Below are 57,671 nucleotides of genomic sequence, written 5' to 3' on the forward strand. Positions count from 1 at the left end.
ACGTTCCAGCTGGGCTTCTTTAAGCTCCTTTTGAAGTTTCCGGATCAATTGCTGGTCCTCGCTAAGGCTTGTAGTATCAGCTTTTGCAATTCCTTCGCGCTCTTTCCATTTACTTAAAAGGTTCGAACTTATACCCAATTCTATTGCAACATCCTTTATCGAACCGCGGGCATGGGCCAGATCCAAAGCCATTCTTTTAAAAGGCTCATCAAATATTCGTTTGCTCATATATTCAAATTTAAAGTTTAATGTTTAAATCTGACAAGTAAATCCCTCTAGTCAAATGTAGCAACTCCAAGAGATCTATTTAGACAGATTTCTCGACTGCGTTGCACTCCGCTCGAAATGACGATAACTCGAGGGCATTTTTACGCGTAGATCAATTGCTGTCATTTATATTGATTTTTATACAATAATTATCCCTCAAAATGACAGCAGCTTTTTATATGTCCTTATAATTTACCCTTACCTTTACTTCATGCAATTACAAGTACAAAACAGCCTGGCAGCTGACATCGATACCATTTTCGAATTTTATGATATGGCTATTGCCCATCAAAAAAAGGTGTTCAACAAACATTGGCAAGGCTTTGACAGAAAAATGGTGCAAACCGAAATTGATGAAAACCGCCAATATAAAATTCTTGTAGATGGGGTGGTAGCTTGTGTATTTGCTGTTACGTTTAACGATCAGTTAATTTGGGGAGAACGGGATCATGATTCGATTTACATCCACAGGATTGTAACCCATCCCGAATTTAGGGGCTATTCTTTTGTTAAGGAAATTATCAAATGGGCCAAAGATTACGCAGTAAAGAACAGCATTAAATTTATCAGAATGGATACTTGGGCTGACAATAAAAAACTGCTCGAATATTATACGGCTTGTGGTTTTGATTATGTAGGCGTAGTAACTATGGAAAAAACTGACGGATTACCAAAACACTATGAAGGAATTAGTTTAAGCCTGTTTGAAATTGCACTGTAGCAACCGGAAATTTTTATAAAAGGACTGTCATGCTGAGAGGTCAGTTTTAAGAAAAAACAAGGGAGTTTTGATGGCAGATTTGGGCGTTTCGTCATTCCCGCGCAGGCGGGAATCTTAAAGCGCCTGCTGTTATGCCTTAGATAGTGTAGTGTTTGGCCCAAGCTCGGGCTTGCCTCGGCTCGCCGCCGCCGAAAAGGCTCTTACTTTTTCCTTGATGAAAAAGTAACAACCTGAGCGCAGCGAAAGCATGCCAGCCGTTAAAAACAACAAACACTAAGGCATAACTGAAAGGCTTGCAGCTTTTCTTGTAAAAACCTACGAAAACCTTAATTGTGGCAGTATCTAGGCTCTTAACCTTACCTATTCCCTACGCTCTCGCTTGATTCTGCCTTGTGCTGTGGATTATGAAAGTGGGAGCAAAGCTTTTCGTGCTTTTTCCTATGAAAAGCTGCTAGGCCAGATAACCAGGGGGCAGATGTGTAGCGTGTCATGGCTGTCATTAGTAACTTGTTTCAGCATCTTTTAGCTGTGTAGTAACATGGGTAAGTTCTACTTTTTCTCCTTCAAGAGCTTTTGTGTATGATCTAAAGATTCCCTATTCCCCCAGGCATCGTGCCCGGTAATCACAAATTTGGTCTCAGGATATTTCTGCTTTAAATTTTCTATGCTTTTTGGCCATGCGGCTAAATCGGACTCTGCAATATAACCCAAATCATTTGCTTCGGTGCTTTTAATCAGGCAACCGCCGAACAAGACTTTATCTTTTGGAAACCAAACCACCAGATTATCCTTTGTATGCCCCTTGCCAGCATAGTAGGTGTTTATTTTGTACTGCCCTACTGTAAAAGTTGTGTCGTTGGTAAAAGTATATTCCGCGCGGGGTTCTTTGTTGGTCTTCAATATCTCGTCGGTTAATTTATTGGTATATGTTTTTATGCCCTTGCTTTTAAAAAAAGCCAAACCACCTGCGCGGTCGCCGTGCGAATGTGTGGCAATGGCCAGCACTACTTTTTGGTGGTGTTTAGCCTGTATAGAATCTAAAAATGGCTGGAATTGTGTTGCGTCCCAAGGCGCATCGATTACTACAACGCCTTTATTGGTAACCAGGTACACGGCATTTGCATCTGTTAAAGCACCTTTATAGGTGTTGTACGAGGTATAAACATAAAGATCGCCTGTTAAATGTTTGATTTTTAATTTCGGGTTTTGCGCGAAAGAGGCAAAGCTGGATAAACAAAGTAAAAAGGAAAAAAGATAACGCATAGGATAAAGTTTAATGGTCAATTTTAAAAATAAAAAGAGTGTCTTTATGCAAACGAACGCAATTGATTTAAATTATTTAAATTCAATTTTCCAACTTAACATATCATCAACTTCTCCAATATGGATAAAGTTGTTTTTTTCTAAAATAGAATAAGAGGCCACATTGTCTTTTGTGGTGGCGGCAAAAACGGATTTTACTTTGGCTTGCTCTTTTGCCCATTCTATTAATCGGCCAACCGCTTCGGTCATAAAGCCCTTACCTCTAAATTCCTCGTAAGTACCATAACCTATTTCAATTTCACCATTTGGATCAGGCTCCCCAACAAAACAGATATCGCCTACCATTCTATGATCGGTTTTGGATATGATTGTCCATAAAGTATGGTACAGATAATCTTTATCCTTATCGAAAACGTTAGGTAAAATGGTCTGTTCTAAGGCATCGTGAAGAGAAGGAGAAATGTTTTTCTTAGTTGGCAAAAGGCCAAACTCTTGTTCTAATGAATGATCATCTTTAATATATTTTAAAAGCTGGTCGTGTGTTAAGGGCTTTAAAATGAGGCGTTCAGTTTCTATCATGCTAGATTAATTAGGATGCTAATTTAAGGGTTTAGCCTGAATGCATATTATCCCTATGTTTAATTTATGCTAACCTTAGCGTTAAATTCATCTAGATCCGTTTAATGTTTTTCAATTACTAATTTAGTATCGTTATTAAACATCTGGGTTATTGAAATGTTTATATAGCGTCAATCCTGCAACACAATTTCAGCTTCAAGGTCAGCAATTAAAAGGTCGATATGCGATTGCATTACATTTGGCATACAGATGATATGTGAATTGCCCTGTTCTGCTGCCAGTTGCCATTTTTTACAGATTGTTGCAGATGGGGTAGGGAAGTTTACGGTAATGGCATTTGCATTTCGCCATGCAGCTATGCCAATCTCTTTAAGTCTGTTTTCTGTATAAACTGCTGTTGCTAAACTGTGCATAGCCCTGCTTTTTAAACCTGCTATACCCAAACGTTTAATGGTGTACCATAAAAATAAAGGGCTATGGCCATTTCTGGATCCGGTAATAGTGGTATCAACACTTCCGATGTAAGCCACTGAACGGGCAATCCGATCACGATTCGATTTTTTGGCAATCACCACTCCGCAAGGCATCGGCGAACCAAAAAATTTGTGGCCACTAATGGCAATGCTGTCTGCACCATCTTCAAAGTCGAATGCTGGTCTTGGTTCAATTAATGCACTGTAGGTGCCAGAAAGTGCCGCATCAGCGTGGATATAATAATGCTGGATAGCCAGTTTTTTTAAAATGGTTTTAATTTTGGCCACATCATCACGTGCTTCGGTCATGGTGGTGCCAATATTGGCCATAATAATAACGGGCATGTGGCGGTTCATCTTAATGGTGTATTCAAGGTCTTCGTAATCGATTTCTCCGTTTTCCTGGGTACGAATGACGATGTTTGACATGTTGAGTAAATGCAGATTCTTTTGCACACTATAATGTGTAGCTTCAGAGTAATAAACCATTCCCTTTGGATGTAACTCACGGGCAAGGTATAAGCCATAGAGATTGCCTTCTGAGCCCCCATTGGTTACATAACCCCACCAATTATCAGCAGGAGCACGGAAAAGTTCGGCAAAAAACCGGACTACTTCTTTTTCCAGCTCACGCGAGCCTACGCCATAGGTCGAAGTAACGAAAGGATCGCCGAGGTTATTCATCGGATATTTTAAAAAATCAGAAAGTGCCTGATAATCGAAGTCTTTAGAAACGGGATAACCTAAAAATAAATCGGTCTGTTCCTTAACATGCTCTAACAGATCATTTAATACCTGTTGATCTTTTTCCTGTAATTTGCTCGCTTCCATACCTGATATGATTTGCTGGCAAAATTAATAAAACAAAATATAGTATTATTATTCGATTTAAAATAAGAATATTATATTGTTTAGTATGTGTTTTTTGAAATTAAAATTTAATATAGGCGGTGGGTCTATCCTCTGCGAAATATAAAATATGGCTATTGAAGGTTAAGAAGTGCTTGCCTTACCGCATTGTCGGTCTGGTTTGATGCTTTGTAATAGCCCACATCGCCAAGATAATAGCGACAAAGCAAAGCTTTAAGGTCGTTTAAGATCACATTTTTCGAATTGTACAATTGAAAACGGTCTATCGCTACATTTTTGCGTTGAAGAAACCCGATAAAATCTTTAAAGTCGTTATCGTTTACAGTAAAGATGTTGATGTTCTGTTCTACAAAACTGGCGCTATATTTATTGGTAAGCACATTAAATACATAATCAGAAAGCACTTTTTTGCTCACTAAATTACTGTAAAACTTATTGTAGCCACTCGTGTCTAATTTCACAAATACATCTGGTTGGATACCGCCAATCGGTTTAACCTTTCTGTTTGGTTGAATATTTACACCCTCAGTTTTCTCAATAGAATCTTGAAAAGAAGTCCGGTCTCCGGTAAGCTCTCCGTCCATCATGCGTTCGTCTAATTCATGTTTGTAGGCATCGTAACCTTTCTTGTACGATTTTTGAATGCTACGCCCCGATGGTGTGTAATATCTTGCAATGGTTAAATTCAATGCAGAACCGTCGCCAAAAGCAAATTGTTCCTGTACCAAACCTTTGCCAAAAGAGCGGCGGCCAACAATAATCCCGCGCCCCAAATCCTGGATCGCTCCAGCTACAATTTCGCTCGCAGAAGCCGTATTTTCATTAATCAAAATAGCCAGTTTACCATTTTGAAAAGCACCAGTGCCTGTAGAAAAGTAATCGGTACGTGGTTCATGTTTACCCTGTGTATATACTATAAGTTTGTTCTCGCCCAAAAACTGATCGGCCAAACCTGTAGCTGCAGTAAAATAGCCACCTCCGTTATCGCGCAAATCAAGAATCAGCTTTTTCATACCCCTTGCTTTCAGGTTATTGGCTGCAACAGAGAAATCGTTATCGGTATTGGCGCCAAACTTACTAATCCGCACATAACCGGTTTCGTTGTTAATCATGTAGGCGGCATCAATACTACTGATGTTTACTTTACCACGGGTAACCATAATGCGGTTACTTTGCGGAACCCCTGGGTGTAAAAGCACTACGCTCACACCAGTACCAGATCTGCCTTTAAAACGACCGGTAAGTTGATCTTTTGGTAAATTTCTTCCGCTTACTACTGCGGTATCGATACTCAAGATCTTATCTCCTAATTTTATCCCCGCCAGGTAAGCCGGCCCATCTTTAACCACGCCGGTAACCATCATGGTATCGTTAAGCATATAATATTCTATGCCTACACCTTCAAAGTTCCCTTCCAGGTTATCGGTCATTTCTTGCGCATCTGTTGGCGGCAAGTAAACACTATGTGGATCTAGTTGGTGTAAAACGCTGTCGATGGGTAAATTTTGAAGCGAATCGGTATTGATGTCATCAACATAATTGCCGTTGATGATGTGTAAAATTTCGTTTAATTTTTCGTCGCTATTGCTGGCTAGCTGAGGACTTTTTTTAACGCCAAAGCCCTGGTCTTTAATAAATTTTATGCCCAAAAACATACCCACTATTAAAATTACAGAATAGCTCACAGCAATCAGTATGTTGTTTCGGGTATTTTTTTTCATCAGCGTTAATGCAAATTTATGAAAATTAGCGAGTTGATATATTTTTTAACTGCATTTTCATGTCTTTTGTTTATAATATTTAACATTAATTAACGCACAGAAAGCCTCGCTTGAAATTTATGACACATATTTTTGGGTTTTTAGCGCAGTTTTTAGAAAGAATTTACCGAATTTTATCAAAATTAAATTTATGAATAGAGTTACCGAGCAAGAATCTAACTATGATCACATCGATAAGATGTCGGTGTTAGAAGTTTTGCAGGGCATTAATAACGAAGATAAAACTGTAGCATTTGCAGTTGAAAAATGTTTGCCTCAGATCGAAAAATTAACTTCGGCAGTTGCCGAGCGAATGAAAAAAGGTGGTCGTCTTTTTTATATAGGAGCAGGTACAAGTGGTCGTTTAGGTGTAGTAGACGCATCCGAATGCCCACCTACATACGGTGTTCCTTTTGATTGGGTTGTAGGAATTATTGCTGGTGGGGATACTGCCATTAGAAGAGCGGTAGAATTTGCTGAAGATGATGCCGAACAAGCCTGGAAGGATTTGCAGGAATTTAATATTAACGAAAAAGATTGTTTGGTTGGCCTGGCAGCATCTGGTACAACTCCATATGTAATTGGTGGATTAAACACAGCACGTAAGCATGGTATTTTAACGGGTTGCATTGTTTGTAATATCGGCGGACCTATTGCTGCAGAATCAGATTTTCCGGTTGAAGTGGTGGTTGGCCCTGAGTTTGTTACCGGTTCTACCCGCATGAAATCTGGTACAGCGCAGAAAATGGTGTTAAACATGTTAAGCACGACTGTTATGGTTCAGCTAGGGCGTGTTGTTGGCAATAAAATGGTTGATATGCAGTTAACCAATCATAAACTGGTAGATCGTGGTACACAAATGGTTGCCGATGAGCTAAACATTGGTTATGATGAAGCCGCCGAATTGTTAACCCGTTATGGAAGTGTGCGTAAAGCAGTTGAAGCAGGACACTAAGAAATGAGAGAAGGATAGAAGGAGTGAATGATAAAATGTAGGAATAACTTTAACATTCAATCATTCAAAACTCACTCATTCAATAATTAAAGTATATGCACGAAATTGAGCCTTATTACCAATGGAGAGATGATTATATTTCGGCAGAAGATGAGCGTTCGCCATTTTATAACACCGAATATTCAGAACTTTACTTCGATAAGCAGATTTATAACTTTTTATTGCACCCACAGTGGGATGAGTTTGGTTCGAATACCCTATATATGAAGGTGTTATATGCCGATTATGATCGCAGTTATGCCATTATAGAGTTTATAGGGGAGTGGAACGATGCCATTAATAATGATATCATGTTAATGAAGCGCGACATTTTAGAACTGATGATGGATGAAGGCATTAATAAGTTTATCCTGATCGGAGAAAATGTGCTAAATTTCCATGCTTCTGACGATAGTTATTACGAAGAGTGGTTTCAGGAAGTAGAAGATGGCTGGATTGTTGGGGTAAACTTTCAGGAACATGTAATCACCGAGTTTCGCGATAATAACATCGATTATTACATTAACTTTGGTGGTGCTTTTGATGATCTGCCGTGGCGTACATTAAAACCTTTACAGTTCTTTAAAAAAGTTGAAGAACTGCTGACAAAAAGATTGAACTAAATATTTATTTTTATATAGTTAAATACACAAAATTTAAAATGGAACAACAAAATTATCAATATCAAAAAGACAGTGTTTTTGTACAGGAAAGATCCGCATCTAAACGTTTCTTCGGAAATGTTTTCTTATGGATGTTTGTCGCATTAGCTGTTTCTACAGTTGCAGCTTACTTTATCGCCAGTACACCGGCAGTATTGGATTATCTTTTATCTTATAACCCACAAACGGGTAAGGGTGGCTTTACTGTTTTAGGTTACATTGCAATATTTGCTCCACTAGGATTAGTATTCTTGATGGGTGCTGGTATGCAACGAATGTCTTATCAGGCGTTAATAGGTGTGTTTTTGCTTTATTCTATATTAACTGGAGTAATGCTCAGCTTTATCTTGTTAACCTATTCTTTGCCATCAGTTGTAATCAGTTTTGCTGCAGCCGCCGCGATATTTGCAGTAATGGCGATAATGGGATATACCACAGATACCGATTTAAGTAAATTTGGCCCTATATTATTTGCAGGTGTAATCGGTTTAGTGATCATTAGCATAATCAATATGTTTTTGGGTAGCTCAACATTAGGCTACATCATGGGATTTATCGGAGTGGCGATTTTTACTGCATTAACTGCATATAAAGTTCAGGAGCTTAAAAGAATAGGCGAAGGTTTGGATGAAAATGGAAACGCTCTAGGTGTAAATGAAAGCAAAAAATTAGCAATCATGGGTGCGTTGTCGCTTTACATTACTTTTATCAACTTGTTTTTGTCGCTGTTACGTATTTTCGGTAACAGAAGATAAACCTAAAAAACAGAACAATATTCTTAAGGCCGCGCAGTTTTGCGTGGCCTTTGTAATTTTATTTGGTAGCTAAGCGATAATTTTTGGAATTGATGTAGCTTTGTTGCATTTTTGTATGCTTATTAAGAAAGACGGAGGGATTAGACCCAACGAAGTCTTAGCAACCTGTAACCATACAAGGTGCTAAATTCTATCCCGAATAAATTCGGGACCAGATAAGTTTAGGATTACGATTCACGTACCAACTTTTAAGATAAGCCTTTTGGAGACTTGAGACACTAGATTTGAGACAATAGATTTGAGACAATAGACTTGAGATTTGAGACATAGCGTCTAACCCGATCTCATATATCTAGCATCTGATATCTAACATCTAACATCTAACATCTCATATCTCAAATCTTACAACAACAAATGGGTATAAGAGAAGAATTAGAAAAACGTATTTTGGTGATTGATGGTGCAATGGGTACCATGATTCAGCGATATACCTTAACCGAAGAAGATTTTAGAGGGGAGCGATTTAAAAACCATCCCTGTGATGTAAAAGGCAATAACGATTTGCTCAACATCACACGTCCGGATATTATAAAAACGATACACCTGGAGTACCTGGCGTCTGGTGCCGACATTATCGAAACCAATACGTTCAGTACCCAGCGCATTTCCATGGCCGATTACCAGATGGAAGACCTTTCTTACGAAATGAGTTTTGAAGGTGCACGTGTGGCAAAAGAAGCTGTAAACGAATTTATGGCGGCAAATCCAGACCGTAAATGTTTTGTTGCCGGTGCTATTGGCCCAACCAACCGTACCCTTTCCATGTCGCCGAATGTAAACGATCCTGGTTTTAGGGCAGTTTATTTTGATGAACTCGAAGAAGCTTATTATGAGCAGGTGCGTGGTTTGGTAGATGGTGGTTCTGATGTATTATTAATCGAAACCATCTTTGATACTTTAAATGCTAAAGTGGCTATTGTAGCCATTAAAAAATATGAAGAGGTAATTGGCCGTAAATTGGAGATCATGATTTCCGGTACCATTACCGATGCCTCCGGAAGAACACTTTCAGGTCAAACTGCCGAAGCTTTCTTAAACTCTGTAATGCATGCAAAACCACTAAGTATTGGTTTTAACTGTGCTTTGGGTGCTAAAGAAATGCGCCCGCATATTGAGGAGCTTGCTGCAAAAGCTGGCTGTTATGTTTCGGCTTACCCAAATGCTGGTTTACCAAATGAGTTTGGTGCTTACGATGAGCAGCCGCATGAAACGGCACATTTGGTTGACGATTTTATTTCTTCAGGTTTTGTAAACATTGTTGGTGGCTGTTGTGGTACCACGCCAGAGCATATTGGCTGTATTGCCAAAAATGCGAGAAAAGCTGAACCGCGGAAAATACCGGTTCTTGAACCATATATGCGTTTAAGCGGATTAGAGCCTGTAACCATCACCCCAGAAAGTATTTTTGTAAATATTGGTGAAAGAACAAATATTACCGGATCCCCAAAATTCTCTAAACTGATTTTGGGTGGCGATTATGAAGCTGCATTGGCCGTTGCATTGCAACAGGTTGAAGGTGGTGCACAAGTAATCGATGTGAATATGGATGAAGGGATGTTGGATTCGGAAGCGGCAATGACCAAGTTTTTAAACCTCATTGCTTCCGAACCAGATATTGCCAAATTGCCCATCATGGTCGATTCATCTAAATGGTCGGTTATTGAAAATGGCTTAAAATGTTTGCAGGGAAAGGGAATTGTAAACTCTATTTCACTAAAAGAGGGTGAAGATAAATTCCGCGAAAGTGCCCGTAAAATTATGCAATATGGCGCTGCTGTGGTGGTAATGGCTTTTGATGAGCAAGGGCAGGCCGATAATTACGAGCGTAGAAAAGAAATCTGTAAAAGAAGTTACGATATCCTGGTACACGAAATTGGTTTCCCGCCAGAGGATATTATTTTTGATCCCAATATCTTAACCGTGGCAACAGGATTGGAGGAGCATAATAATTATGCTGTCGATTTTATAAATGCCACCCGTTGGATCAAAGAAAACTTACCTCATGCTAAAGTGAGTGGAGGGGTTTCCAACATTTCTTTCTCTTTTAGGGGGAACAATACCGTTCGTGAGGCAATGCACTCCGCATTTCTTTATCATGCCATTCAGGCCGGTTTAGATATGGGGATCGTAAACGCAGGGATGTTAGAGGTTTATCAGGAAATTCCACCCGAATTATTAGAAAGGGTAGAAGACGTACTGTTAAACCGTAGAGATGATGCAACAGAGCGATTGGTAGAATATGCCGATACGGTAAAATCGAAAGGTAAAGAGATAGTTAAAGATGAAGAGTGGAGAAAAGGCCCTGTTGAACAAAGATTGTCGCATTCACTGGTAAAGGGAATTGTTGAGTATCTGGATGATGATGTGGAAGAAGCCAGACAAAAATATGCCCGCCCTATTCAGGTAATCGAAGGGCCATTGATGGATGGAATGAACATCGTTGGTGATTTATTCGGTGCCGGAAAGATGTTCTTACCTCAGGTAGTAAAATCGGCAAGGGTAATGAAAAAGGCTGTAGCCTATTTATTGCCATTTATCGAACAGGAGAAATTAGATAACCCCGATCGAAATCAAAGTTCATCAGCAGGAAGAGTATTAATGGCCACTGTAAAAGGCGATGTGCATGATATTGGAAAAAATATTGTGGGTGTGGTATTGGCCTGTAATAACTTCGAAATTGTAGATATGGGTGTGATGGTTCCCGCACAGGAAATCATTAAAAAAGCCAAAGAAATAAATGCCGATATTATTGGTTTAAGTGGATTGATTACGCCATCGCTGGATGAAATGGTTCATTTTGCCAAAGAGATGGAGCGCGAAGGTTTTACCATTCCATTAATTATCGGAGGAGCCACAACCTCAAGAATTCACGCTGCGGTAAAAGTAGCGCCGAATTATTCGGGCCCAGCTATTCATGTGTTAGATGCTTCGAGAAGCGTTACCGTTTGCAGCACCTTAATGAATCCTGAAACAAAAGACGATTATGTGGCAGGCATCAGGGCAGAATATGACAAAGCCCGCGAAGCGCATTTAAACAAGCGATCGGATAAACGTTTTAAAACGCTTGAAGAAGCCCGCGAAAATAAATTTAAGATCGATTTTCAGCCAAACTTACCTGTACCAGAATTTACAGGTACAAGGGTTTTCGATAATTACCCTTTAGAAGAACTGGTTCCATATATCGATTGGACACCGTTTTTCCATACCTGGGAACTTCGTGGCAGTTATCCGAAAATTTTCGATGATAAAAATGTAGGCGACGAAGCAAAGAAACTTTTTGATGATGCACAGACATTATTAAAACGCATCCTCGACGAAAAACTGTTAACAGCAAGGGCCGTAATCGGTTTTTGGCCAGCAAATACCGTAGGAGACGACATCGAGTTGAGAGTTGAGAGTGTTGAGTTGGGAGACTCCAAACCCCAAACTTCAAACTCCAAACTTGTTAAAATACACACCCTCCGCCAGCAGGCCGAAAAGGTAGATGGGCAGCCTTATTATGCCTTATCTGATTTTATTGCACCGAAGGAAAGTGGTATTCAGGATTATTTTGGTGGTTTTGCAGTAACGGCAGGTATCGGGATTGATGAACTGGTGAATGAGTTTGAATCCAATTACGATGATTATAACAGCATCATGGCCAAAGCACTGGCCGATCGTTTAGCTGAGGCTTTTGCAGAACGCTTGCACGAACGTGTACGTAAAGAATATTGGGGTTATGCACAGGATGAAAATTTGAGCAACCAGGAATTGATTAAAGAAGAATACGCAGGTATCCGTCCAGCGCCAGGTTATCCTGCCTGCCCGGAGCACACCGAAAAGGGAACTTTATTCCAGTTACTTGATGCGGAGAATAAAATCGGACTACATTTAACCGAAAGTTATGCAATGTACCCAACAGCAGCGGTAAGCGGGTTTTATTTCGCACACCCCGATTCGAGGTATTTTGGATTAGGAAAAATAACCAAAGACCAGATTGAAGATTACGCCATCAGAAAAGATATGCCGATTGAAGAAGTGGAGCGATGGTTAAGTCCGAATTTAGCTTATTAACCCCCAGCCCCTAAAGGGAGGGAATCATATACAAATTAAAAATTTAATGTCCCGATTAATCGGGATTAGGGTTATGAAGATTACAGACCATATAAAAAGCGCAAAGGGTAAAACCTTATTCTCTTTTGAATTATTACCTCCTGTTAAAGGACAAAGCATACAATGGATTTATGATGCTATAGAACCATTATTGGAGTTTAATCCACCTTTTATTGATGTGACTTCGCTCCGCGAGGATTACATTTATAAAGAACAGGGAAACGGGCTCTTGCAAAAGGTGTCTTACCGCAAGCGCCCGGGTACCATTGCCATTTGTGCGGCTATTATTCATAAATATAAGGTTGATGCCGTTCCGCATCTCATTTGCGGTGGATTTACCAAGGAAGAAACCGAAAATGCATTGATCGATCTGCAGTTTTTGGGCATTGATAATGTGTTAGCATTGCGAGGCGATGCACGTAAGGCAGATGGGAATTTCGTGCCAACTCCTGGCGGACACTGTTATGCCACTGATTTAATCGAACACATTAAAAACCACAACGAGGGTAAGTTCTTGCATGAAGATGTGGAAACCTTTAAAAGTGATTTCTGTATTGGCGTTGCAGGTTATCCTGAAAAGCATTTCGAAGCACCGAATATGAATACCGATTTCAAATACCTGAAAAAGAAGGTGGAGTCGGGTGCCGAATTTATTGTTACACAGATGTTTTTTGATAACCAGAAATATTTCGATTTTGTAAAGAAATGCAGGGAAAACGATATCAATGTTCCGATTATACCAGGTTTGAAACCGATCAGTACTTTGTCACAGTTAAATGTGCTGCCTAAGATTTTTCACATCGACTTACCCGATGAGTTAACTGATGCACTATCGCACGCTAAAAATAATAACGAGGCGAAAGAAATTGGTACAGAAGCCATGATTAAACAATGTAAAGAACTGATTGATTTTGGCGCTCCGGTATTACACTTTTATACCATGGGCCGCCCAGAACAGACTAAAAAGATTGCAAAAGCTATTTTTTAATAAATCTTTATAAAGACTTCGCAGGTTTCTAAAACCTGCGAGGTCTAAAGCTACTGCAAATTGCTATCTGCCAACTGATTTGAGCGTTACCCAATCCCGGAAATAGGGAAAGGGTCAGGCTTTTCAGGGCTTCGCTCCGGTACCGATGAAAAGCATTTATGACCCTAGCATTTTATAACGGGAAGAAAGGAATACGTGCTGCTTTTGTAAACTGGAGAATATCAGCCCCTGATGTGGAGCTGGCTACTGCCGCAATGCTCGAAATTATTACAGAACTTTAACCTTAAATTTATTGTTTTTAATACATAGGGCTTATATTTGCAGCAATGAATTTTTATGCCTTTAAATACATCCTCATTAGCTGCATTGCAATAACTTTTTTCTTAAAAGTGAGCCATGTGGTTTCGTATTTAAGCTATTCTGCCAACAATGTTGAACTTTTATCCACAAACGATGATGCAACAGAAAAGGAAGAAAAGAAAGTGGAACCCGAATACGCTATCCAGCAGACCATGTTTCATGGCGATATCAATTTTACCTTTCAAACTTCAAAAAAGGTGATTATTCCTGATCATTCTTTCCAATTGGCTTACTTTCCAGAGGTTTTAACACCGCCGCCTTCCGTATAAATATATCTTTTAGGTTTATTTCTTGTTTCACAAAAATGTGGAACTCAATTTTCTATTTCAAAAATTACAAAATAATATATATGAAACGAGCAATTTCATTTGCAGTGCTGTTAATCGCTGCCTCTTTAAAAATCAGTGCACAAGAAGTTGTGCAGAACAATGTTAAACCTGTAGAAAATGCCTTAGGCCAGGTTACTAAACTCGAGCCGGTAAGTTTTAATTATGATAAAGCCTGGGCCGAAAAACTGAAGTTATCTGCCAAACCACAGTATGGTTTTGTAGGTGTTGACGCAAAGGCAGCCGTTCCGGGTATCGTTTCGGTGCAGTCAAAAGATTATAGTTCTGGCAAAAATGCTTTTAAAAGCGCCACCATTACTAAGGTAGATTACGAAAGTTTAATTCCGCTTTTAGTTGCCAGTATAAAGGAGCAACAGCAACAGATTGAAGCGCTACAGCGCGAGCTGAAAACACTGAAATCGCAAAACACTAAATAACTAAATAAATAATAATGAATCCCGATGAAAATCGGGATTTTTTTATTCTGCGTTCTTTTTGTATTTCGGTATTTTACAGTTCGAAACGATTAAAAGGGATTGCGCAGGCGAGTATGAAATCTGGACATTAATCTGATAGATACGTCATTCCCGCGCAGGCGGGAATCTTAATGCCTGTTACTCGCATTAGGATTCCCAATCAAGTTGGGAATGACGAACTTTCGAAATAGAAGTGTATTTTACTTATTACCCTCTAAGCAAATAATTTTTAAATCCTTCAAAATCCACACCTAACTGATCAGCGTGTTTTGGTTTGCTTTCTAAGGCTTTTACCTGCTCAGGGATTTCTATTTTAGCCGCGATATCGGCAGGGAAAATATCAGGGAATTTGCAGGCATGTGCAGTAGATAAGAAAACTGCGGCGCTCTCGTCTGTAGGGTTTTCATTTCTGTATTTTTCAACTGCTAAATAAGCTATAGCAGTATGCGGACAAGCAACATAGTTTAATTTGCTATCAATTTCTTTGATGGCTTCTAATGTTTCATCATCAGTGAAACGGTAAGAAGTAACCACTTTTTTTATTGCTTCTATATCCTGATTAAACAGGTCCATAATGCGCACCCAATTGCTTGGTGCACCAACATCCATGGCATTCGAGTAGGTTTGGGTTGATGGCTTGGTTTCATAAACACCGCTTTCTAAAAAGCGTGGCACAGTATCATTAACATTGGTAGCGGCGATAAACTGTTTAACAGGCAATCCTAGTTTGTATGCCAATAAACCGGCGCCGATATTCCCAAAGTTTCCACTGGGTACCGAAAATACCACATCTTTAAAACCTTGTTTTTTCAGTTGGGCATAGGTGTTGAAGTAGTAAAATGTTTGCGGAATTAATCTCGAAATGTTAATCGAATTGGCAGAAGTTAATCTGAATTTAGCATTCAGTTCATCATCCGCGAAAGCTTGTTTAACCAAAGCCTGGCAGTCGTCAAAAGTGCCTTTTACTTCAATGGCCCGGATATTCTCGCCATTGGTGGTTAATTGCAGTTCCTGTATCGGACTCACTTTCCCTTCTGGGTAAAGAATAGTTACCCTGGTATTCGGTACACCTAAGAAACCCAGAGCCACTGCGCCACCGGTATCGCCCGAAGTAGCCACCAGGACATCTAAAAGTTGTTCGCCATCTTTTAAGAAATAAGCCATCACACGGCTCATGAAACGAGCGCCAAAATCTTTAAAAGCTAAAGATGGGCCATGGAACAATTCGAGAACAAAGGTTTTGTCATCTAATTTAACAGCTGGTGCTTCAAAATTAATGGCATCATCAATTAAAGTTTTTAAATCCCCGGTAGGAATCTCATCTTTTAATAAAGTTGAAGCTACTTTATAAGCAATTTCAGGTAAAGAATACTGTTCAATATTCTGGATAAATTCGGCATCCAATTGAGGGATTTCAACAGGCATATATAGGCCTTTATCCTGTGGCATGCTGTTAAAAACGGCTTCTTTGAAAGAAACACGTAAATCTTTATTGTTGGTTGAGTATAGTTTCATTTTTTATGAGGTTGGAGGGTTGAAAGGTTGAAGGTTGGAAGGTTTTGGATGCTTAGCCCTCTACCTTTAAACCATCTACCTTCCAGCCTTAAGAAATTACTCTCGGTCCTTCGGCGTTAACCGGAGAAACAAAAGCTTTGCTATTAATATTTATTTTATGTAAATGTTGCTGTTGCAATTTGGTTATTTTTCTAGCCGTTTCTTCATCTTTGGTCAATGCGAAAACAGATGGGCCAGAACCTGATATTCCGAAGCCAATTGCGCCATTTTCCATAGCCAATTTTCTCATTTCTTCAAAACCCGGTATCAAAATCGAACGTGTTGGCTCTACCAGAACGTCTTTCATGCTTCTTCCAATCAGATCAAAATCGTTCATAAACAATCCACTCACCAAGCCTGCAACATTTCCCCACTGGGTAACCGCATCTTTTAATGCCACCTTACTGCGAATCATTTGGCGTGCATCTTTGGTGGGTACATCTACTTCTGGGTAAACAATTGCCGCATACATTCCTGCCGGAGTAGGTAAAGAAATCACATCAAGTGGTTCGTAACTTCTTACCAATACAAAGCCGCCTAACAAAGCAGGGGCAACATTATCGGCATGGCCATAACCACAGGCAAGTTCTTCACCTTTCATTGCAAAGGGAACCAGCTCTTTAGTGGTTAATAAGTCGCCCATTAATTTGTTAATGGCAAACAAACCAGCAACTGTACTGGCCGAGCTTGAGCCCAATCCACTGCCAATAGGCATTTTCTTATGCAGTTCAATTTCTACGCCTACATCTAAACGGTTTACATGCTTTAAATAATGCTGAACACTTGCACTTACGGTATTTTTTGCTGCATCTAAAGGCAAACGGCCATCATCGCCAGTAATTCTTTTAATCACCACACCTGGTGTATCGGTAAATCGCATTTCAACTTCATCACCAGGTTCGTTTACAGCGAAACCCAGTACATCGAAACCACAAACTACGTTTGCAACGGTTGCCGGGGCGAAAACTTTTATACTATTTTTCATTATTAATTGGCTTAGCTATTTATTTAAAGTACCTACGTTAATGATATCTGCAAAAACACCAGCAGCGGTAACTTCTGCACCTGCACCAGGGCCTTTTACCACCAACGGGCGGATTTTGTAGCGATCTGTAGTAAAAGAGATAATATTATCACTTCCCGATAGCATATAAAAAGGATGGCTATCATCAACCATTTGCAGGCTGATTTCGACATTGCCGTCCTCTAGCTTTCCGATATAACGTAAAACCTTTCCGTCATTTGCTGCGGTATTTTTTAAATTTTCGAAATAAGCCGCATTAGCCTGTAATTCAGAATAGAAATCTTCAACAGATGTGGCATTTAAACAGGCTTCTGGCAAAATGTTGTCGATTTTCACATCACTGGCTTCTAATGGGTAACCAGCATCACGGGCAAGGATCAACATTTTACGCATAAAATCTTTTCCATTTAAATCATCGCGTGGATCTGGTTCCGTATAACCCAGTTCCTGTGCTTCCTTTACCGTTTCGTAAAAGCCGGCATCACCGTTAAAATTATTGAAGATGTAAGAAATGGTTCCTGATAAAATCGCTTCAATCCTCGCTACCTTATCGCCACTCATCATCAGCTCGCGTAAGGTGCGGATGATTGGCAGGCCTGCACCAACATTGGTTTCGTAATAAAAATCCACACCGAATTTTCGGGCTGTATCTTTAAATGATTTATACTGGGCAAAATCTGCCGAGTTTCCTTTTTTATTGCAGGTTACTACCGAAATGCTGCTTTCGAATATACCCTGATAAAATTCGATTGGCGATTCTGCAGCTGTGTTATCTACAAAAACACAGTTTGGCAAGTTTAGGGCTTTCATTTCGGCAACAAAACCTGCTAAATCTGCCTGTTCACCATTTGTATTCAATTCCGCTTCCCAATTTTCTAAAGAAAGACCATCAGCATTGAAAATCATTTTGCGTGTATTGCTGATGCCCGTTATCTTAACCTGTAAATCGTTATTGGCTGCCAGAAATGGCATCTGCTCTTTCAATTGGTTAAATAATGTTTTACCAATATTTCCGGTGCCCAGGCAGAAAACATTTAGTGTTCTTTTCAGGTCAGTAAAAAAAGCATCATGCACTGCATTTACGGCTTTCGATAAGTCATCTTTGCTAATAATTACCGAGATGTTATATTCTGAAGAACCCTGAGCGATAGCCCTTACGTTGATACCGTTACGACCTAAAGCGCTGAACAAACGTCCGCTCATACCTGGAGTACGTTTCATATTTTCGCCAACAATAGCCAATACAGCTAAGTTATTTTCAACTTCTGGCAGTTCTAGCTTTTTAGCATCTAACTCCAGCTCAAATTCTTTTTTGATTAAAGAAATGGCCTGCGAAGCATCTGTTGGTTTAACCGCGAAAGTAATGCTATGTTCTGATGACGATTGAGTAATCAATACTACATTGATCTGTTCGCGCGAAAGCAGTGAAAATAACCTGCCGCTAAAGCCTGCCTTACCCACCATACCACTACCAGTTAGGTTGATAATGCTGATATGATCGATAGAGGAAATTCCTTTTATGGGTAAACTTGATGCTTTTACATCGCTTTTGATATAAGTTCCTGCGAAATCAGGTTCGAAAGTGTTTTTGATCACAATCGGAATCTTTTTCATAAAGGCAGGGATCATTGTTGGTGGATAGATCACTTTTGCGCCGAAATAACTCAGCTCCATGGCTTCGGTATAGCTCAGCTCTGGTAAGGAGAAGGCCTTTTTTACCATGCGTGGATCGGCGGTCATCATGCCGTTTACATCCGTCCATATTTCTATCTCTTCCGCATTTAAAGCTGCACCCCAAACCGCTGCGGTATAATCAGAGCCACCACGACCTAAAGTTGTTACCCTGCCTGCTGCATTGCTGGCTATAAAACCAGTAACAAAAAGTACTTTGCCTTTATTTTCCTGGTAAAAATTGTTAATCAGCATCTCGGTTAGCTCAGTATCTACCTTTGCCTGCCCAAAGTTGCTATCGGTTTTAATCAGGTCAGATCCATTAACATAAAGTGAATCGCCAATGTTTTTTGAGGCAATATGGCTGATCATAAAGGTAGAACAACGTTCGCCATAGCTTAAAATCTGATCTTTAGTCTGCAAGCTCAGTTCTCGCAGATTGGCCACGGCCTGTAATAGGTCTTCAAGCTCATTAAAAAAGATTTTTAGGCGCGTAAACACAGGGTTTTGTGCTGCCGCAGGTAAAAGTGCGCGGATTACAGCAAAGTGTTTTGCTTCGATTTCTTTTAAATGAGTATCGTAATCTTCACCGCGTTCGGCCATTTCGGCCATATCGGTAAGTAAATTGGTTACACCACTCATTGCCGATAATACAACTACCGGGCTATTCTTCTGTTTTTCTTCGCCAACCAGGCGTAAGAGGGTTTTAATGTTCTCGGCCGAACCTACGGATGTGCCGCCGAATTTGAGTACTTTCATTAGTTTATATTGGTTTTAACTGTTTGATGCTGCGCAAATTATTTCATCGTTTATATTGTTGCTTGTGCAGGTTTCATTCAGCATGGGTTAAAAAAAAAGCGTCCCGATTTTCATCGGGACGCTCTCTGTGTTTTATGTTTTTTCAATTTACAACAAATTAGCCCCGCTGGTTTATACCGGTGGTAATAATAATCGTTGTAATAATTGAAGTGTTAAAATTCATCTTGTCTTTGTGTACTTTGTACACCGTAAAGTAGAAGATTATTTTTTTAAAATGCAAATGTTTTTTGATTTTTATTTCGAAGTTTCTATTAAAACGTTTAAGTAGATGAAATAGCCGCATTTTTTGAACCCGAAACCAAATCATTCCCTTCTCGTGTGATAACTCCATCCTTGTTAAGAAGTGGGGGTGTTTAAAGGGTGGGGCAGTGATAATACTTAGGATCAGAAAAGGTTCTGCAGTAATTCTTCGGTCGTGATAGTCCTGCTAACCGCTATAGTCCCGATGGAAATGCTTACTTAGTGAGATCGGGAGCTGCCGCTTTTCTCAGGTTTAGTTAAATTTGGGTTGTGGTCCTATTTAGGTTCGTTACCGTTCTAACGCATATTCATTCCCCTTTCGAGGGGTGCTTGCAATGTTATTAAATTAATGAGAAAACAAAAAACATTGTCATCCTGAGCCTGTCGAAGGACAAATGTTTTTTTGCTTTCGACTATTAAAGGTCTTCAACAGGCTCAGACTGACAACACCTATCTTTAACTTAATGACATTAAGGGTGCCCGTAGGACGGGCTGGTTAGAAAAGAATAATAAGAGGGCTAAATTTATGCATCAATATTATTTTACTCATTCCCTTATGGATTTCCAGTCGTCCATGAATCCTATCATAAAAGCCATGTCGAATTTAAGAACGCTCTTGCTCCTCACACTTTTAACCATTTTTTGTAGTCAAGCCTTTTCACAGAATACGAGTACTATTCGATGGGTATGTCGAGGTCCAGTTGCGCCAACTTCGCCGCTCTGGTTAATGCACTATAAGAATAAAACATATACTTTAGATAGCATACAGGCAAAATGTGGCATCCTAAATCCCAATTACATAGAAGATATCCAGGTTTTAAAGGGGGTAGGGGCAACAGCAGTGTATGGGTTAAGAGGGGCTGCGGGAGTTATCATTATAACACTCAGAAAACGATATGCCAAAGTAGAATTTAAACGGCTAAAACCTTATCTCACAAAAATATAAGCATACTAAAACCATTTATCAGATTTTACTTAGTGTAATTTTTGAGTTTTTTTATCCTTGTAAAATCAAGTGTAAATAGCTGTAAATAAAATGTTTACATAATAGTGTATTTGCTACAATATGTAAAAAATTACGCTTCAAAACTAGTTTTTGTGGAAGATAAGTATTTACCTTTGCTGTACTAACTAACTTATTGTTATGAGCAAAAAGAAACTGCAAACGCCAGATTTAAGCTATTTAAATCTAGGTGGAAACATTGCTGTAAAGTACCAATTATCTCCAACGGAATTAATTGATGATGCCTTATTAAATAAAGAAGGTACACTGGCCACTTCAGGAGCGCTGGCGGTTGATACCGGAAAGTTTACCGGACGTTCTCCAAAAGACCGTTTTATTGTATGCGACGAAGTAACCGAAGATCAGGTTTGGTGGGGCGATGTAAACATTAAAATTTCTCCGGAGAAATTCGATCAGCTGTTTTATAAGCTCACGAATTACCTTGGAGATAAGAAAATCTATGTCCGCGATTCTTCTGCCTGTGCCAATCCGGATTACGATATATCCATTAGGGTAATTACAGAAACTGCCTATCAGAATCTTTTTGCTCATCATTTGTTTATCCGCCCGGAAGAGGATCGTTTGGGTATCACGCCAGAGTGGACCATCATTGCTGCGCCAGGTTTCCTGGCCGATCCGGCTATTGATGGAACCAGACAGGAAAATTTCTCCATCATCAATTTTACCAGGAAAATGATCTTGATTGGAGGAACTGGTTATACCGGTGAAATTAAAAAGGGAATTTTTTCAGTTTTAAACTTTATCCTGCCAGTATATAAGAATACGCTTTCTATGCACTGCTCGGCCAATGTGGGTAAAAATGGCGATACTGCTATATTCTTCGGCTTATCAGGAACAGGAAAAACAACCTTGTCTGCCGATCCAGAAAGAGGATTAATAGGCGATGATGAACATGGCTGGGGCAAAGATTCGGTATTTAACTTCGAAGGCGGTTGTTATGCAAAATGTGTAGATTTAACCGAAGAGAAAGAGCCTCAGATCTTTAAAGCGATCAAATTTGGTTCATTGCTTGAGAATATTAATTTTTTTCCAGGTACGAAGGAGGTTGATTATACCAATATTGCCAAAACGGAAAATACCCGTGTGGCCTATCCAATAGATTATATTGACAATGCCATTTTACCATCAATAGCTGCTGTTCCGAAAAATATCTTTTTCTTAACTGCAGATGCGTTTGGGGTATTGCCTCCAATTTCAAAATTAAATGTAGAACAGGCCATGTTTCACTTTATGAGTGGCTATACAGCCAAGGTTGCAGGAACAGAAACAGGAGTAACAGAGCCCCAATTAACATTTTCTGCTTGCTTTGGTAAGGCCTTTTTACCACTGCATCCATCTAAATATGCTGCATTATTAGGTGAGAAGATGGAAAAACACCAGGTAAACGTATGGTTAGTAAATACGGGTTGGAGTGGTGGCGCTTACGGCGTAGGTAAAAGGATGAAATTAAGTTATACCAGAGCGATGATTACTGCAGCATTAAATGGAGATTTAGATCATAATAAATATAAGCAACACCACGTATTTAAATTGATGATGCCATTAAGTTGTCCGGGGGTACCGAACGAAATTTTAGACCCCTCTAAAACATGGAGCAATCAGGAAGAATACTTTTTGAAAGCCTACGAACTGTCTAACGCCTTTGCCGAGAATTTCAAGCAATTTGAACTGACAAAAGTACCAAAAAGCAGACACGAAGCGTTAAAATTATGTTAAATGCACTTTAAAATGCATTTTTTGAGCGAAAAATTTGCAATTCGATTTTTTTTTAGTTTTTATTGTGAAAGAATTGCCTCGGCTGGGGCAATTTTTTTGTTATACACCCTTGGTGATTAACCGAAACAAAATTCTAAGTAACGATTTAATTGCTTATTGATTTATTAATTTGTAATTTAAAATCAATTTATAAATTTGTTTTTCGCAACAATTTCGGATATGAAACGTTGAGTGTAGTACAAAAGAAAAAACAGCTAAAAATTAAAAACAAGAACTAAAACTAAAATTTCAAAAAAAATGGCAAACGCACCAAAACCAACAACTGTTAAAAAAGAGAGCTCTTCAAGTGCATCTAACATTTTCGCAACATTGGTAATTCCTATTTGTATTATTGTCGGTTTCATTATCTGGAAATTCGTATTAGGAGATCCTTCAAACTTTATCGACAACAATTCTGAAAATCTACCTTTGCCAAATAACTACCCTGGTACAGCTTACAAAGGTGGTCCAATCGTAGCAATATTAATTGGATTATTATTAACTACCATCGTATTCTCTATCGAACGTTTTATTGTAATTGGTAAAGCAAGTGGAAAATCTAGCTTAGATAGTTTCATTCGCAAAGTGCAAGCTTTATTAAGCGCAGGTAACATTGAGGCTGCAAAAGCTGAGTGTGATAAACAACAAGGTTCAGTTGCTAACGTAATTAAATCTGGTTTGAAAAAATACAGCGAAGTTGAAGCAGATACTAATATGGATGTTGAGCAATCAATCGTTGCCATCCAAAAAGAGGTAGAAGAAGCTACAGCTTTAGAAATGCCAATGTTAGAGCAAAACTTAACCATTATTGCTACATTGGTATCAATTGGTACTTTGATTGGTTTATTGGGTACAGTAACAGGTATGATCCGTGCATTCGCCGGTTTAGCAAACTCTGGTGCTCCAGATCAGTCAGCATTAGCGGTAGGTATCTCTGAGGCCTTGATTAATACGATGACAGGTATTGCGGTTTCAACATTAGCAATTATCATGTACAATGTTTTAACTTCTAAAATTGATAAATTAACGTATGCTATTGATGAGGCTGGTTTCAGCATCGTTCAAACTTACGCTAGTTCGCATAAATAATTTTTTGAAAATATTTTTACCGGCTTTATGGAAAACCGGAAAAAAGATCATCATTATTAAAAAATTAAAATATTATGCCTAGAATTAAAGTTAAAAGAACCAGTACTGTAACAGATATGACCGCCATGTGCGACGTAGCTGCACTGTTACTAACGTTCTTCATATTAACTGCTACGGCAAGACAACCAGAACCTCTAGCCGTCTCTACTCCCTCATCTACATATGAGTTTAAAGTACCGGCAGAAAACAATGCAATTTTAACCATTGGTCAAGGTCAGGTTTTCTTTGAAGTGGCAGGCACAAAAGTTAGGGCTAAAACCTTAGAGTTAATGGGAGAACAATACAAAATGACCTTTACGCCTGAGGAGATTAAAAGATTCTCATCGATTGGTAGTTTTGGTGTTCCTGTTGCAAGCCTAAAATCGTTTATCAAAATGGATGGTGCTGAGCGTATGAAACCAGGTGTACAAAGAGGTATTCCTACTGATTCTACCGATAATCAGCTTAACTCATGGGTTTTAAGTGCTCGTAAAGCAACTAAAGAAATAAATAATCAGGATATGCGCGTTAGTATCAAAGGTGATGCTAAAGAAGAATATCCAGTTGTGAAAAAGATTATTGATGTGCTTCAGAAGCAAAGTGTAAACAAATTTTTATTGGTTACTAACGCTGAAGCTAAAAAGAAATAAGAAATGGCAGAATTAAATACAGGCGGGAAGAAAGCCACACCAAGGGTTGATATGACTCCAATGGTGGATCTAATGTTTCTTTTGGTAACATTCTTTATCTTAACTACATCAATATCTACACCACAGGCGATGGATATTGCAAAACCAGATAAAAACGATAAGTTACCTGAAAACAGACTAGAACTGAAAGCAAGTAAAACCATGACCATCTTATTGGGTAAAAAAGATAAGGTAGCTTGGTACATGGGCGTTGCAGGTGAAACTGCTCCAAATATCGAATCTGTATCACAAGTTGGAGAATCTATTGTTAAAAATAGAAAAACAGCTGATGCATCGGGTGTTGCTGGAGACTTTGTTGTGTTGGTAAAACCAACCTCAGGATCTACTTTCCAGAACTTTGTTGATATGATGGACGAATTGGAAATTCTTAAGGTTAAGGTTCGTCAGATTGATGATGATAATATCCTTGATAACGAGAAGCAGGCCATGAAGGAACAAGGAATTTTATAATCAATAAAACCAATAGTTATGTCGAAGTTAGATATATTCAGAAAAGAATGGCTTGAAGTGGTTTTTGCGGATAAAAACAAAAACTACGGTGCATACCAATTGCGTAAAACCAATGGTGCGAACACCACAAGAGCATTAATTATTGGCTCTGTAGTATTTCTAGTGTTATTTTTCTCACCTAAAATCTATAGCCTAATTAGTGGCTCAATGGAGCAAGAAGATGAGCAATTAAAAGCACAAGAAGTAATTTTAGCGCCACCACCACCAGTAGATCCTAAAACACCACCTCCACCACCGGTAGAGCCACCGCCACCGAAAATTGACCAGGTGAAAATGCCACCTCCAATTGTAAAACCTGATATTGAGGTTCGTGATGAACCACCTACGGTTGAAAAGTTGAAGGAAGCAGATCCAGGTCAGAGAGATATTAAAGGTGACCCAACAGCTGATATTGTTATCGCTGAGCCAGTAGGCGAAGGACCAAAAAGAGAAGCTGCTGTTGCGGTTGATGATAATAAAGTTTACGACTTTGTTAGTATCGAAAAACAACCAGAATTCCCTGGAGGTATCGCTAAGTTTTATGGATACTTAAGTAAAGCAATACAGTACCCACCAATGGCACAAGAAAACAACGTTCAAGGTAAAGTATTTTTATCTTTCGTTGTGGAGAAAGATGGTAAATTAACTGACATCACTGTTACCCGTGGTTTGGGTAGCGGAACTGACCAAGAAGCCATCCGTGTATTGAAAGCTAGTCCACGTTGGAACCCAGGTATCCAAAATGGTAAGCCGGTAAGGGTAAAATACAACATCAACGTTAACTTTACATTGAACTAATAGTAGATGTTAAATTTTGATATCTTTAAGCAAAAATCGCCTAAACAGCGGTTTTTGCTCATTTTAGGCCTTATCATGTTTGTCTTTTATGTGGTATTGGGGCTTGCATTTATCTTTTGGGAGCCAATAGCTTTACGTTTAAGCGCTATTCCGCTATGGGGTAGAATCGCGATTGGAATACTCTTAATCATTTATGCTTTTGTAAGACTATTAAGCCTAAGCAGGCGAAACTAATCAATGAGAAATTTCCTTTTTATATTCTTAATTTTGGCGCTTGTAGCCTGTAAGCGTAAAAACAAAACTGAAGCAGTTAAAGAAACCCGTACGAGCGGTACGCTTAAAATGCTTGTTGATGAAAGCGTTGGCCCTATTGTGCAAGATCAGATTGATATATTCAGCCTGGACTATCCACAGGCAAAATTCGAAACCACAGTAAAGCCAGCCGAAAAACTTCTACCAGCTTTTTTGAATGATAGCGTGAGGGTAATTGTGTTGCCAAGGTTACTAAGCAAGGCCGAAGAAAAATACTATAACCAGCGAAGTATAAAAATAAACACCTCACGTTTTGCTGTAGACGGTATTGCTTTAATTACAAATCAGGGCAATATCGACAGTACAATTAACGTTAAAGAGGTGATTGATATATTACAGGGGAAGAAATCAGATAAAAAATTGGTCTTTGATAACGCTTATTCAAGTACCTTTCAATATTTTAAAGAATTGGCCCATATCAGCCAATTTCCAGCTTCAGGTGTTTACTCTAAAAATTCTAGCAAAGAAGTAATTAAACTTATTGCAGAAGATAAAAATTTTATTGGTATTTTGGGCGTGAATTGGATCACGGGCAAAGATACATCGATGAGTGAATACCTTTCTCAGATTAAAGTGCTGGGCGTAAAGAATTTAAAAGGCAAGGTAGGAGATGATCAGTTCTATAAACCAACTCAAGACAACTTAATCAACGGTGTTTATCCTTTCCTAAGAAATATAAATATTATAGATTGCGAAGGTAGAGGTGGTTTAGGCACAGGATTTGCAATATGGTTAAGAAGTCAGAGAGGGCAATTGATTGTACTTAAATCTGGACTTGGCCCACATAAATTAATGCCAAGACAAATTAACCTGACAAAAGGAAATTAAAAATTATAAATTGAACCACGAAGTAAATCTAAAGAGACACTTCATTTTTATTAAATAAAAAACAGAATATCCGATGAAAATTTTAAAGAAAGCAATAACCTTAAATGTAGGTTTGGTGTTGATGGGTTCTGCAGTTTTTGCTCAAGATTTAAATGACGCGAAAAAAGCCATCGACGCGGAGCAGTATCAGAAAGCATCATCAATGCTTAAATCATTGGTGAGCTCAAAAGCATCAGATGGTAATAACTATTACAATCTTGGTTTGGTTTATTTGAAAACCGGTTATATCGACTCAGCTAGAGCCGTATTTACCAAAGGTATTACCGCTGATCCGAAAAACAACTTAAACTTAATCGGTTTAGGTGAAGCAGATATGTTATCTAACAACCCAACTTCTGCTAAAACTAACTTTGACAAGGCTGTAGCTTTGGCTGCGAAAGATTACAAAACTTATTTGTATATCGGTAAAGCCTATTTAGCACAGGATAAACCTAGTGAAGATGTGTCTAAGCCTGATTTCACTAATGCTTTGGCTAACATTACTAAAGCAGATGAGTTAGATTCTAAAGATAAAGATGCAGAAGTTTTCTTGGCACAAGGTGATGCGTATGCTTTACAAAAGAAAAACTCTGAGGCGTTAGGTCCATACATGCGTGTTGGTGATGTTGATCCAAACAACAGAAGAGCTAAAACGCAGATTGGTAAAATGTACAAAGAGTCTAGGGCTTTTCCTGAAGGTGAAAAAGAATTACAAGATGTAATTGCAGCTGATGCAAACTATGGTCCTGCTTACCGCGAGTTAGGTGAGTTATACTTACAATGGAGTAGCTTTGGTGTTGACAAAGAAAAAGCGGCTAAAGGAATTGAGAATTATAAAAAATACATGGATTTAACTGATAAATCTTTGGAATCTCAATTACGTTATGCTCAATTTTTGTTTTATGCTAAAGATTTTAAAACCTTAGAGCAAGTAGCTACTTCATTGCAGGTTCCTGCAAATGATCCTAAAGGAATTGTTGTTTCAAGATTAAAAGGATGGGCTGCTTATGAGAACAAAAATTATCCTCAAGCCCTAACTTATATGACTGAATTCTTTGCTAAAGAAAAGGATAAGTCTAAAATTTTAGGTAACGATTACCTTTATCTAGGTAAATCTCAATTACAAGCTGGTCAAGATAGTTTAGCGGTAATAAATATTATTGAAGCTGCTAAAATCGATTCTACAAATGCAGATGCATTGGCTGAAGCGGGCCTATCGTTAATGAAAGCAAAGAAATATGGTAAGTCTGCTGAAATTTTTCAAATGGCTATTAAGTATAATCCAAATGGAAAGGGTTCATTAACAAATTATTATTACCTAGGTCAAACTAGATTCTACGAAGCTTATATTGCTCAAAAAGAGAAAAAGCCATTTAATGCAGCTGCTTTAGTTGCAGCTGATTCAGCTCTGAGCCACTTAAATAAAGTTTCACCAGAATTTGCACTTGGTTATTTCGTAAGAGGAAGAATTGCAAATTTAGTAGATGACAAAACTACTCCAAAGGGAACAGCAGTACCTTACTTTGAGAAGTATGTTAGCTTGGTAAAACCTGAAGAAGTAGCGGCAAATAAAACTAACTTGTCAGAATCTTATAACAATATTGGAGCTTGGTATTCAGATAAGGATAAAGCTAAGGCTATTGATGCTTTCACTAAAAGTTTAGCATTAGATCCAGCTGATACTTATGCTGCAGCAAGATTGAAAGAATTACAATCACCTGCACCTGCAAAAGGTAAAGGCAAATAGTTCGAAAGTTAAATAATTTAGAAAAGGCAGAGTTTGGTTACTCTGCCTTTTTCTTTTACTTTTGCATCACAAAATAAAAATTATGCAAGCGCAAAGTTCCTCTATAGATTTTTTACCAATTATATTTCAAGTAATTGTTGCTTTAGGTTTTGTGGTAACCACATTGGTTGCTACCCACTTTTTAGGTCCAAAACGTAAAACAAGTGATAAGTTAGAAACTTTTGAAGCAGGTATTAAATCAGTAGGTAATGCACGTCAGCCTTTCTCTATCAAATATTTCGTAGTAGCCATCTTGTTTGTACTGTTCGATGTAGAGGTTATCTTTATGTATCCTTGGGCGGTTAATTTCCGTACATTAAGGATGGATGGAATGATCGAAATGTTTATTTTCATGGGTACATTATTATTAGGTTTCATCTACGTAATCAAGAAAAAAGTTTTAGACTGGAACTAGTCTGTCTGTAGTTTCCGGTTAGCAGTTATGAAATTGTAACCTGTAAACTGCAAATTGTCGACTGCAAGCTGAATGTGTATCACTTACACTAACTCATAGTGCTTTTAGTTATTTAGAAAGGTTCTAAATCGAGTAAAGCTAGTTTGTTTGCCTTTAAAATATTGTAAATTTGTTGCTCATTCTGCAAAGGGATGAGCATTTTTTGTTTATAAACATGAGTGAAATTAATATAGTTGATGCGCCCCCAGGAATAGAAGGATCTGGCTTTTTTGCCACTTCTATTGATAAAGTGATTGGTTTGGCACGCTCAAATTCATTATGGCCATTACCTTTCGCAACTTCTTGTTGTGGAATTGAGTTTATGGCAACCATGGGTTCTCACTACGATTTAGGTCGTTTCGGTGCCGAACGCCTAAGCTTTTCTCCCCGCCAGGCTGATGTTTTAATGGTTATGGGTACCATCGCTAAAAAGATGGCCCCGGTATTAAAACAGGTTTATATCCAAATGGCAGAGCCGCGTTGGGTTATGGCGGTTGGTGCCTGTGCAAGTAGTGGTGGTATTTTCGATACTTATTCTGTATTGCAAGGTATTGATGAGGTTATCCCTGTTGATGTTTATGTTCCGGGTTGCCCACCAAGACCTGAAGCCATTTTAGATGGTTTTCAGCGTATTCAGGATTTAGTGAAAAACGAATCGGGCAGAAGAAGAAATTCTGATTATTACAAAGAACTTTTAGGTCAATACGGCATTAAATAATGGAAGAAACGACGCTAAATAATAATATTCTGGCAAAACTTAGCGATAAGTTTGGCGAAAAGGTAACCGGAGTTTCTGAGCCCTATGGTTTATTAACTTTTGTAACCACCAAAGATGTTATCATCAATGTATTATCGTTCCTTAAAAACGATTTAAGTTTTAATTTCTTAACCGATATTACAGCGGTTCATTATCCTGGTAAAGATCATGGTATTGCAGTGGTTTACCATTTGCACAACATGGTGGAGAAAGTTAGGATTAGGATTAAGGTTTTCATTTCAGAACAAAATCCAACTATTCCTACAGCAACAACCGTTTGGAAAGGTGCCAACTGGATGGAGCGCGAAACTTACGATCTGTTTGGGGTTAAATTTGAAGGTCACCCAGATTTGCGTCGTATTTTAAATATGGACGATTTAGGTGTTCACCCGATGCTGAAACAATATCCATTGGAAGATCCGAACAGAGTAGATAAAAAAGACGAATTTTTTGGAAGGTAAACTATGAATCATAACCATCCGGTATTTACAGATAACGACCCGCAAAGTGAGCTGGTAACCCTAAACTTAGGCCCAACTCACCCTGCAACACACGGCGTTTTTCAAAACGTTTTGCAATTAGATGGCGAACGTATTGTAAGCGGCGTTTCTACTATTGGGTACATCCACCGTGCTTTCGAAAAGATTGCCGAGCATCGCCCATTCTATCAAATTACACCACTTACCGACCGTTTAAACTACTGCTCGTCGCCTATCAATAATATGGGCTGGCACATGACGGTTGAGAAGTTGTTAAATATTCAGATGCCAAAGCGTGTAGATTATCTTCGGGTAATCATTATGGAGCTTTCGCGTATTGCCGATCACATTATCTGTAACACGATTATTGCTCAGGATACTGGAGCAACCACTACTTTTTTATACTTATTCCAATTCCGTGAGCATATTTACGAAATCTTTGAAGAAGTTTGTGGCGCACGGTTAACAACAAATATTGGCCGTATTGGTGGTTTCGAAAGAGATTTCAATGATATCGCCTTTGCTAAAATCGATAAGTTTTTAAAAGAATTTCCTAAAGCATTAAAAGAATTCGAAAATCTGTTAACACGTAACCGTATTTTTATTGATAGAACCGCTGGTGTTGCAGAAGTAACTAAAGAAGCTGCTTTAGAATACAGCTGGACAGGCCCACTTTTACGTGCTACCGGTGTAGATTATGATGTTCGTGTAAGCGATCCTTATTCTTCCTATCAGGATTTCGACTTTGAAGTACCAGTGGGTACAAGCGGCGATATTTACGACAGATATTTAGTACGTAACGAGGAGATGTGGCAAAGTGTCGGTATTATTGAACAAGCACTTGTGAAGTTAAAAACAGAGCCAAAAGGTATTTTCCATGCCGATGTTCCTGAATTTTACCTTCCTCCAAAACAAGAAGTTTACAACAATATGGAAGCATTAATCTATCACTTCAAAATTGTGATGGGTGAGATTGATGCACCAAAAGCAGAAGTTTATCATGCTGTAGAAGGCGGAAATGGTGAATTAGGATTCTATCTGATTAACGATGGAGGCCGCACGCCATACCGTTTACACTTCCGCAGACCGAGTTTTGTAAACTACCAGATGTTTGCACCAATGAGCGAGGGCATGTTATTGTCTGATGCCATTATCAACATGAGTAGTATGAATATTATTGCAGGAGAATTAGATGCTTAAAGTAGAAGAACAAACACCTGTAGTGTTTTCATCAGAATTGCTGGCCAAATTTGATGATGTAAAAAGCCGTTATCCGGCAGATAAGAGCAAATCAGCTTTGTTGCCATTATTACATTTGGTACAGGCAGAATACCTTTGGGTGAGTACATCAGCGATGGATAAGGTTGCTGAATATTTAAATATCCAACCGATTGAAGTTTACGAGGTAGCAACATTTTACAGCATGTACTTCTTAAAGCCACAAGGCAAATATGCTTTGGAGGTTTGTCGTACCGGTCCATGCTGTTTAGTTGGAGCCGAAAAAATATTAAGCCACTTGGAAAACAAGTTAGGTGTTAAAGAAGGTGAAGTTACTGCCGATGGTTTATTTAGCTTTAGAGGAGTTGAATGTTTAGCTGCCTGTGGTTTCGGTCCGGTATTACAGATTAGTCCGGAGTATACTTTCTATGAAAACCTTACTGAGGCAAGTGTAGATAAATTGATTGAAGATTTAAAGAATAAGATTTGAGAAACTAGATTTGAGATATGAGATCAGGCACTTGTCTAACATCTCATATCTCACATCTCATATCTATAAATAATGAGCCGTAAATTATTACTTGAGCATATAAACGTACCGGGCATCAATACACTTGAAGTCTATCGCCAAAAAGGCGGGTATCGTGCTGTGGAAAAAGCCCTTAAAACTTTAACACCTGAAGAGATTGTTGAAGAAGTTAAGAAATCGGGCTTACGCGGTCGCGGAGGTGCGGGTTTCCCAACCGGGATGAAATGGAGCTTTTTGGCTAAACCAGAAGGTGTTGCACGTTATTTGGTGTGTAATGCTGATGAATCAGAACCAGGAACTTTTAAAGACCGTTATTTAATGACCTATATTCCCCATGCTTTAATTGAGGGAATGATTGTATCGAGTTTCGCATTAGGTGCTAAGGTTTCTTACATCTACGTTCGTGGCGAAATGATGCCCCAGATTCGCATTTTAGAAAAAGCAATTGCTGAAGCTAAAGCTGCCGGATGGTTGGGTAAAAATATTTTAGGAACAGGTTACGATTTAGAATTATATGTTCAGCCAGGTGGTGGAGCTTACATTTGTGGTGAAGAAACTGCTTTGTTAGAATCATTAGAAGGCAAAAGAGGTAATCCACGTATTAAACCACCTTTTCCGGCAATTGCAGGTTTGTATGGTTGCCCAACAGTGGTTAACAATGTTGAATCGATTGCTGCAGTTGTACCAATTATCAACGATGGTGGCGATGAATATGCAAAAATTGGTATCGGTAGAAGTACAGGTACAAAATTAATATCGGCATCAGGTAATTTAGTAAAACCTGGTGTTTACGAAATCGAATTGGGTTTACCAGTAGAAGAATTTATCTATTCTGACGAATATTGTGGTGGTATTGCCAACGGTAAAAGATTAAAAGCAACGGTAGCAGGTGGATCATCTGTGCCTATTTTACCAGCTAATTTAACCTTGAAATATGCTAACGGCGAGCCTCGTTTAATGAGTTACGAATCGTTATCAGAAGGTGGATTTGCTACAGGAACAATGATGGGATCCGGTGGCTTTATCGCTTTTGATGAAGATCAGTGTATCGTTAGAAATACCTGGAATTTCGCACGTTTTTATCACCACGAAAGCTGTGGACAATGTTCACCTTGCCGTGAAGGTACCGGATGGATGGAAAAAGTACTGCATAAAATCGAACACGGCCATGGTAAAATGGAAGATGTTGATTTATTGTGGGACATTCAACGCAAAATTGAAGGAAATACAATCTGTCCGCTGGGTGATGCAGCAGCCTGGCCAGTAGCCAGTGCGATCCGTCACTTCAGAGATGAATTTGAATGGCACATTAAAGAACCTGTTAAAAGCCAGAGCCACAATTATGGTATTGCAAATTATGCTACACCGATTGAGAAAGCTCCGGTGACGGAAGAGAAATAATTTTGCCTCGGTTCGTGTCCTCACGAAACGAAAGCAAAAATAAATACAATTGGTTCGTGGAGACACGAACCATGGCGTGAGTAAAAGATTGCTTCGTGCCTCGCAATGACGTTAGGAGTATAAAAAATAAAAGAATATCATTAACCATGAGTGAAAAAGTTAAGGTTACGATAGATGGGATAACAGTAGAGGTTGATAACGGAACAACCATTCTGAATGCTGCAAGGCAAATCGGAGGGGATATTGTTCCGCCAGCAATGTGCTATTATTCTAAACTACAAGGCAGTGGTGGCAAATGCCGTACCTGTATTGTAAAAGTGACTAAAGGTTCGGAGAAAGATCCTCGCCCCATGCCTAAGTTGGTGGCTTCTTGCCGTACAACTGTAATGGATGGGATGGAAGTGCTTAACATTACTTCACCAGAAGTTTTGGAAGCTCGTGCAGGTGTTGTAGAGATTTTATTGATTAACCACCCTTTAGATTGCCCTGTTTGTGATCAGGCTGGAGAGTGCGATTTGCAGAATTTGGGCTACGAGCATGGTTTGCAAAAAACACGTTATGAGTTTGAACGCCGTACTTTCGAACGTATCGATATAGGTGATAAGATTCAGTTGCACATGAACCGTTGTATTTTGTGCTACCGTTGTGTTTTCACTGCCGATCAGATTACAAACAAACGTGTTCATGGTATTTTAAACCGTGGCGATCACTCCGAAATTTCTACTTACATTACCCAGGCTGTTGATAACGATTTTTCAGGAAACGTAATTGATGTTTGTCCTGTTGGGGCTTTAACCGATAAAACTTTCCGTTTTAAAAATCGTGTTTGGTTTACCAAACCAGTTGATGCACACCGAGATTGTGATCACGAAAAGTGCAATGGTAAAGTAACACTTTGGTATAAAGGAGCAGATGTTTTACGTGTTACAGCACGTAAAGATCAGTTTGGAGAAGTAGAAGAATTTATTTGCAATACTTGCCGCTTCGATAAAAAAGCAACTGCTGATTGGGTAATTGAACATCCAACGCATATTGATGATACTTCGGTAATTGCATCTAACCACTACGAAACATTGAAACCTTTGCATGTTATTCAGCCAAATGAGGCATTACAAGCTGCAAATGAAATTGAATTACATAAAACAGTTAAATACTAATGGATAGCGCTTTTGTTATAGAAAAATTTATCCTGGTAGCTGTAATTTTCGGCATCAGTTTAGTTATTGCCATGTATTCTACTTATGCAGAACGTAAAGTTGCTGCATATTTACAAGATCGTTTAGGTCCGGATAGAGCTGGCCCTTTTGGTATTTTGCAGCCTTTAGCCGATGGTTTAAAAATGTTTATGAAAGAGGAAATTATTCCTACATCATCAAACAGATTTTTGTTTATCGCTGGCCCTGGTTTGGCTTTGCTTTGTGCCTGTATTGGTACTGCAGTTATTCCATGGGGTAGCCCTGTTTTAATTGCGGGCAAAACTATTCCACTTCAGGTTTCAGATATCAACGTTGGTGTTTTATACATTTTTGGGGTAGTATCTTTAGGTGTTTATGGTGTAATGATCGGTGGTTGGGCTTCAAACAACAAATACTCTTTGTTAAGTGCTATCCGTGCGGCTTCGCAGAACATCAGTTATGAAATCGCGATGGGATTATCAATTATCGCTTTGCTTTTAATGACCAATACTTTAAGCTTAAAGGAAATCGTTGATCAGCAACATGGATGGAGATGGAATGTATTATATCAACCACTTGGATTTTTAATCTTTATGGTTTGTTCATTTGCCGAAACAAATCGCGCACCTTTCGATTTACCGGAATGCGAAACGGAGCTAATTGGTGGTTACCATACCGAATATTCGTCGATGAAATTAGGTTTTTACCTATTTGCTGAATATATCAATATGTTTGTATCATCTGCGGTAATGGCGGCCTTATATTGGGGCGGTTATAATTACCCCGGCATGGATTCGATGGCGGTATGGTTAGGGCCAACTTGGGCACCACTTTTTGGTACAGCAGTTTTCTTCGGTAAAATATGTGCTTTCATCTTTTTCTTCATGTGGGTACGTTGGACAATCCCTCGTTTCCGTTACGATCAATTAATGAATTTGGGTTGGAAAGGTTTGATACCTTTGGCAATTGCCAATATTATAATAACAGGTGTTGTGATTGCAATTATTGAGAAGTTTTAATTATGGAATCATTAAGTAATAAGAAAAAAGTACTGGAACAAAAGCCATTGAGCTTTATGGAGCGGATGTACCTACCGGCAATTGCCAAGGGTATGGGCATCACCATCAGTCACTTATTTAAGAAAGAGGCTACGATAAGATATCCTGAAGTAGAACGCGAATTTTCTACCAACTTTAGGGGGATGCACTCGCTAAAACGCGATGAGAATGGCAAAGAGCGTTGTACTGCCTGTGGTTTATGCGCTTTATCTTGCCCAGCTGAAGCCATTACCATGATTGCTGCAGAGCGCAAACCAGAAGAGAAAGATTTATACCGTGAAGAAAAATATGCAGCAACTTACGAAATCAATATGTTGCGCTGTATTTTCTGTGGATTATGTGAAGAGGCTTGCCCAAAAGAAGCAATTTACTTAGATGGACCAATTGTACCTGCTGATTATTTACGTAAAGATTTCATTTACGGGAAAGACAAGTTGGTCGAAGCGCCATTGGAAATGAAAAAATAATTAGATCAGTCCGTCATTATAAGGAACGAAGCAATCCTAATGCGATAGACGTAAAACTAATAAGATTGCTTCGTGCCTCGCAATGACGAGGAGTATAAAAACAACAAATTAATGAGTACACAAGTATTCTATTTCGTAGCCACATTAAGTATCATCTTTTCGCTGATGGTGATTTTTGCAAAAAATCCAATCCACAGTGTATTGTACTTAATTCTTACTTTTTTTACCTTCACCGTTCACTATGTGTTATTAAACGCACAGTTTTTAGCGGTGGTAAACTTTATCGTTTACATGGGAGCCATAATGGTATTGTTCCTTTTTGTACTGATGCTGCTTAACCTGAACAAAGAAACCGAACCGAGTAAATCGCCACTGATCAAAATCGTTGGTGTAATTGCTGGCGGTTGTTTGGTTGTAACCTTAATCGGTTCTTTAAAATCAGCAAGTATTAGCAGTCCGTTGATTTTGAAAAATCCAGGATTAGGATTGGTAGAAAATCTAGGTAAGGAGCTTTTTGGCCCATTCTTATTACCATTCGAATTGTCATCTCTATTACTATTGGCAGCAATGGTTGGAGCCGTTTTATTATCTAAAAGAGATGAGATAGAAGCATAATGGAAAATTTATTCACACAAGCAGCAGGCGTTCCGCTAAATCATTACATCTATTTAAGTGCCATTATTTTTTCTATTGGCGTAATAGGTGTACTTACCCGCAGAAATGCCATCGTAATTTTTATGTCGGTTGAGCTGATGCTTAATGCAGTTAACTTACTTTTAACAGCATTTTCGGTTCATAACAATGACCCAGCAGGGCAGGTTTTCGTATTCTTCATTATGGCTTTGGCAGCTGCAGAGGTTGCAGTAGGCCTAGCGATTATCGTAATGGTTTACAGAAATACGAAATCAGTAGATATTAATGTTTTAAATCGCCTTAAGTGGTAAATATATAATAAGAATGACAATAGAACAATTGATTTGGTTGGTTCCGTTACTTCCTTTTTTAGGGTTTGTAATTAATGGACTAGGCAGAAACTCTTTATCTAAAGGACTTGTTGGTATCATCGGAAGTGGAGTGATCTTAGCCTCCTTTATCATCAGCGTAGTTATTTTCTTTAGTTTACAAGGCGATACACAAAAATCTCACGAAGTATTTTTATTCGATTGGATCAGCGCGGGTGCATTACACATTCCATTATCTTTCCTGGTTGATCCTTTAAGTTCGATCATGCTTTTGATCATCACCGGAATCGGTTTCCTGATCCATTTGTATTCTACCAGCTACATGCACGATGATGCTGGATTCGGTAAATTTTTTGCTTACCTGAATCTGTTTATATTCTTCATGCTTTTATTGGTATTGGGCTCAAACTACATCGTCATGTTTATCGGTTGGGAGGGCGTAGGTTTATGCTCTTACCTGTTAATCGGTTTCTGGTATACCAACAGTACTTATGCATCAGCAGCTAAAAAGGCATTTGTAATGAACCGAATCGGCGATTTAGGCTTTTTGTTAGGTGTATTCTTAATCTTCAACTTTTTTGGAAGTGTTGAATTTTCTAAAATCTTCCCACAAGCAGCCAATATGTTGCCGGGCAATGATACGCTGGTTTTAATTACCATCTTGTTGTTTATTGGTGCCTGCGGTAAATCGGCACAGTTGCCATTATTTACCTGGTTACCAGATGCGATGGCTGGACCAACGCCGGTTTCGGCTTTAATCCACGCAGCAACAATGGTAACTGCTGGTATTTACATGATTGCCCGTTCGAGTGTATTGTTCGATCTGGCCCCACTTACACAGCACATTATTGCTATTGTTGGAGCGGCTACAGCTTTAACTGCAGCAATTATTGCTTTAACACAGACTGATATTAAAAAGGTATTGGCTTATTCAACCGTATCTCAATTGGGGTATATGTTTTTAGGCTTGGGCGTTGGCGCCTATACAGGTTCATTCTTCCATGTATTAACCCACGCATTCTTTAAAGCATTATTATTCTTAGGTGCAGGTTCGGTTATTCATGCCATGCACCATGAACAAGATATGCGTCACATGGGGGGATTAAGAGGAAAACTTAAAACTACTTTTGCCACCATGCTGATCGGTACCATTGCTATTGCAGGTTTACCACCGTTCTCTGGTTTCTTCTCGAAGGACGAAATTTTGGCCCATGCTTTCCAATATAGTCCAGTTCTTTGGGGTATAGGTGTATTAACGGCATTCCTAACTGCATTTTATATGTTCAGGATGATGTTCCTTACTTTCTCTGGAAAATATCGCGGTACTCATCATGCAGAAAGCCACATCCACGAATCTCCAACAGCGATGACTTTACCACTAATCATTTTGGCTATTCTTGCTGCAATTGGTGGAGCAATCAACTGGCCTCACATTTTTGGTGGAAATGAGTGGTTGGCACATTGGTTAGCGGGAGCAGGTGTTGCACAACACGAATTAGATTTAAGTCATACTACAGAATATACTTTAATGGGTGTTTCGGTAGCCGCTGCTATAATTGCGCTATTGTATGCATACACACGATATATAAAAGGTGCACACGTTCCTGTTGCTGATGAGGCACCACGTTCTGCATTGGTAAAATTATCGTACAATAAATTCTATTTCGATGAGATCTACGATTTCATCATTACTAAGCCATTAGATGCACTTTCGAAATTCTTTTACAGAATCATCGATAACAAGTTGATCGATGGAATTGTGAACGGACTGGGGTGGAGCACAAACGAGGCCAGTAAGGGCATCCGTTTGTTACAAAGTGGAAACGTAGGTTTCTATATATTTATGATGGTATTCGGTATCGTCGCATTGCTATTATATACATTTTTATACATATAAAAAGGGTTCAAAATTAAATAATGGAACAACTTTTACTACTTATATTTCTTCCACTTGTAGGTGCAATTATTACTGCATTTTCAGGTAAGTCGGCTAAAATAGTTTCGACCGTATTTTCGGTTGTTTCTTTAGGACTGGCTTTGGTTATCGCCTGTAATTTCATTCCGAATGCAAGTACCCAGTTTGAGGTCAATTTGCCATGGATTGCAGATTTAGGTATCAATTTCCACGCAGGTATCGATGGCATCAGTATGCTTGTGGTGTTGCTAACCAATTTATTGGTGCCAATTATTATTTTATCGAGCTATAACCACGAGTATAAAAATCCTGCTGCATTTTACGCACTGATTTTATTTATGCAATGTGGCCTGTTATTGGTATTCACTGCATTAGATGCTTTCTTGTTCTATATTGGATGGGAAGCAGCATTAATCCCAATCTACTTTATTTGTGCCATCTGGGGAGGAAAAGACCGTATCCGGATCAACATGAAATTTTTCGTGTATACTATTGCAGGTTCGTTATTTATGTTGATGGGGATTATTTACCTATATCTTCAAAACCCAGCACACAATTTTGATATTCAAGCTTTTTACGCTTTAAACTTAGATAGTGCACAGCAAGGATGGATTTTCTGGGCCTTCTTTATCGCATTTGCGATTAAGATGCCAATTTTCCCTTTCCACACCTGGCAGCCCGATACTTATACCGCGGCTCCAACGCAAGGAACCATGTTGCTATCAGGTATTATGTTAAAAATGGGTATTTATGGCGTGATCAGGTGGTTATTGCCAATCGTTCCGGCAGGCGTTCACGATTGGGGACAGGTAGCCATTGTTTTATCAATCATCGGCATCGTTTATGCTTCGCTGATTGCATTTACTCAAAAAGATGCTAAACGTTTGGTAGCTTATTCATCTATCGCTCACGTTGGATTAATATCAGCAGGTATTTTCGCTTTCAATCAGCAAGGTATGCAAGGTGCAATGGTGCAGATGTTGAGCCATGGTATTAATGTAGTAGGCTTATTCTTTGTTTTAGATATTATCTTCTCTCGTGTTAAAACGAATAAAATTGAAGAATTGGGTGGAATTGCAAAAGTAGCACCACATTTGGCTCTTACTTTTCTGATCATTGTTTTAGGCACCGTAGCTTTACCGGGAACAAATGGATTTATTGGCGAATTTTTATTGCTGATGGGCGTTTACAACTATGGCATTTGGGCCTCAGCTATTGCAGGTTTAACGATTATCTTTGGTGCAGTTTACATGTTACGCATGTACCAAAATGTAATGCTTGGTGAAACCAACAGCTTAACGATTACTTTTACCGATATTAAAGGAACCGAAAAATTGGTTCTTTACACCATATGTGCATTAATTATTGTTTTGGGGATTTATCCAAAACCGGTTTTGCATTTAACAGAGGCATCTGTACAACATTTATTAGAACAGGTAAATCAAAAACTAAACACAGTAAATTAAGCAATGAATATTATTATAACCATTAGTATAACAGCTTTTATAGTGCTTTATGCAGGTTTGTTTAAGGCAAATAAAGCATTACTACCACTTACCGTTGTTGGCTTACTTACTGCACTAGGATTTACTTTTTGTGCATGGAACGGCAATGCTGTTCATTTCGGAATGATGCAGACGGATAACTTTGCCTTAGCATTTTCTGGAATCTGTATTATAGGTACACTTTTAATCTTTTTATTAACACAGAACTATTTCCACGCTAAAAGCGATAACATAGCCGAATATTATACCCTGATTCTTTTCGCACTGGCCGGAATGATCATGATGGTATCGTATAAAAATATGGCCATGTTATTTGTAGGCTTAGAAATCATGTCGGTGAGTTTATACATTTTGGCGGGTATCCGTAAAAAGGATTTTGCCTCGAATGAAGCTTCATTAAAGTATTTTCTAATGGGGGCTTTCTCAACAGGCTTCCTATTATTTGGTATCACGTTAATTTATGGCGCTACAGGGTCATTCGATTTAGATAGAATACAAGCTTATCTGGTGAATAGTCAAGTGATTTCTCCAATATTCTATCCAGGCGTTATCCTGATGATGATCGGTTTAAGTTTTAAGATTGGTGCTGCTCCTTTCCACTTCTGGACTCCAGATGTATATGAAGGCGCTCCTACTTTAATTACCACTTTTATGAGTACTGTAGTTAAAACTGCAGGTTTTGCCGCTTTCTTAAGGTTATTTGCTGGTGCACTTGCTCCGCTTCACGATTTTTGGGTGGCACCACTTATGGTGATTGTTTGTTTAACCTTATTCATTGGAAACGTAACCGCGCTGTTCCAGAAGAACTTTAAACGTATGCTGGCTTACTCGAGTATTTCGCATGCGGGTTACCTTTTGTTTTCGCTTATTGTATTAACCAAAAACTCTGAAAACAACGTATTGGTTTATGCAGCAGCTTATACATTTGCGTCAATTATCGCTTTCGCGGTATTAATATTAGTAAAACAAAAAACTGGTAGCGATAGCTTCGAAAGTTTTAATGGTTTGGCTAAACGTAATCCACTAGTAGCATTATGTTTAACTGTAGCTATGCTTTCATTAGCTGGTATTCCGCTAACAGCTGGTTTTATTGGGAAATATTTAATGTTCCTAAATGTGATGACAGAATATAAGACCTTACTTGTTGCATTTGCGATTTTAAATGCGCTGGTTGGCTTCTACTATTACTTTAGGGTAATTGTAGCCGTGTGGTTTAAAGACGGCGCAGAAACAGAGCTTTCGGCCCCAGTGCAGTACAAAGTTGTATTATTGGTTTCTGTTGCAATTACATTAATTTTAGGTATTTATCCTGCAATTATTTTAAACCTGATATAGGTATGCTGTTGTTTAATAATTATTTGTAGTTTTACGAATAATTGAATATGCACGATTTTTGGAATAACCTGCATCAGCTACTTGATCCCGAGAAATTATTGAGGGAGGGTGGTTTCTATCTAGTCGTATTCGTTATCTACGCAGAAACAGGACTGTTTTTTGGTTTTTTTCTCCCCGGTGATTATTTATTGTTTTTAGCGGGAATGTTTGTTGCAACAGGCAAGCTGGATGTTAACATTGCTGTACTCTTGGCAGGCTTATGTTTTGCAGCCATTTCAGGGAATTTTACCGGCTATTGGTTCGGGCGTAAAACTGGTCCTGTATTGTATACCAGAAAAGACAGTTTCTTTTTTAAAAAGAGATATTTAAAAGCTGCAGAAGATTATTATCACAAACAAGGTGCCTTTGCGTTAATAATGGGCAGGTTTGTACCAATTGTTAGAACTTTTGCACCGATTTTTGCGGGGGTTGTAAAACTAGACTTTAAAAAATTTGCTTTATATAATATCGTGGGTGGAGTACTTTGGATCTGTTCCTTAACTTTGCTTGGTTATTTTTTGGGCAAAAGATTTGAAAAAGAAATAAACGATTATTTATTATATATTATTATTGGCTTTATCCTTATTACAACTATACCATTATTAATTACCTTTGTAAAAAGTAAAGTAGTGAGTAGTCCTGAAGAGGATAAAACAGATTTAAATTAAAAATGGCAAAAGACGATCATCACGCATGGCATAGCGTATCTCCTGGTTCAAACCTTCCAGAGGTTGTAAACGCAATTATTGAAATTCCAAAAGGTTCAAAAGCAAAATACGAAATAGATAAAGAATCAGGTCTGATTAAGTTAGATAGGGTTCTTTTTTCATCAGTAATGTACCCGGCAAATTATGGCTTTATTCCGCAAACTTATTGTGATGATAAAGATCCATTGGATATTTTAGTGCTTTGCTCAGTAGATGTTTATCCAATGACATTGATCGAGGCTAAAGTAGTAGGTGTAATGCACATGGTAGATAACGGAGAGCAAGACGATAAAATTATTGCTGTAGCTGCTCACGATATGTCGGTAAATTATATCAATGATTTAGATGAGTTGCCTCCACACCAAATGAAAGAGATTGTTCGTTTCTTTCAGGATTATAAAGCATTAGAAGATAAAAATGTAACTATCGAACATTTACTTGGTGTTCGTTATGCGCATAAAGTAATTAAAGAAAGCATAGAACTTTATAACACCACATTTAGAGAATTAGCTTAATGGATTTACCCACGGTCTGTTTGTTTTTAAATTTAGAGCTAAATGCAATCCTGCCAACAAACGTAGTTTTGGTTGCTGTACAAGAACCCGATACCGCTTCTGTAGGCTGGCGATTATTCTTTGCATTATTTTTGGTGTTACTTAACGGATTTTTTGTTGCAGCAGAGTTTGCAATTGTAAAAGTTCGGGCATCACAGATTGAAATTAAAGCAAAAACAGGCAGTCGTGTAGGCAAAATGGCTAAAGGGATTATTCATAACCTTGATGGATATTTGGCCGCCACACAGCTAGGTATAACGCTTGCATCACTTGGCTTAGGTTGGGTAGGTGAAGGCGTTATGCATACTATTTTCAAAAATCTTTTCGATAGTTTAGAGTGGGGTTTAAGCGATGCTTCTATCCATACCGCATCTACAATTGTCGCCTTTTCGCTCATTACAGTTATGCATATTGTATTTGGCGAATTAGCACCAAAATCTTTTGCCATCCAAAGACCTGTGGCTACAACCCTTTTCGTTTCTGTTCCACTGCAAATATTTTATGTGGTATTTAAGCCATTCATTTGGACGTTAAATAGCTTGGCCGCTATTATTTTAAAGCCATTCGGAATCGACACTTCCAGCGGGCATGAATCGCTGCATAGTTCCGAAGAACTTCAGTATTTATTAGATCAGGGTAAAGAAAGTGGTGCATTAGATAATAACGAACATGAGCTGATTAAAAACGTATTCGATTTTAATGAGCGCGTGGTTAAGAATATCATGGTACCTAGAACCAAGATTTCGGGTATCGAATTAACTTCTCCAAAAGAAGAAGTGATTGATACGATTATTAAGGAAGGATATTCCCGCTTGCCGGTTTACGATGATATTATGGATAAAATTGTCGGAATTATCCATGCAAAAGATATTTTACCATTAGTTGCGGCAGGTAACCAACATTGGACCTTAAACGATATCATTAGAAAACCCTATTTCGTTACAGAAACAAAAAAGATTAACGATCTGATGAGCGAACTGCAAAGTAACCGCATACAGATTGCTATTGTATTAGATGAGTTTGGCGGTACAGCGGGTATGGTTACCTTAGAAGATATAGTTGAAGAGCTTGTCGGAGAAATCCAGGATGAATACGATGAAGAAAAACCATTGGTAGAAAAAGTTTCCGATAATGAATTTATCGTCAATGCATTTGCTACTGTGTATGATGTAAATGAACATTTGCCTCACGATTTACCCGAGGATGAAGATTTCGATACCATTGGTGGATTGGTTTCTCACGTTTTTGAACGTATCCCTGAGGTAGGCGAAAGCAATGAATCATATGGTTACTTGTTTACTATCCTTAAAAAGACAGAACAGAATATCGAAACAATAAAGTTAGAATTGGTAATCAATAAAGCAGATATGGTTGATAATCATTAATTTCAACTATGCATATTTTTTATACACCGGATATAACCCAAAATACCTACATACTTAACGAAGAAGAGAGCAAACACTGCGTTAGGGTACTTCGCCTTACTATTGGCTCGATTGTTAACTTAGTTGATGGGAAAGGTGGTTTTTACACTGCTGAAATCACTGCTGACAATCCAAAAAAAGTTTCCCTAGCCATATTAAAGGTAGAAACCGAGTTTCATAAAAGAAATCATTACCTGCATATTGCTGTTGCGCCAACTAAAAATATCGACCGTATCGAATGGTTTTTAGAGAAAGCCACAGAGCTTGGTATTGATGAGATTACCCCGATTATCACCGATCGATCAGAGCGTAGGGTAGTTAAAGAAGACCGACTGAATAAAGTAATCACTTCTGCCGTAAAACAATCCATTAAAGCTTATCATCCCAAATTAAACGATGCCGTTTCTTTTGATGCTTTTTTAAAAGAACCATTTGATGGTGATAAATTAATAGCACATTGTATTGATAACGGAGAGAAACAATATATATCCAAACTAGTAGCTCCACATCAAAAATATTTAATTCTTATTGGTCCTGAAGGAGATTTCACACCAGATGAAGTTAATTTAGCTTTGAGCAAAGGCTTTAAAGCATTAACTTTAGGTGATAATAGATTGCGCACAGAAACGGCTGCTTTATCTGTTTGTTTTGAAATCAATTACCTTAACCGATAGTCAATTTGAAATTTTCAGTTTTCAGTTTTCAGGTTCCGAAATTTCCGACTGTGGCTTTTAGCTTTGGTCTTTTAGCTTTAAGCTTTATGCTTTATGCTTTTAGCTCTTTTCCACCAACCTACCGCATGGCCAAATTAAAGTATAATGGCGGTGGCGATTGGTATGCAGATAGAACAGCTTTACCTAATTTAATTGCATACTGCAATGCCAATTTGAAAACTAATTTTTACGCTGAAGAAAGCATTGTTGAAGTAGGCTCAAAAGAAATTTTTAATTACCCATTTGTTTATATGACGGGCCACGGAAACGTTGTTTTTAACGATCAGGAAATTAAAAATTTAAGGCAATACCTTACAGGTGGAGGATTTCTCCATATAGACGATAATTATGGCTTGGATAAATTTATCAGGCCACAGATGAAAAAAGTATTTCCAGAACTTAGTTTTGTTGAATTGCCTGCTAACCATGCGCTTTATAACCAGAAATTTAAGTTTCCAGGAGGTTTGCCGAAAATCCATGAGCATGATAATAAAAGACCTCAGGGATTTGCACTGATATATAAAGGAAGAGTAGTTTGTTATTATACTTTTGAATGCGATTTAGGGAATGGCTGGGAAGATTTTGGTACTTATCCTGAAGATACCCAAGAAACAAGGACAAAGGCGCTTAAAATGGGCGCAAATTTAGTTCAATATGCTTTAACTCAATAATAAATGTATAAAGTAAAAGTAAACGATCAGTTTTTATTCGAAATTGAGTATAATGAATCAACCCTGCTCGTAAATGGCGATCCAATTCAGCTAGATTTAAGTACGCTTAGTAACCGTGGTACTCATGTTTTATATCAAAATAAATCCTTTAATACAGAAATAGTTGAGCTGAATAAAACTGATAAAACCTGTAAAGTAAAGGTAAATGGTAATATTTATCAGATTAGCATCGAAGATCAGTTTGATGCCTTATTAAAGCAGCTCGGACTGGATAATCTAACTGCTAATAAAGTTTCTGAAATCAAGGCTCCTATGCCTGGCTTAGTATTAAAGGTGCTGGTTGAAGAAAATGCCCAAGTAAAAAAGGGAGATAATCTCCTTATCCTAGAAGCAATGAAAATGGAAAATATCTTGAAATCATCCACAGATGGTGTGGTAAAGAAAGTGTTGATTAATCAAGGCGATAAGGTAGAGAAGAACCAGATTTTGGTTCAATTTAAATAGATAGCTTTTTACCATTAAGGTATTAAGAACATTAAGATTGATTTCCAATAGTTAATGAGATTGTTTTCTTAATGGTGAGCTAATTTACATGTATTGTTTTTCTTTGACCGCCTAAGAACATCTAAGTTTACGCAGTGCTTTACGATTTTACCTTAATTCCCTTAACTTCTTAATGGTGAAGTATCCACTAAGAAAGCCATTAAATAAAAAATTAATAAAACTATAATGCATAAAAAAGTCCCGACACTAAGTCGGGACTTTTCTTTATTATTTACCTCTGCCTACCCTATAAGGTTTTTGAGGAGGATTTTTAAAGTTTCTTTTGCCTGCAGTACTAATCTCTGGCGCGCCAAGCATAGTCATGGCACAGCGGAAACCAACTTCTGCAGAAGATTCATCTTGTTGCATAAAGCGGCGTGTTGCTGGGTTTAACCAGTAAGCCATATCGTTCCAAGAACCACCTTTATAAACTCTGGATTTATCATTTACAAGCGTTACACCTTCTTCATTAAGCAAAGTGTTTTGTCTATCACGATAGCCTCTTTGATCGGCTTGATAGCTGGTTGATGCTACTGGAGATTGCGGATCAGTCGATTTTGAAATCGAATCAGAACGTTTCGCCTGTGCCTGTTTTTGTGCCCAGGTTTGTTTTCTTCCAGCGTAAGCATTTTCCTTAATCGGATTACCATATTTATCTAATGCAATTTTTCCGCTTTGAGAATCCTCTAGCTTTTTATTGGTGAAATAGTTACCACGATAAGGGTTAAATGCATCTGCATCAGTAAATGTAGCCGTTCTGTAAACATCGTTAACCCACTCATTAACATTACCGGCCATGTTATATAAACCAAAATCGTTTGGTGTGTACTGAATCACGGGAACAGTTAAATCTCCCTTATCATTTAATGAACCACCAACACCCATATAATCTCCAGGTGCTCTTTTAAAGTTGGCCTGAATCATACCTCTGGTTTTCTTTTTGGCTGAACTCACGCCTAAACCATTCCAAGGATAGATTTTATTCTGGTTAATGTTTTCATATTCCGTATTGCCAATTAAACCTAAAGCTGCGTATTCCCATTCGGCTTCTGTTGGTAAACGGTAAGGTTGCATAATTACACCATCTTCTAATGTAGCAGTTCTTCTAGGTTGATTGTTTTTGCCTCCAGTTGTTGCGGCTGCTGTTCCTCCTGCAGTTGATGTTGCTGCACCAGATTTGGTATTATAATCAATAGGTGCATTTTTACCTTTATCATCATACTGATTGTTTAAATATGCATCAGTATTAAACGGTTTGTCTGGTTTTGGAGTCGCCGCCGCTGTAGTAGCAGTGTTTCCTTTCCCATTTCCAGCGAGCGTTTTATAATCAGTTAAGATTCCTTTTTCGCGTAAAATAAATTCGTTTGCCCTGGATGTTCTCCATTCGCAATAGCGAGAAGCTTGCTCCCATGAAACACCTACTACAGGGTAATCACGATAAGCCGGGTGTCTTAAATAGTTATCTACATAGGGTTCGTTATATGATAACGCCTGGCGCCAAACCAATGTATCAGGCAGTTCATTGTAATAAAATTCGCGGTCTTCAGGGAAGTTATATCTGATCCAGTGTAAATATTCTAACCAGTCGGTATTCGATACTTCTGTTTCATCCATATAAAATGATGGAACGGTAACCTGTCTTTTATAGTTATAGATACTTGGCTCAACACCCGGTACATCAATGGCGCTACCACCAACAACTAAAACTCCACCTTCAATTGGAATTAAGCCGGGCCCCGGAGCTCTCTTGTATTGAGTAGCTACAGCAAAAGCACCAGATTGGTTGTTTTTGCTTTTCCTATCGGCATAAGGAATACCTGTTTTGCTAGAACTGTTCCCTCCTTTTGAGCTACAACTCGCAAGTAGGGCGGCTAATGACAAACAAGTAAATGAATATAGTAATAGTTTTTTCATATAGTTCGTTGGGAATATCGTCCCTATAGGGATTCAATCGATAAAATTAAACAATTTTAAATGAATATATAAATAATGTGATAATAAAATATTGATATAATTTTTAAGGCATAACGTATTATTTTATATCGTATTGTGTCTATTTACTTTTTAAGTTAAATTTAGGCTAAATAATTGTAAATAAGCAAGATAAAAAGATGAATTCGTGGCCGGGGAGCAGTGTCAAGAAGCCATTAACCCAATAGGTGGAGTTACTTTTATTACGGCTTAGGTCCTATAAATTCTTATTTTTTTTTTTCTCTTTGAGGCAATGACTTAACCAATGCAGATAAAAAAGAGTACTGTTACAATTTATAGCGTTGAAAATAAATTAACCATATTTGATTTAAAGATTATGAAGATTAAATTGGCAAATAGAACTGATAATTTTTTTATATAAAAAATAAAATAGCCCAATTTCGATGCTAAATGACTATTAGTTATGGATTTACATTTTATGTAGTCACACTGGTAAGTAAAAATCGTAGGTTTAATTAGTAAATAATCATAGAATTCGTAATTTGGTGAAATATAAGTTTTGGTTTTACGTTACTGAATATATTCTCCAGTTATTGCTAAATACCAAAATCTAAAATTACGTACCTTTAAAGGATGAATTTCAAGTACATCAGTAAACTTGCTTTTTCTGCACTCTCAATGGCCTTGGTGTTTGGTAAAACAAATGCTCAGGTAACCATAGGCAATACCCAAACAAATGGTAGTGAGGCAAACAATATTGTAACGGCAGTTCCATTTCTGCTTATAACACCCGATGCACGTGCGGGGGCAATGGGTGATGCTGGCGTAGCCGTTGCAGGTGATGTAAATTCTGCCAGTATTAATGCTTCTAAACTCGCTTTTTTAGATAAACCTTACGGGTTTTCAGTATCATACAGCCCATGGCTAAAAAGCTTGGTACCTGACATTAATCTTGCTTATTTAAGTGGGTTTTATAGATTGGATGACCGCAATACTATTGGTGCATCTTTAAGGTATTTTTCTTTAGGCTCTATCCAGCTTACCGATATCAATCAACAGGACCTGGGTATTTCCAATCCAAATGAGTTGGCTTTTGATGTTTCTTTCGCCCGTAATTTTGGTAAAGAGTTTTCACTGGGAACTTCATTAAGATATATTTATTCAAATTTAGTTTCAGGTCAGTTTTCATCCTCAGGGCAGGTACACGGTGGGAATGCCGTAGCGGTTGATGTTTCTGGATTGTATAAAACAAGTACAACATTATTTGGTAAACAGGCCATTCTTTCTGCAGGTGCCAATATTTCGAACATCGGAACAAAAATGAACTATTCTGATGGCGGAGAAAATTTCTTTTTACCTACCAATTTTAAAATAGGAGGTGCGTCTACATTCACTGTAGACGATTTTAGCACTTTAACCTTCGCGCTCGATTTTAATAAATTGTTGGTGCCAACACAACCCATATATGATTCGAACAATAACATCGTAAGTGGAAAAGATCCAAATCGCTCCGTTCCAGCAGGGATTTTTGGTTCTTTTGCTGATGCACCAGGCGGTTTTAGTGAAGAATTGAAAGAAGTTGGAATTTCTACAGGATTAGAATATTGGTATAACCAACAGTTTGCGGTTAGAGCTGGTTACAACTACCAAAGCCCAATGAAAGGTGATAGCCGTTACTTTACCTTAGGACTTGGGTTAAAATACAACGTTTTTAATATCGATTTCTCTTATTTAATTGCAAATGCACAAACTAGTCCACTTGCAAATACCTTACGTTTTGGTCTATTGTTTAACTTTGGCGAGAATAAAAGCAAAAGATAAAAAAGACTAAAATAAAATATACATGAAAATTAGAGTAGGTTTCGGGTTCGATGTACACCAGTTAAAAGATCAACATCCTTTTGTTGTTGGTGGGGTTACATTAGATCATCATAAAGGTGCTTTTGGACATTCGGATGCCGACGTTCTTCTTCACGCTATCTGTGATGCACTTTTAGGTGCAGCCAACCTTCGTGATATTGGTTTCCACTTTAAAAATACTGATGATAGGTGGAAAGGCATTAGTAGCATCATCTTACTGAAGGAAACGGTTAAATTGCTGGCCGAAAAAGGATGGCAAATTGGCAATATCGATGCGATGCTTTGTTTAGAGGCTCCAAAAATTAACCCTCATATTCCTGCCATGCAACAAAATATTGCTGATGCAATCGGTATTTCTACCGAAGATATTTCGATAAAAGCAACAACTAACGAACAAATGGGTTTTATCGGTAGGGAAGAAGGCGTTGTTTCTTATGCCGTTTGCCTGATAGAAAAACCTTAGTTTATGCTAGAGTTTCGGGCGGTTAGGTAAGAAATTGGTAAGCCAATACAGAAAATTAGAATTACCGCATTTAAAATCGCCCGCTCGTAGTTAAATGGTGCAGCTGATACTTTGGTTAGTGGAATAATCAATAGGGTCATAATGGTCCAAACAATAATGCCGTACAGTATCCCTGATAAGATGACATTCTTCCATAATATAGACGTTTTTGTTGACGCTATTGCGAAAACCAACGTAAAGCAAAAAGCAATAAAGTAGTGGAGTGCTAAGCCAAGAAGAGCTGTTTTAATGCCTCCGGCAAAAGCTTCTGTTCCCAAGATGGCACTGGAGATATATTGAAATACCCCCATAAAATTCATCTTTCCTAAAAATATAACGGCGGCCAATCCATCTAATGTTCCGGCAATAAGCGCAATTAATAAAACCTGTTTAAAGGAAAATCGGATTTGGTTAGGTTTTTCCATAAACAATAATAATGTTTTTTTAAATAGCTTGTTATTAATTGTTTATGTTTTTTTGTTGAAGGAGAAATGGATACCGAAAGAAGTCAAGTTTTTAAAACTTGACTTCTTTTTATAGACTAATATTACGCTACCTGCTCTTTAACGTTACCTGTTCTTTTCATTGTTCCCCAGGTTTCCAGTTCACCTTTTATGGCTTTCCTAAACGAACGGAATAGTACAACATACATTAATTGTCGCCAAAAAAAACGTTGCGGGAATATGTAAAGTAAATTCGTGTACTTTTCTTTTTCCATGCGGAAGGCGATTGCAGCAAAAATCATATCTACAACAATAAAGATAATGTAATAGAAAAGCACTTGACCAAAGCCGTTATGTAGACTTAAAATCCCTGAAAATCCGGTAAGGGTTAAATTATTTATAGCACTTAACGAAAATAGGCCACTAATTAGCGAGATAAACATGAAAAGATCAGCCAGTGGCGAAAATAATGGTAAGATGATTTGATAGATCAATATATTTGGCATACCTACCATTCCAAAGTAACCATATTTTTTATTTAATAGTGTTCTTCTGTTTTTCCAGAAGCTTTGCATTACGCCAAAACTCCAGCGAAAACGTTGTTTAAGCAACATGCTCACCGTTTCTGGCGCTTCGGTATAAGCTATTGCAGTATCACAGTTTTTTACCCGGTAACCTGCTTTCAAAATACGCATGGTTAAATCGCAGTCTTCGGCAAGTGTATCAATGGTAAATCCACCAATTTCTAAAATTACATTTTTTCTGAAAGCACCAATTGCTCCAGGCACAACAGTAATTGTATTTAATAAGTCGAAAGCACGCCTATCCATATTCTGCGCAGTGATATATTCAATAGACTGCCATTTGGTAATGATGTTGTTGGCATTCCCAACTTTCACCGTACCAGCTACTGCCGCAATTTGGTCGCTGTAGAAGTAACGCATGAGTTCCGTAACGGCATTATCTTTTAACTGGGTATCAGCATCTATACAAACTACAAATTCTGAAGTAGCTTTTGATATACCATAATTTAAGGCCGAAGCTTTACCACCATTAGCTTTGCGGAAAACCTTTACCTGAGGGTGGTTGCCAAAATGTTCATTAATGATTTCGAAGGTTTTGTCTTTTGATCCATCATCCACAAAAATCAGTTCAAAATCAGGGTAGGTGGTTTTTAAAAGACTATTAATGGTTTGTACAGCAGTAACCTCTTCATTATAGGCCGGAATAATAATACTCACTTTTTCTGAAGGATTTGCTATCAGTTTGCTGGTATTCTGTTTTGCTCTTTTGCGCTGCCTAATCGCCAAATAAGCGATAAAAATGGTCCTTAAAATAGCAAGTACAATCGCAACAGAAAATATGATGTTTAAAGTCATGTTTCCATAATAAAAAAAGTTGATGAAGAAGTAATCACCAGAGCCTGAAAAACCACTATTTGCAGTAGACTTAACAGCAGGCATGAGTTCTGATCTTTTTTTACCCATTAAATCGCCAACCGTTGTAAAAGTATAGCCTTTGGCTTTGAAGAATTTTATAATCCGAGGTAAAGCGGCAACTGTAGCTTCACGGTTTCCACCTGCATCGTGCAATAAAAGAATATTGCCATTATCCTGTTGCTTCACTACTTCGTTAAAAATCTGATCAGCGGTTTTGCCAGGTTCCCAATCTTCAGGATCGATATATTCGCCGATATTGATGTAATTTTCTTTACGGCTCTGGGCAACCGGCAAAATTTCTGAAATGTTTTGGGGTTCAGCATCAGCGTTAAATGGTGCCCGAAACAAAATTGTACTATGGCCAGTAACCGCTTCAATTAACCTGCGTGTAGCATTTAGTTCGAACTTTACTCGTCTTGGTCCAATGGCCGACATATCAGGATGGAAGAAAGTATGGTTTCCAATTTCATAACCATCATTATATTCTTGTCTTAACAGTTCCATGTTCTGTTCAGCCATAATTCCAACCACAAAGAAACAGCCTGGTACTTTTTCCTGCTTTAAAATATTTAATACTTGTGGGGTGTAAACCGGATCTGGCCCATCATCAAAGGTTAAGGCAATTTTCTTATCGGCCTCTCCAAATCTTTTAATTACATATTGCTCTGGGAGTCGGGTATATTTTTGATCGGCAATGGAGAAGTTGTCTTTATTTAAAGTGAATTTTACACTACCTGGTGTAGGGGTAGAAATCAGATCCAGAATTTCACCATCGCCTAAGTATGAGATTCCACCCATATTTAAGGAAGCAATTTTGCGTAAATCGAATGGTTTTTTCTTTAACGTATCCAAACTGAGGTCGTTAGAAATAAAAGACCATAAGCGCTTGTCTTCTGAACCTAAACGCCATAAAGCTACACCAGCAATGTCCCAGTCATCAGCCTTACGGATTAAGTTAAAGTAGGTTGCGGCATCGGTAAAGTAAACTTCATGTTTAATTCCACTGCCGTCATTGTAAGTGTAGTTTAAATTTGCAGAAGCCGGATTGTAATTTATTTTGCTTTTGTAATTAACAGCCATTGTCATCGCCTGCTCGTAAGTAACCGGTTGCCCAATACTATTTTTTGGCCAATCGTAACCGTAACAAGCCAAGGCAAGGATTACTTTGCTGGCATCAACTTTATTGCAAATATCATCAAGCTTTTCTTCTACCCATTCCTGATGAGAAATATCTCCTGCATTACTTTGCTCGGTATGCTGATCATAAGCCATCAGTATAATGTAATCGTTATATTTTTGAAGAATTTCTGCTTTATAATCGTCGTTTTCTGGTGAAATATCTTGAGAAACAATCAGCTTTTTAGCATGAAACTGACTGTAAAGATTTTTCATGAAAGCATTAAAGCTATCGCTGTTTTCAAGGTTAAGCTCTTCAAAATCTATATTAATTCCACTATAACCGTATTTTTTGGTAATTGCAATCAGATCGTAGATCAATTTTTGTTGAGCAGGTAGATCGTTCAATAATCGCCTTACTGCTGCGCCGTCCCAATGGTCTTTATTGTAATTGGAAACTACGGCAATAGCCGATTTTTTGCCGGCATGTATGACTTTCAAAGCTGCAGTATCAGCCTTATCTACAATAGAATCGCCATTTAAAAAGAACGACTCTGTAGCCACCATATCCAGATGGCTGATGTTGCGTTTTAAATCTGATATTGATGATTCTTTACTTGCTGCCCAACTTACGTAAAAAGCCATGTTGATGCGTTTGTTGTTACCTCGATGGGTTAAAATGCGGTGTTCACGGTCTTTTTTGATCTTTTGCAGCTTAGATTTTTCGATCGTGAAATCTTTATACTGTTGCGATTTTTTTAACCTCTCTAACTGTTTTTGGGTTAAGGGTGTATTGGTATCGATAAAAGGCAAATTTGGCTCCTGCACCGATGATAGGGTATACACTACGCAGATAATTGCGACTATGAAAACTAAAAAAAATGTGCGGCTTACCCAGGTAAATGTATGCCAGCGTCTTTTAGTCTCAGTTTGAAATATTTGTTTTCCGGACATTTTTCTTTTCTGATTTATTAATCAAATGTCAATAACGAATATGAAGATTGTATGAATGCTTAATTGGAATGGTAAGATAATTGATCGTTTATCCCGTGTTAAGATGCTGATTTTATCTGTCTATTTACCAGGTGAATAGGTGGTCTTTCCGGATCTTTGCATAACTAAGTAGTTAAGGTTTTCTTGCGTAAATTAAAATGCAATAAGAGGAAACGAAAAAGCATTGTCATCCTGAGAGGTCAGTTTTAGAAAAACAAGGGAGTTGGGATGACTGGTTTTTCGTAAAATCGCCACTGGTAATCTTAAAGTGCTTGCTATAAGTTTGCCCTCTGCTCAGTCTTGCCTCGGTTAGCCACCGAATGGCTCTTACTTTTTCCTTGATGAAAAAGTAACAAAAAATCAAGGCTTGCATCGTTTCTTGTAAAAACCTACGAAAATCTTTATTGCGGCAGTCTTTAGGCTCTGGCCTCACTCATCCCACAGCACCCGCTTGATTCTGCCTTGGGCTGTGAGGGTATGAAAGTGGAAGCAAAGATTTCCGTGCTTTTTCCTGCGAAAATCTGCTATGCCGGATAGCAGCGTGCAGAGGATCTTTCATTGAGCCAGTCGATGGATAAATGTTTTTTTGATTTCGATTATTAAAGGTCTTCGACAGGCTCAGACTGACAATACTTATGCTTACTTAATGACATTGGGTTGCGTCTGTAATATGCAGTTACAAAAAAGCCAGCAAACTTCACAGAAATGCTGGCTAATTAATCTATTCAGTATAATGGATGCTGAGATAAATCCGATAACTATCGGATCAGCACGATTTTTTCATTTACTCTTCTAAATAACCAAATCTTCCTTGGTTATAATCTTCAATGGCCTGATGGATTTCGGCCTCCGTATTCATTAAAAATGGTCCGTATTGAACAATTGGCTCATCTATAGGTTCGCCACTTAAAACCAAAATCACACTGTTTTCTAAAGCTTCGATCTTAATCTGTTCTCCTTTATTTTTGAAGTGAACAAAATTATCGGCTACCGCGGCTTCGGCCCCATTTATTTTAATCGAACCTTCAATCACCATAAATCCGGTGTTAAAATTCTCAGGGAAGTTAAAAGTAGCTTCACTACCTTTATTTAACCTGGCATTATAGAGTTCTATAGGCGTGAAAGTATTTGCATTGCCTTTTATGCCCTGATAATTGCCTGCTATAATTTCAATTTTTCCTCCATTTTCAGGAAGATCAAAATGAGTCATATCAGCCTGTTTAATAGCCTGATAGCCTGGTTTTCCCATTTTTTCCTTAGCAGGAAGGTTAACCCAAAGCTGAACCATTTGAAATGGACCACCAGCTAAACTGTATTGCGCTTCGTGATGTTCTTTATGTAATACACCACTTGCAGCAGTCATCCATTGTACATCACCCGGGTAAATCACTCCGCTGTTTCCAGAACTGTCATGATGCGCAACCGCACCATGATAAGCTATAGTTACCGTTTCGAAGCCCCGATGTGGATGTACGCCAACGCCCCTTGGTTCTTTCCTGGCAGAAAATTCGATCTTTGAGCCATAATCCATTAAGAAAAAAGGACTCATATTGATTTTATATCCACTTGGGAAAAAATTGTGTACCCTAAAGCCATCGCCAACCATGTGTGGCGCTGGAGCTTTTAGTACTTTTTCTATTTGTTTTGTTTCCATTACCTTTTATAATTAGATAAGGCATGGGGCTAAGCGCATAGTGCCGCCATACGCTTAGCTCTACGCGCTATGCTTGTTTCACAAACTGTAATTCACCTAAAAGGCGAACTTCTTCACTTACCATTACGCCGCCAGTTTCTAGCGCAGCATTCCAGGTTAAGCCGAATTCTGAACGATTAATTTTTCCGCTTAAAGTAAAACCAGCTTTGGTGTTTCCCCATGGATCGGTAGCAATACCACCAAATTCTGCAGTTAATTTTACTGGTTTAGTTTCGCCTTTAATGGTTAAATCGCCTTTAACAATATAATCGCCGCCATCTTTTTCTACTGAATTGGATTTAAATTCGATGTGCGCAAATTTTTCAGCGTCGAAAAAATCTCCACTTTTCAAATGGTTATCGCGGTCAGTATTTCCGGTATCGATTGAATCGATGTCGCCTTTGAAAGAAATTTCTGCATTTTCAAATTCATCACCCTCAGATGATAATTCTGCTGAGAAAGATTTTAAACTACCGGTTACAGTAGTAATCATTAAGTGTTTTACTTTAAATTGTAATTCGCTGTGGGTTGGATCTAATGTCCATTTTGTAGTTGCCATATCTTTTGTTTTTTGAGATGTTTAATATTTACAACACAAAAGTACAGCGCAGGTTTTTACTACAGATTGATGTATGGTAAGTAATAAGAAATGATTGAATGAGAGAAGGATTGAATTATTGAATGACAGATTGAGAGAAGGATGTGAGATTGATTGAATTAGTGAATGATTGAGTGTTGAAAAGTTGGAATGTTAAGATTACAATGCCATTCACTCATTCAAAATTCATTCATTCAATTATTGCTAAGGTCTGAAATGTTTATTAGCCAGTTCCTTTCTTACACGGCTTAGCGATTCGGGGGTAATGCCCAGATAAGATGCGATCATCCATTGGGGCACACGGAGCGTAAGATTAGGGTAGAGTTTAATAAAATCGAGGTATCTTTCTTCGGCCGTTGCACTTAA

General features: G+C 38.3%; 52 protein-coding genes and 1 riboswitch (1 of these 53 running past the window's edge). Of the genes, 38 read left to right on the top strand and 14 right to left on the bottom strand.

Features of this window, described 5'->3' with window-relative positions; translation table 11 throughout:
• The coding region (locus tag EZ456_RS19935) for a transposase (protein WP_165501373.1) at nucleotides 1-228 on the bottom strand (228 nt) is incomplete at its 3' end.
• A gap of 250 nt (nucleotides 229-478) precedes the next feature.
• On the opposite strand from EZ456_RS19935, the gene EZ456_RS19940 reads away from it, so the two are divergent.
• Entirely contained in the window at nucleotides 479-988 is a 510-nt protein-coding gene (locus EZ456_RS19940) for a GNAT family N-acetyltransferase (protein ID WP_131533199.1), read from the top strand.
• A gap of 549 nt (nucleotides 989-1,537) precedes the next feature.
• Here the strand turns inward: EZ456_RS19940 and blaB1PEDO are convergent.
• The 4 genes from blaB1PEDO to EZ456_RS19960 all read right to left on the bottom strand — a co-directional run bounded on the left by blaB1PEDO (nucleotide 1,538) and on the right by EZ456_RS19960 (nucleotide 5,894).
• Nucleotides 1,538-2,251: a PEDO-3 family subclass B1 metallo-beta-lactamase gene (gene blaB1PEDO, locus EZ456_RS19945; RefSeq protein ID WP_131533201.1), complete on the bottom strand. Its 714-nt coding sequence runs from the start codon at nucleotides 2,249-2,251 to the stop codon at nucleotides 1,538-1,540.
• 72 nt (nucleotides 2,252-2,323) lie between these two features.
• Entirely contained in the window at nucleotides 2,324-2,830 is a 507-nt protein-coding gene (locus tag EZ456_RS19950) for a GNAT family N-acetyltransferase (protein WP_131533203.1), read from the bottom strand.
• A 170-nt stretch (nucleotides 2,831-3,000) separates the two neighbouring features.
• A complete protein-coding gene (locus EZ456_RS19955; protein ID WP_131533205.1) occupies nucleotides 3,001-4,134 on the bottom strand; it encodes a histidine decarboxylase in 1,134 nt (377 codons plus the stop codon).
• 152 nt (nucleotides 4,135-4,286) lie between these two features.
• Entirely contained in the window at nucleotides 4,287-5,894 is a 1,608-nt protein-coding gene (locus EZ456_RS19960) for a S41 family peptidase (protein WP_131533206.1), read from the bottom strand.
• Nucleotides 5,895-6,084: 190 nt separating this feature from the next.
• Here EZ456_RS19960 and murQ point away from each other — a divergent pair, with 190 nt between their 5' ends.
• From murQ to EZ456_RS19995, 8 genes are all read left to right on the top strand, one after another.
• The gene (gene murQ / locus EZ456_RS19965) at nucleotides 6,085-6,888 is read left to right on the top strand and encodes an N-acetylmuramic acid 6-phosphate etherase (protein WP_131533207.1); all 804 of its coding nucleotides are present in this window, start codon (nucleotides 6,085-6,087) and stop codon (nucleotides 6,886-6,888) included.
• Between the two features lie 95 nt (nucleotides 6,889-6,983).
• Nucleotides 6,984-7,550 (top strand): hypothetical protein, encoded by a 567-nt coding sequence (locus tag EZ456_RS19970; protein ID WP_131533209.1) that lies wholly within the window; start codon nucleotides 6,984-6,986, stop codon nucleotides 7,548-7,550.
• A 38-nt stretch (nucleotides 7,551-7,588) separates the two neighbouring features.
• Entirely contained in the window at nucleotides 7,589-8,344 is a 756-nt protein-coding gene (locus EZ456_RS19975; protein ID WP_131533211.1) for a Bax inhibitor-1/YccA family protein, read from the top strand.
• 116 nt (nucleotides 8,345-8,460) lie between these two features.
• Nucleotides 8,461-8,566: riboswitch (SAM riboswitch) on the top strand.
• A 192-nt stretch (nucleotides 8,567-8,758) separates the two neighbouring features.
• Nucleotides 8,759-12,457, top strand: coding sequence for a methionine synthase (gene metH, locus EZ456_RS19980; RefSeq protein WP_131533212.1), 3,699 nt, complete (start codon nucleotides 8,759-8,761; stop codon nucleotides 12,455-12,457).
• A gap of 73 nt (nucleotides 12,458-12,530) precedes the next feature.
• On the top strand, nucleotides 12,531-13,484 hold the full coding sequence (gene metF, locus EZ456_RS19985) for a methylenetetrahydrofolate reductase [NAD(P)H] (RefSeq protein WP_131533213.1): 954 nt from the start codon (nucleotides 12,531-12,533) through the stop codon (nucleotides 13,482-13,484).
• Nucleotides 13,485-13,642: 158 nt separating this feature from the next.
• Nucleotides 13,643-13,765 carry a hypothetical protein gene (locus EZ456_RS25680; protein ID WP_262712012.1) on the top strand — a complete coding sequence of 41 codons (123 nt, stop codon included), beginning with the start codon at nucleotides 13,643-13,645 and terminating at the stop codon, nucleotides 13,763-13,765.
• 45 nt (nucleotides 13,766-13,810) lie between these two features.
• Nucleotides 13,811-14,113: a hypothetical protein gene (locus tag EZ456_RS19990; protein ID WP_131533214.1), complete on the top strand. Its 303-nt coding sequence runs from the start codon at nucleotides 13,811-13,813 to the stop codon at nucleotides 14,111-14,113.
• Between the two features lie 80 nt (nucleotides 14,114-14,193).
• The gene (locus EZ456_RS19995) at nucleotides 14,194-14,607 is read left to right on the top strand and encodes a tail fiber domain-containing protein (protein ID WP_165501384.1); all 414 of its coding nucleotides are present in this window, start codon (nucleotides 14,194-14,196) and stop codon (nucleotides 14,605-14,607) included.
• 246 nt (nucleotides 14,608-14,853) lie between these two features.
• Here EZ456_RS19995 and thrC read toward each other — a convergent pair whose 3' ends face one another.
• From thrC to thrA, 3 genes are all read right to left on the bottom strand, one after another.
• A complete protein-coding gene (gene thrC / locus EZ456_RS20000) occupies nucleotides 14,854-16,161 on the bottom strand; it encodes a threonine synthase (RefSeq protein ID WP_131533216.1) in 1,308 nt (435 codons plus the stop codon).
• Between the two features lie 88 nt (nucleotides 16,162-16,249).
• A complete protein-coding gene (locus tag EZ456_RS20005) occupies nucleotides 16,250-17,185 on the bottom strand; it encodes a homoserine kinase (RefSeq protein WP_131533218.1) in 936 nt (311 codons plus the stop codon).
• A gap of 15 nt (nucleotides 17,186-17,200) precedes the next feature.
• On the bottom strand, nucleotides 17,201-19,654 hold the full coding sequence (gene thrA / locus EZ456_RS20010; RefSeq protein ID WP_131533220.1) for a bifunctional aspartate kinase/homoserine dehydrogenase I: 2,454 nt from the start codon (nucleotides 19,652-19,654) through the stop codon (nucleotides 17,201-17,203).
• Nucleotides 19,655-21,098: 1,444 nt separating this feature from the next.
• On the opposite strand from thrA, the gene pckA reads away from it, so the two are divergent.
• The 27 genes from pckA (at nucleotide 21,099) to EZ456_RS20150 (ending at nucleotide 46,690) form a co-directional block, all read left to right on the top strand.
• Nucleotides 21,099-22,694, top strand: a complete 1,596-nt coding sequence (gene pckA, locus EZ456_RS20015) for a phosphoenolpyruvate carboxykinase (ATP) (protein WP_131533222.1) — start codon at nucleotides 21,099-21,101, stop codon at nucleotides 22,692-22,694.
• Nucleotides 22,695-22,991: 297 nt separating this feature from the next.
• A complete protein-coding gene (locus EZ456_RS20020) occupies nucleotides 22,992-23,822 on the top strand; it encodes a MotA/TolQ/ExbB proton channel family protein (protein WP_131533224.1) in 831 nt (276 codons plus the stop codon).
• A gap of 74 nt (nucleotides 23,823-23,896) precedes the next feature.
• Entirely contained in the window at nucleotides 23,897-24,511 is a 615-nt protein-coding gene (locus EZ456_RS20025) for a biopolymer transporter ExbD (RefSeq protein WP_131533225.1), read from the top strand.
• A 3-nt stretch (nucleotides 24,512-24,514) separates the two neighbouring features.
• Nucleotides 24,515-25,021 (top strand): ExbD/TolR family protein, encoded by a 507-nt coding sequence (locus tag EZ456_RS20030; RefSeq protein WP_131533227.1) that lies wholly within the window; start codon nucleotides 24,515-24,517, stop codon nucleotides 25,019-25,021.
• 18 nt (nucleotides 25,022-25,039) lie between these two features.
• Entirely contained in the window at nucleotides 25,040-25,858 is an 819-nt protein-coding gene (locus EZ456_RS20035) for an energy transducer TonB (RefSeq protein WP_131533229.1), read from the top strand.
• Between the two features lie 237 nt (nucleotides 25,859-26,095).
• Nucleotides 26,096-26,998 (top strand): PstS family phosphate ABC transporter substrate-binding protein, encoded by a 903-nt coding sequence (locus tag EZ456_RS20045; RefSeq protein WP_131533233.1) that lies wholly within the window; start codon nucleotides 26,096-26,098, stop codon nucleotides 26,996-26,998.
• A 73-nt stretch (nucleotides 26,999-27,071) separates the two neighbouring features.
• The gene (locus tag EZ456_RS20050) at nucleotides 27,072-28,784 is read left to right on the top strand and encodes a tetratricopeptide repeat protein (RefSeq protein ID WP_131533235.1); all 1,713 of its coding nucleotides are present in this window, start codon (nucleotides 27,072-27,074) and stop codon (nucleotides 28,782-28,784) included.
• Nucleotides 28,785-28,866: 82 nt separating this feature from the next.
• Complete coding sequence (locus EZ456_RS20055) at nucleotides 28,867-29,238, top strand: NADH-quinone oxidoreductase subunit A (RefSeq protein ID WP_057931428.1); 372 nt, start codon at nucleotides 28,867-28,869, stop codon at nucleotides 29,236-29,238.
• Nucleotides 29,239-29,452: 214 nt separating this feature from the next.
• Nucleotides 29,453-29,995 carry an NADH-quinone oxidoreductase subunit B gene (locus EZ456_RS20060; RefSeq protein WP_131533237.1) on the top strand — a complete coding sequence of 181 codons (543 nt, stop codon included), beginning with the start codon at nucleotides 29,453-29,455 and terminating at the stop codon, nucleotides 29,993-29,995.
• Complete coding sequence (locus tag EZ456_RS20065) at nucleotides 29,995-30,495, top strand: NADH-quinone oxidoreductase subunit C (RefSeq protein WP_131533239.1); 501 nt, start codon at nucleotides 29,995-29,997, stop codon at nucleotides 30,493-30,495. The genes EZ456_RS20060 and EZ456_RS20065 overlap by 1 nt, the downstream gene beginning before the upstream one ends.
• A 3-nt stretch (nucleotides 30,496-30,498) precedes the next feature.
• Nucleotides 30,499-31,713, top strand: a complete 1,215-nt coding sequence (locus tag EZ456_RS20070; protein ID WP_131533240.1) for an NADH-quinone oxidoreductase subunit D — start codon at nucleotides 30,499-30,501, stop codon at nucleotides 31,711-31,713.
• The gene (locus tag EZ456_RS20075) at nucleotides 31,706-32,221 is read left to right on the top strand and encodes an NADH-quinone oxidoreductase subunit NuoE family protein (protein WP_131533242.1); all 516 of its coding nucleotides are present in this window, start codon (nucleotides 31,706-31,708) and stop codon (nucleotides 32,219-32,221) included. Before EZ456_RS20070 ends, EZ456_RS20075 begins: the two co-directional genes overlap by 8 nt.
• A 72-nt stretch (nucleotides 32,222-32,293) precedes the next feature.
• Nucleotides 32,294-33,661 carry an NADH-quinone oxidoreductase subunit NuoF gene (gene nuoF, locus EZ456_RS20080; protein ID WP_131533244.1) on the top strand — a complete coding sequence of 456 codons (1,368 nt, stop codon included), beginning with the start codon at nucleotides 32,294-32,296 and terminating at the stop codon, nucleotides 33,659-33,661.
• Between the two features lie 146 nt (nucleotides 33,662-33,807).
• On the top strand, nucleotides 33,808-34,818 hold the full coding sequence (locus EZ456_RS20085; protein WP_029274750.1) for a 2Fe-2S iron-sulfur cluster-binding protein: 1,011 nt from the start codon (nucleotides 33,808-33,810) through the stop codon (nucleotides 34,816-34,818).
• Entirely contained in the window at nucleotides 34,818-35,855 is a 1,038-nt protein-coding gene (nuoH, locus tag EZ456_RS20090) for an NADH-quinone oxidoreductase subunit NuoH (RefSeq protein WP_029274749.1), read from the top strand. Before EZ456_RS20085 ends, nuoH begins: the two co-directional genes overlap by 1 nt.
• Nucleotides 35,856-35,857: 2 nt before the next feature.
• On the top strand, nucleotides 35,858-36,361 hold the full coding sequence (locus EZ456_RS20095; protein ID WP_025146332.1) for a NuoI/complex I 23 kDa subunit family protein: 504 nt from the start codon (nucleotides 35,858-35,860) through the stop codon (nucleotides 36,359-36,361).
• A gap of 111 nt (nucleotides 36,362-36,472) precedes the next feature.
• Nucleotides 36,473-36,976, top strand: coding sequence for an NADH-quinone oxidoreductase subunit J family protein (locus EZ456_RS20100; protein ID WP_131533246.1), 504 nt, complete (start codon nucleotides 36,473-36,475; stop codon nucleotides 36,974-36,976).
• Nucleotides 36,976-37,305, top strand: a complete 330-nt coding sequence (gene nuoK / locus EZ456_RS20105; protein WP_131533248.1) for an NADH-quinone oxidoreductase subunit NuoK — start codon at nucleotides 36,976-36,978, stop codon at nucleotides 37,303-37,305. The genes EZ456_RS20100 and nuoK overlap by 1 nt, the downstream gene beginning before the upstream one ends.
• Before the next feature lie 19 nt (nucleotides 37,306-37,324).
• Nucleotides 37,325-39,220, top strand: coding sequence for an NADH-quinone oxidoreductase subunit L (gene nuoL, locus EZ456_RS20110; RefSeq protein ID WP_131533347.1), 1,896 nt, complete (start codon nucleotides 37,325-37,327; stop codon nucleotides 39,218-39,220).
• A gap of 20 nt (nucleotides 39,221-39,240) precedes the next feature.
• Entirely contained in the window at nucleotides 39,241-40,704 is a 1,464-nt protein-coding gene (locus tag EZ456_RS20115) for a complex I subunit 4 family protein (protein ID WP_131533250.1), read from the top strand.
• Between the two features lie 3 nt (nucleotides 40,705-40,707).
• On the top strand, nucleotides 40,708-42,078 hold the full coding sequence (locus tag EZ456_RS20120) for an NADH-quinone oxidoreductase subunit N (protein ID WP_131533252.1): 1,371 nt from the start codon (nucleotides 40,708-40,710) through the stop codon (nucleotides 42,076-42,078).
• Nucleotides 42,079-42,125: 47 nt separating this feature from the next.
• Nucleotides 42,126-42,785 carry a DedA family protein gene (locus EZ456_RS20125; protein ID WP_131533254.1) on the top strand — a complete coding sequence of 220 codons (660 nt, stop codon included), beginning with the start codon at nucleotides 42,126-42,128 and terminating at the stop codon, nucleotides 42,783-42,785.
• A gap of 2 nt (nucleotides 42,786-42,787) precedes the next feature.
• Nucleotides 42,788-43,339 carry an inorganic diphosphatase gene (locus EZ456_RS20130; RefSeq protein WP_055908779.1) on the top strand — a complete coding sequence of 184 codons (552 nt, stop codon included), beginning with the start codon at nucleotides 42,788-42,790 and terminating at the stop codon, nucleotides 43,337-43,339.
• A complete protein-coding gene (locus EZ456_RS20135; RefSeq protein WP_131533256.1) occupies nucleotides 43,339-44,763 on the top strand; it encodes a hemolysin family protein in 1,425 nt (474 codons plus the stop codon). The genes EZ456_RS20130 and EZ456_RS20135 overlap by 1 nt, the downstream gene beginning before the upstream one ends.
• A gap of 8 nt (nucleotides 44,764-44,771) precedes the next feature.
• Nucleotides 44,772-45,476, top strand: coding sequence for a 16S rRNA (uracil(1498)-N(3))-methyltransferase (locus tag EZ456_RS20140; protein WP_131533258.1), 705 nt, complete (start codon nucleotides 44,772-44,774; stop codon nucleotides 45,474-45,476).
• Nucleotides 45,477-45,562: 86 nt separating this feature from the next.
• Nucleotides 45,563-46,186 carry a DUF4159 domain-containing protein gene (locus EZ456_RS20145; protein ID WP_131533348.1) on the top strand — a complete coding sequence of 208 codons (624 nt, stop codon included), beginning with the start codon at nucleotides 45,563-45,565 and terminating at the stop codon, nucleotides 46,184-46,186.
• A gap of 3 nt (nucleotides 46,187-46,189) precedes the next feature.
• A complete protein-coding gene (locus EZ456_RS20150) occupies nucleotides 46,190-46,690 on the top strand; it encodes an acetyl-CoA carboxylase biotin carboxyl carrier protein subunit (RefSeq protein ID WP_131533260.1) in 501 nt (166 codons plus the stop codon).
• 267 nt (nucleotides 46,691-46,957) lie between these two features.
• Here the strand turns inward: EZ456_RS20150 and EZ456_RS20155 are convergent, their stop codons facing one another.
• Nucleotides 46,958-48,643: an SUMF1/EgtB/PvdO family nonheme iron enzyme gene (locus tag EZ456_RS20155; protein WP_165501385.1), complete on the bottom strand. Its 1,686-nt coding sequence runs from the start codon at nucleotides 48,641-48,643 to the stop codon at nucleotides 46,958-46,960.
• A 651-nt stretch (nucleotides 48,644-49,294) separates the two neighbouring features.
• On the opposite strand from EZ456_RS20155, the gene porV reads away from it, so the two are divergent.
• Nucleotides 49,295-50,482: a type IX secretion system outer membrane channel protein PorV gene (gene porV, locus EZ456_RS20160; RefSeq protein WP_131533262.1), complete on the top strand. Its 1,188-nt coding sequence runs from the start codon at nucleotides 49,295-49,297 to the stop codon at nucleotides 50,480-50,482.
• A gap of 22 nt (nucleotides 50,483-50,504) precedes the next feature.
• A complete protein-coding gene (gene ispF, locus EZ456_RS20165) occupies nucleotides 50,505-50,984 on the top strand; it encodes a 2-C-methyl-D-erythritol 2,4-cyclodiphosphate synthase (protein WP_108197423.1) in 480 nt (159 codons plus the stop codon).
• Here ispF and EZ456_RS20170 read toward each other — a convergent pair.
• The 5 genes from EZ456_RS20170 to EZ456_RS20190 all read right to left on the bottom strand — a co-directional run.
• Complete coding sequence (locus tag EZ456_RS20170; RefSeq protein ID WP_131533264.1) at nucleotides 50,981-51,448, bottom strand: hypothetical protein; 468 nt, start codon at nucleotides 51,446-51,448, stop codon at nucleotides 50,981-50,983. The two genes, ispF and EZ456_RS20170, sit on opposite strands and share 4 nt — an antisense overlap.
• Before the next feature lie 122 nt (nucleotides 51,449-51,570).
• Nucleotides 51,571-54,975 (bottom strand): glycosyltransferase, encoded by a 3,405-nt coding sequence (locus EZ456_RS20175; RefSeq protein WP_131533266.1) that lies wholly within the window; start codon nucleotides 54,973-54,975, stop codon nucleotides 51,571-51,573.
• A gap of 823 nt (nucleotides 54,976-55,798) precedes the next feature.
• A complete protein-coding gene (locus EZ456_RS20180; protein ID WP_131533268.1) occupies nucleotides 55,799-56,668 on the bottom strand; it encodes a pirin family protein in 870 nt (289 codons plus the stop codon).
• Between the two features lie 67 nt (nucleotides 56,669-56,735).
• The gene (locus EZ456_RS20185; protein ID WP_131533270.1) at nucleotides 56,736-57,266 is read right to left on the bottom strand and encodes a YceI family protein; all 531 of its coding nucleotides are present in this window, start codon (nucleotides 57,264-57,266) and stop codon (nucleotides 56,736-56,738) included.
• Between the two features lie 243 nt (nucleotides 57,267-57,509).
• A protein-coding gene (locus EZ456_RS20190; protein WP_131533272.1) for a Crp/Fnr family transcriptional regulator crosses the window boundary here: on the bottom strand, nucleotides 57,510-57,671 show its 3' end. 426 nt of this gene lie beyond the right edge of the window; the window shows 162 of its 588 coding nt (coding positions 427-588); its start codon lies beyond the right edge, outside the window — the gene reads right to left on this strand; its stop codon occupies nucleotides 57,510-57,512.

The sequence above is a fragment of the Pedobacter psychrodurus genome (genome assembly GCF_004331735.1).
Taxonomy (GTDB): Bacteria; Bacteroidota; Bacteroidia; order Sphingobacteriales; family Sphingobacteriaceae; genus Pedobacter; species Pedobacter psychrodurus.

What these genes read in the sequence shown, in the direction of transcription:
- EZ456_RS19940 (WP_131533199.1), top strand. Translation starts at nt 479, where the DNA reads ATGCAATTACAAGTACAAAACAGCCTGGCAGCTGACATCGATACCATT.
- blaB1PEDO (WP_131533201.1), bottom strand. Translation starts at nt 2,251, where the DNA reads ATGCGTTATCTTTTTTCCTTTTTACTTTGTTTATCCAGCTTTGCCTCT.
- EZ456_RS19950 (WP_131533203.1), bottom strand. Translation starts at nt 2,830, where the DNA reads ATGATAGAAACTGAACGCCTCATTTTAAAGCCCTTAACACACGACCAG.
- EZ456_RS19955 (WP_131533205.1), bottom strand. Translation starts at nt 4,134, where the DNA reads ATGGAAGCGAGCAAATTACAGGAAAAAGATCAACAGGTATTAAATGAT.
- EZ456_RS19960 (WP_131533206.1), bottom strand. Translation starts at nt 5,894, where the DNA reads ATGAAAAAAAATACCCGAAACAACATACTGATTGCTGTGAGCTATTCT.
- murQ (WP_131533207.1), top strand. Translation starts at nt 6,085, where the DNA reads ATGAATAGAGTTACCGAGCAAGAATCTAACTATGATCACATCGATAAG.
- EZ456_RS19970 (WP_131533209.1), top strand. Translation starts at nt 6,984, where the DNA reads ATGCACGAAATTGAGCCTTATTACCAATGGAGAGATGATTATATTTCG.
- EZ456_RS19975 (WP_131533211.1), top strand. Translation starts at nt 7,589, where the DNA reads ATGGAACAACAAAATTATCAATATCAAAAAGACAGTGTTTTTGTACAG.
- metH (WP_131533212.1), top strand. Translation starts at nt 8,759, where the DNA reads ATGGGTATAAGAGAAGAATTAGAAAAACGTATTTTGGTGATTGATGGT.
- metF (WP_131533213.1), top strand. Translation starts at nt 12,531, where the DNA reads ATGAAGATTACAGACCATATAAAAAGCGCAAAGGGTAAAACCTTATTC.
- EZ456_RS25680 (WP_262712012.1), top strand. Translation starts at nt 13,643, where the DNA reads ATGACCCTAGCATTTTATAACGGGAAGAAAGGAATACGTGCTGCTTTT.
- EZ456_RS19990 (WP_131533214.1), top strand. Translation starts at nt 13,811, where the DNA reads ATGAATTTTTATGCCTTTAAATACATCCTCATTAGCTGCATTGCAATA.
- EZ456_RS19995 (WP_165501384.1), top strand. Translation starts at nt 14,194, where the DNA reads ATGAAACGAGCAATTTCATTTGCAGTGCTGTTAATCGCTGCCTCTTTA.
- thrC (WP_131533216.1), bottom strand. Translation starts at nt 16,161, where the DNA reads ATGAAACTATACTCAACCAACAATAAAGATTTACGTGTTTCTTTCAAA.
- EZ456_RS20005 (WP_131533218.1), bottom strand. Translation starts at nt 17,185, where the DNA reads ATGAAAAATAGTATAAAAGTTTTCGCCCCGGCAACCGTTGCAAACGTA.
- thrA (WP_131533220.1), bottom strand. Translation starts at nt 19,654, where the DNA reads ATGAAAGTACTCAAATTCGGCGGCACATCCGTAGGTTCGGCCGAGAAC.
- pckA (WP_131533222.1), top strand. Translation starts at nt 21,099, where the DNA reads ATGAGCAAAAAGAAACTGCAAACGCCAGATTTAAGCTATTTAAATCTA.
- EZ456_RS20020 (WP_131533224.1), top strand. Translation starts at nt 22,992, where the DNA reads ATGGCAAACGCACCAAAACCAACAACTGTTAAAAAAGAGAGCTCTTCA.
- EZ456_RS20025 (WP_131533225.1), top strand. Translation starts at nt 23,897, where the DNA reads ATGCCTAGAATTAAAGTTAAAAGAACCAGTACTGTAACAGATATGACC.
- EZ456_RS20030 (WP_131533227.1), top strand. Translation starts at nt 24,515, where the DNA reads ATGGCAGAATTAAATACAGGCGGGAAGAAAGCCACACCAAGGGTTGAT.
- EZ456_RS20035 (WP_131533229.1), top strand. Translation starts at nt 25,040, where the DNA reads ATGTCGAAGTTAGATATATTCAGAAAAGAATGGCTTGAAGTGGTTTTT.
- EZ456_RS20045 (WP_131533233.1), top strand. Translation starts at nt 26,096, where the DNA reads ATGAGAAATTTCCTTTTTATATTCTTAATTTTGGCGCTTGTAGCCTGT.
- EZ456_RS20050 (WP_131533235.1), top strand. Translation starts at nt 27,072, where the DNA reads ATGAAAATTTTAAAGAAAGCAATAACCTTAAATGTAGGTTTGGTGTTG.
- EZ456_RS20055 (WP_057931428.1), top strand. Translation starts at nt 28,867, where the DNA reads ATGCAAGCGCAAAGTTCCTCTATAGATTTTTTACCAATTATATTTCAA.
- EZ456_RS20060 (WP_131533237.1), top strand. Translation starts at nt 29,453, where the DNA reads ATGAGTGAAATTAATATAGTTGATGCGCCCCCAGGAATAGAAGGATCT.
- EZ456_RS20065 (WP_131533239.1), top strand. Translation starts at nt 29,995, where the DNA reads ATGGAAGAAACGACGCTAAATAATAATATTCTGGCAAAACTTAGCGAT.
- EZ456_RS20070 (WP_131533240.1), top strand. Translation starts at nt 30,499, where the DNA reads ATGAATCATAACCATCCGGTATTTACAGATAACGACCCGCAAAGTGAG.
- EZ456_RS20075 (WP_131533242.1), top strand. Translation starts at nt 31,706, where the DNA reads ATGCTTAAAGTAGAAGAACAAACACCTGTAGTGTTTTCATCAGAATTG.
- nuoF (WP_131533244.1), top strand. Translation starts at nt 32,294, where the DNA reads ATGAGCCGTAAATTATTACTTGAGCATATAAACGTACCGGGCATCAAT.
- EZ456_RS20085 (WP_029274750.1), top strand. Translation starts at nt 33,808, where the DNA reads ATGAGTGAAAAAGTTAAGGTTACGATAGATGGGATAACAGTAGAGGTT.
- nuoH (WP_029274749.1), top strand. Translation starts at nt 34,818, where the DNA reads ATGGATAGCGCTTTTGTTATAGAAAAATTTATCCTGGTAGCTGTAATT.
- EZ456_RS20095 (WP_025146332.1), top strand. Translation starts at nt 35,858, where the DNA reads ATGGAATCATTAAGTAATAAGAAAAAAGTACTGGAACAAAAGCCATTG.
- EZ456_RS20100 (WP_131533246.1), top strand. Translation starts at nt 36,473, where the DNA reads ATGAGTACACAAGTATTCTATTTCGTAGCCACATTAAGTATCATCTTT.
- nuoK (WP_131533248.1), top strand. Translation starts at nt 36,976, where the DNA reads ATGGAAAATTTATTCACACAAGCAGCAGGCGTTCCGCTAAATCATTAC.
- EZ456_RS20115 (WP_131533250.1), top strand. Translation starts at nt 39,241, where the DNA reads ATGGAACAACTTTTACTACTTATATTTCTTCCACTTGTAGGTGCAATT.
- EZ456_RS20120 (WP_131533252.1), top strand. Translation starts at nt 40,708, where the DNA reads ATGAATATTATTATAACCATTAGTATAACAGCTTTTATAGTGCTTTAT.
- EZ456_RS20125 (WP_131533254.1), top strand. Translation starts at nt 42,126, where the DNA reads ATGCACGATTTTTGGAATAACCTGCATCAGCTACTTGATCCCGAGAAA.
- EZ456_RS20130 (WP_055908779.1), top strand. Translation starts at nt 42,788, where the DNA reads ATGGCAAAAGACGATCATCACGCATGGCATAGCGTATCTCCTGGTTCA.
- EZ456_RS20135 (WP_131533256.1), top strand. Translation starts at nt 43,339, where the DNA reads ATGGATTTACCCACGGTCTGTTTGTTTTTAAATTTAGAGCTAAATGCA.
- EZ456_RS20140 (WP_131533258.1), top strand. Translation starts at nt 44,772, where the DNA reads ATGCATATTTTTTATACACCGGATATAACCCAAAATACCTACATACTT.
- EZ456_RS20145 (WP_131533348.1), top strand. Translation starts at nt 45,563, where the DNA reads ATGCTTTATGCTTTTAGCTCTTTTCCACCAACCTACCGCATGGCCAAA.
- EZ456_RS20150 (WP_131533260.1), top strand. Translation starts at nt 46,190, where the DNA reads ATGTATAAAGTAAAAGTAAACGATCAGTTTTTATTCGAAATTGAGTAT.
- EZ456_RS20155 (WP_165501385.1), bottom strand. Translation starts at nt 48,643, where the DNA reads ATGAAAAAACTATTACTATATTCATTTACTTGTTTGTCATTAGCCGCC.
- porV (WP_131533262.1), top strand. Translation starts at nt 49,295, where the DNA reads ATGAATTTCAAGTACATCAGTAAACTTGCTTTTTCTGCACTCTCAATG.
- ispF (WP_108197423.1), top strand. Translation starts at nt 50,505, where the DNA reads ATGAAAATTAGAGTAGGTTTCGGGTTCGATGTACACCAGTTAAAAGAT.
- EZ456_RS20170 (WP_131533264.1), bottom strand. Translation starts at nt 51,448, where the DNA reads ATGGAAAAACCTAACCAAATCCGATTTTCCTTTAAACAGGTTTTATTA.
- EZ456_RS20175 (WP_131533266.1), bottom strand. Translation starts at nt 54,975, where the DNA reads ATGTCCGGAAAACAAATATTTCAAACTGAGACTAAAAGACGCTGGCAT.
- EZ456_RS20180 (WP_131533268.1), bottom strand. Translation starts at nt 56,668, where the DNA reads ATGGAAACAAAACAAATAGAAAAAGTACTAAAAGCTCCAGCGCCACAC.
- EZ456_RS20185 (WP_131533270.1), bottom strand. Translation starts at nt 57,266, where the DNA reads ATGGCAACTACAAAATGGACATTAGATCCAACCCACAGCGAATTACAA.